Source organism: Sphingobacterium sp. Ag1 (genome assembly GCF_000988325.1).
Lineage (GTDB): Bacteria > Bacteroidota > Bacteroidia > Sphingobacteriales > Sphingobacteriaceae > Sphingobacterium.
The window spans coordinates 57,672-115,342 of the sequence record NZ_LBGU01000037.1; the positions used below are offsets into that span (position 1 = coordinate 57,672).

At 39.4% G+C, this 57,671-nt stretch carries 47 protein-coding genes (2 of these 47 cut by a window edge); 38 read left to right on the forward strand and 9 right to left on the reverse strand.

Annotated features, from left to right (window positions below; genetic code table 11):
• The 12 genes in view from AAW12_RS11610 to AAW12_RS11665 are tightly spaced (at most 39 nt apart) and all read left to right on the forward strand, a layout consistent with a single transcriptional unit that may run on beyond the window.
• Window positions 1-495, forward strand: the final stretch of a protein-coding gene (locus AAW12_RS11610) for a glycosyltransferase (protein ID WP_046673801.1). 711 nt of this gene lie to the left of the window's left edge; 495 of the gene's 1,206 nt are visible here — the last part of the coding sequence; the start codon falls outside the window, past its left edge; it ends in the stop codon at window positions 493-495.
• Window positions 496-534: 39 nt separating this feature from the next.
• Complete coding sequence (locus tag AAW12_RS11615) at window positions 535-1,569, forward strand: polysaccharide biosynthesis protein (protein ID WP_046673802.1); 1,035 nt, start codon at window positions 535-537, stop codon at window positions 1,567-1,569.
• Window positions 1,570-1,584: 15 nt separating this feature from the next.
• On the forward strand, window positions 1,585-2,010 hold the full coding sequence (locus AAW12_RS11620; RefSeq protein ID WP_046673803.1) for a WxcM-like domain-containing protein: 426 nt from the start codon (window positions 1,585-1,587) through the stop codon (window positions 2,008-2,010).
• Window positions 2,011-2,015: 5 nt separating this feature from the next.
• Window positions 2,016-3,131: an NAD-dependent epimerase/dehydratase family protein gene (locus AAW12_RS11625; protein ID WP_046673804.1), complete on the forward strand. Its 1,116-nt coding sequence runs from the start codon at window positions 2,016-2,018 to the stop codon at window positions 3,129-3,131.
• A 26-nt stretch (window positions 3,132-3,157) separates the two neighbouring features.
• Window positions 3,158-4,543: a hypothetical protein gene (locus AAW12_RS11630; RefSeq protein ID WP_046673805.1), complete on the forward strand. Its 1,386-nt coding sequence runs from the start codon at window positions 3,158-3,160 to the stop codon at window positions 4,541-4,543.
• Window positions 4,540-5,679, forward strand: coding sequence for a non-hydrolyzing UDP-N-acetylglucosamine 2-epimerase (wecB, locus tag AAW12_RS11635; RefSeq protein ID WP_046673806.1), 1,140 nt, complete (start codon window positions 4,540-4,542; stop codon window positions 5,677-5,679). The genes AAW12_RS11630 and wecB overlap by 4 nt, the downstream gene beginning before the upstream one ends.
• Before the next feature lie 2 nt (window positions 5,680-5,681).
• Window positions 5,682-6,812: a glycosyltransferase gene (locus tag AAW12_RS11640; protein ID WP_046673807.1), complete on the forward strand. Its 1,131-nt coding sequence runs from the start codon at window positions 5,682-5,684 to the stop codon at window positions 6,810-6,812.
• A 10-nt stretch (window positions 6,813-6,822) separates the two neighbouring features.
• Window positions 6,823-8,127 (forward strand): right-handed parallel beta-helix repeat-containing protein, encoded by a 1,305-nt coding sequence (locus tag AAW12_RS25455; RefSeq protein ID WP_197084019.1) that lies wholly within the window; start codon window positions 6,823-6,825, stop codon window positions 8,125-8,127.
• A gap of 18 nt (window positions 8,128-8,145) precedes the next feature.
• Window positions 8,146-9,312 (forward strand): glycosyltransferase family 4 protein, encoded by a 1,167-nt coding sequence (locus AAW12_RS11650; RefSeq protein ID WP_197084020.1) that lies wholly within the window; start codon window positions 8,146-8,148, stop codon window positions 9,310-9,312.
• On the forward strand, window positions 9,305-9,910 hold the full coding sequence (locus AAW12_RS11655) for a sugar transferase (RefSeq protein ID WP_046673808.1): 606 nt from the start codon (window positions 9,305-9,307) through the stop codon (window positions 9,908-9,910). Before AAW12_RS11650 ends, AAW12_RS11655 begins: the two co-directional genes overlap by 8 nt.
• Before the next feature lie 6 nt (window positions 9,911-9,916).
• Window positions 9,917-10,507 carry an acetyltransferase gene (locus AAW12_RS11660; protein ID WP_231585255.1) on the forward strand — a complete coding sequence of 197 codons (591 nt, stop codon included), beginning with the start codon at window positions 9,917-9,919 and terminating at the stop codon, window positions 10,505-10,507.
• A gap of 17 nt (window positions 10,508-10,524) precedes the next feature.
• Complete coding sequence (locus tag AAW12_RS11665) at window positions 10,525-11,661, forward strand: DegT/DnrJ/EryC1/StrS family aminotransferase (protein WP_046673810.1); 1,137 nt, start codon at window positions 10,525-10,527, stop codon at window positions 11,659-11,661.
• A 41-nt stretch (window positions 11,662-11,702) separates the two neighbouring features.
• Here AAW12_RS11665 and AAW12_RS11670 read toward each other — a convergent pair whose 3' ends face one another.
• Window positions 11,703-12,806 carry a nucleotidyltransferase family protein gene (locus AAW12_RS11670; protein WP_046673811.1) on the reverse strand — a complete coding sequence of 368 codons (1,104 nt, stop codon included), beginning with the start codon at window positions 12,804-12,806 and terminating at the stop codon, window positions 11,703-11,705.
• Between the two features lie 332 nt (window positions 12,807-13,138).
• On the opposite strand from AAW12_RS11670, the gene AAW12_RS11675 reads away from it, so the two are divergent.
• From AAW12_RS11675 to AAW12_RS25460, 8 genes are all read left to right on the forward strand, one after another.
• On the forward strand, window positions 13,139-13,834 hold the full coding sequence (locus AAW12_RS11675) for a polysaccharide biosynthesis/export family protein (protein WP_231585256.1): 696 nt from the start codon (window positions 13,139-13,141) through the stop codon (window positions 13,832-13,834).
• A gap of 8 nt (window positions 13,835-13,842) precedes the next feature.
• Window positions 13,843-16,227 (forward strand): GumC family protein, encoded by a 2,385-nt coding sequence (locus AAW12_RS11680; RefSeq protein ID WP_046673812.1) that lies wholly within the window; start codon window positions 13,843-13,845, stop codon window positions 16,225-16,227.
• A 209-nt stretch (window positions 16,228-16,436) separates the two neighbouring features.
• Window positions 16,437-17,129, forward strand: a complete 693-nt coding sequence (locus tag AAW12_RS11685; RefSeq protein ID WP_197084021.1) for an outer membrane beta-barrel protein — start codon at window positions 16,437-16,439, stop codon at window positions 17,127-17,129.
• A gap of 26 nt (window positions 17,130-17,155) precedes the next feature.
• Window positions 17,156-18,454: an SUMF1/EgtB/PvdO family nonheme iron enzyme gene (locus tag AAW12_RS11690; protein ID WP_084823151.1), complete on the forward strand. Its 1,299-nt coding sequence runs from the start codon at window positions 17,156-17,158 to the stop codon at window positions 18,452-18,454.
• A 30-nt stretch (window positions 18,455-18,484) separates the two neighbouring features.
• The gene (gene gldN, locus AAW12_RS11695; RefSeq protein ID WP_046673814.1) at window positions 18,485-19,501 is read left to right on the forward strand and encodes a gliding motility protein GldN; all 1,017 of its coding nucleotides are present in this window, start codon (window positions 18,485-18,487) and stop codon (window positions 19,499-19,501) included.
• A gap of 157 nt (window positions 19,502-19,658) precedes the next feature.
• Window positions 19,659-20,621, forward strand: coding sequence for an NDP-sugar synthase (locus AAW12_RS11700; RefSeq protein WP_197084022.1), 963 nt, complete (start codon window positions 19,659-19,661; stop codon window positions 20,619-20,621).
• 130 nt (window positions 20,622-20,751) lie between these two features.
• Window positions 20,752-22,665 (forward strand): polysaccharide biosynthesis protein, encoded by a 1,914-nt coding sequence (locus tag AAW12_RS11705; protein WP_046673815.1) that lies wholly within the window; start codon window positions 20,752-20,754, stop codon window positions 22,663-22,665.
• Window positions 22,666-22,753: 88 nt separating this feature from the next.
• Complete coding sequence (locus AAW12_RS25460) at window positions 22,754-23,728, forward strand: collagen-like protein (RefSeq protein WP_053003639.1); 975 nt, start codon at window positions 22,754-22,756, stop codon at window positions 23,726-23,728.
• A gap of 198 nt (window positions 23,729-23,926) precedes the next feature.
• Here AAW12_RS25460 and AAW12_RS11715 read toward each other — a convergent pair whose 3' ends face one another.
• Window positions 23,927-25,609, reverse strand: a complete 1,683-nt coding sequence (locus AAW12_RS11715; protein WP_046673816.1) for a RagB/SusD family nutrient uptake outer membrane protein — start codon at window positions 25,607-25,609, stop codon at window positions 23,927-23,929.
• An 11-nt stretch (window positions 25,610-25,620) separates the two neighbouring features.
• Window positions 25,621-28,599 carry a SusC/RagA family TonB-linked outer membrane protein gene (locus AAW12_RS11720; protein ID WP_053003640.1) on the reverse strand — a complete coding sequence of 993 codons (2,979 nt, stop codon included), beginning with the start codon at window positions 28,597-28,599 and terminating at the stop codon, window positions 25,621-25,623.
• A gap of 357 nt (window positions 28,600-28,956) precedes the next feature.
• Here AAW12_RS11720 and AAW12_RS11725 point away from each other — a divergent pair, with 357 nt between their 5' ends.
• The gene (locus tag AAW12_RS11725) at window positions 28,957-29,865 is read left to right on the forward strand and encodes a DUF4625 domain-containing protein (RefSeq protein ID WP_084823152.1); all 909 of its coding nucleotides are present in this window, start codon (window positions 28,957-28,959) and stop codon (window positions 29,863-29,865) included.
• A 138-nt stretch (window positions 29,866-30,003) separates the two neighbouring features.
• Here AAW12_RS11725 and AAW12_RS11730 read toward each other — a convergent pair whose 3' ends face one another.
• The 3 genes from AAW12_RS11730 to gldL all read right to left on the reverse strand — a co-directional run bounded on the left by AAW12_RS11730 (window position 30,004) and on the right by gldL (window position 33,760).
• Window positions 30,004-30,747 (reverse strand): hypothetical protein, encoded by a 744-nt coding sequence (locus tag AAW12_RS11730; RefSeq protein ID WP_156167625.1) that lies wholly within the window; start codon window positions 30,745-30,747, stop codon window positions 30,004-30,006.
• A 634-nt stretch (window positions 30,748-31,381) separates the two neighbouring features.
• Window positions 31,382-32,917: a gliding motility protein GldM gene (gldM, locus tag AAW12_RS11735; RefSeq protein WP_046673818.1), complete on the reverse strand. Its 1,536-nt coding sequence runs from the start codon at window positions 32,915-32,917 to the stop codon at window positions 31,382-31,384.
• 30 nt (window positions 32,918-32,947) lie between these two features.
• Window positions 32,948-33,760: a gliding motility protein GldL gene (gene gldL / locus AAW12_RS11740; RefSeq protein ID WP_046673819.1), complete on the reverse strand. Its 813-nt coding sequence runs from the start codon at window positions 33,758-33,760 to the stop codon at window positions 32,948-32,950.
• Window positions 33,761-34,084: 324 nt separating this feature from the next.
• On the opposite strand from gldL, the gene AAW12_RS11745 reads away from it, so the two are divergent.
• The 5 genes from AAW12_RS11745 (at window position 34,085) to AAW12_RS11765 (ending at window position 39,657) form a co-directional block, all read left to right on the forward strand.
• A complete protein-coding gene (locus AAW12_RS11745; protein ID WP_231585257.1) occupies window positions 34,085-35,170 on the forward strand; it encodes a mechanosensitive ion channel family protein in 1,086 nt (361 codons plus the stop codon).
• Between the two features lie 86 nt (window positions 35,171-35,256).
• Window positions 35,257-36,327: an endonuclease/exonuclease/phosphatase family protein gene (locus AAW12_RS11750; RefSeq protein ID WP_046673820.1), complete on the forward strand. Its 1,071-nt coding sequence runs from the start codon at window positions 35,257-35,259 to the stop codon at window positions 36,325-36,327.
• Window positions 36,328-36,514: 187 nt separating this feature from the next.
• Window positions 36,515-37,642, forward strand: coding sequence for an acyltransferase family protein (locus tag AAW12_RS11755; protein WP_197084023.1), 1,128 nt, complete (start codon window positions 36,515-36,517; stop codon window positions 37,640-37,642).
• Window positions 37,643-37,650: 8 nt separating this feature from the next.
• Window positions 37,651-38,829 carry an aminopeptidase C gene (locus AAW12_RS11760; protein WP_053003656.1) on the forward strand — a complete coding sequence of 393 codons (1,179 nt, stop codon included), beginning with the start codon at window positions 37,651-37,653 and terminating at the stop codon, window positions 38,827-38,829.
• A 39-nt stretch (window positions 38,830-38,868) separates the two neighbouring features.
• Window positions 38,869-39,657, forward strand: a complete 789-nt coding sequence (locus AAW12_RS11765) for an HAEPLYID family protein (RefSeq protein WP_053003641.1) — start codon at window positions 38,869-38,871, stop codon at window positions 39,655-39,657.
• 283 nt (window positions 39,658-39,940) lie between these two features.
• Here AAW12_RS11765 and AAW12_RS11770 read toward each other — a convergent pair whose 3' ends face one another.
• Window positions 39,941-41,743: a hypothetical protein gene (locus AAW12_RS11770; RefSeq protein ID WP_046673821.1), complete on the reverse strand. Its 1,803-nt coding sequence runs from the start codon at window positions 41,741-41,743 to the stop codon at window positions 39,941-39,943.
• Between the two features lie 50 nt (window positions 41,744-41,793).
• A complete protein-coding gene (locus AAW12_RS11775) occupies window positions 41,794-42,030 on the reverse strand; it encodes a hypothetical protein (protein WP_046673822.1) in 237 nt (78 codons plus the stop codon).
• Between the two features lie 1,263 nt (window positions 42,031-43,293).
• Between AAW12_RS11775 and AAW12_RS26260 the strand changes: the two genes are divergently transcribed.
• From AAW12_RS26260 to AAW12_RS11810, 8 genes are all read left to right on the forward strand, one after another.
• Window positions 43,294-43,470, forward strand: coding sequence for a hypothetical protein (locus tag AAW12_RS26260; protein WP_156167626.1), 177 nt, complete (start codon window positions 43,294-43,296; stop codon window positions 43,468-43,470).
• A 44-nt stretch (window positions 43,471-43,514) separates the two neighbouring features.
• Complete coding sequence (locus tag AAW12_RS11780; protein ID WP_084823153.1) at window positions 43,515-45,095, forward strand: FimB/Mfa2 family fimbrial subunit; 1,581 nt, start codon at window positions 43,515-43,517, stop codon at window positions 45,093-45,095.
• A gap of 180 nt (window positions 45,096-45,275) precedes the next feature.
• On the forward strand, window positions 45,276-46,106 hold the full coding sequence (locus tag AAW12_RS11785; protein ID WP_046673824.1) for a helix-turn-helix domain-containing protein: 831 nt from the start codon (window positions 45,276-45,278) through the stop codon (window positions 46,104-46,106).
• Window positions 46,107-46,344: 238 nt separating this feature from the next.
• Window positions 46,345-46,872, forward strand: coding sequence for a hypothetical protein (locus AAW12_RS11790; RefSeq protein WP_046673825.1), 528 nt, complete (start codon window positions 46,345-46,347; stop codon window positions 46,870-46,872).
• 218 nt (window positions 46,873-47,090) lie between these two features.
• The gene (locus AAW12_RS25465; protein WP_053003642.1) at window positions 47,091-47,672 is read left to right on the forward strand and encodes a hypothetical protein; all 582 of its coding nucleotides are present in this window, start codon (window positions 47,091-47,093) and stop codon (window positions 47,670-47,672) included.
• A gap of 91 nt (window positions 47,673-47,763) precedes the next feature.
• Complete coding sequence (locus AAW12_RS11800) at window positions 47,764-48,579, forward strand: molecular chaperone (RefSeq protein ID WP_046673826.1); 816 nt, start codon at window positions 47,764-47,766, stop codon at window positions 48,577-48,579.
• Complete coding sequence (locus AAW12_RS11805; protein ID WP_156167627.1) at window positions 48,563-49,639, forward strand: hypothetical protein; 1,077 nt, start codon at window positions 48,563-48,565, stop codon at window positions 49,637-49,639. The genes AAW12_RS11800 and AAW12_RS11805 overlap by 17 nt, the downstream gene beginning before the upstream one ends.
• Before the next feature lie 15 nt (window positions 49,640-49,654).
• Window positions 49,655-52,477: a collagen binding domain-containing protein gene (locus AAW12_RS11810; RefSeq protein WP_046673828.1), complete on the forward strand. Its 2,823-nt coding sequence runs from the start codon at window positions 49,655-49,657 to the stop codon at window positions 52,475-52,477.
• A gap of 4 nt (window positions 52,478-52,481) precedes the next feature.
• Here AAW12_RS11810 and AAW12_RS11815 read toward each other — a convergent pair whose 3' ends face one another.
• Window positions 52,482-53,279, reverse strand: a complete 798-nt coding sequence (locus tag AAW12_RS11815) for a tyrosine-protein phosphatase (RefSeq protein WP_046673829.1) — start codon at window positions 53,277-53,279, stop codon at window positions 52,482-52,484.
• 452 nt (window positions 53,280-53,731) lie between these two features.
• Here AAW12_RS11815 and AAW12_RS11820 point away from each other — a divergent pair, with 452 nt between their 5' ends.
• The 4 genes from AAW12_RS11820 to rfbD form a co-directional block, all read left to right on the forward strand.
• Window positions 53,732-55,732, forward strand: coding sequence for a polysaccharide biosynthesis protein (locus AAW12_RS11820; protein ID WP_046673830.1), 2,001 nt, complete (start codon window positions 53,732-53,734; stop codon window positions 55,730-55,732).
• A 199-nt stretch (window positions 55,733-55,931) separates the two neighbouring features.
• Window positions 55,932-56,987, forward strand: a complete 1,056-nt coding sequence (rfbB, locus tag AAW12_RS11825) for a dTDP-glucose 4,6-dehydratase (RefSeq protein ID WP_046673831.1) — start codon at window positions 55,932-55,934, stop codon at window positions 56,985-56,987.
• 1 nt (window position 56,988) lies between these two features.
• Window positions 56,989-57,546 carry a dTDP-4-dehydrorhamnose 3,5-epimerase gene (rfbC, locus tag AAW12_RS11830; RefSeq protein WP_046673832.1) on the forward strand — a complete coding sequence of 186 codons (558 nt, stop codon included), beginning with the start codon at window positions 56,989-56,991 and terminating at the stop codon, window positions 57,544-57,546.
• A gap of 3 nt (window positions 57,547-57,549) precedes the next feature.
• Window positions 57,550-57,671 carry the start of a dTDP-4-dehydrorhamnose reductase gene (gene rfbD / locus AAW12_RS11835; protein ID WP_046673833.1) on the forward strand. 736 nt of this gene lie beyond the right edge of the window, so only the first 122 of its 858 coding nucleotides appear in the window; its start codon is at window positions 57,550-57,552; its stop codon lies beyond the right edge, outside the window.

The following is a 57,671-nucleotide window of genomic DNA, read 5'->3' on the forward strand; positions in this document are numbered from 1 at the left end:
TATGGTTTACAAAATTTACTTGATGCCTTTCATCAGATAGCCTCCCCTGATGTCAGATTAGTGATTTGTGGTGATGGGGAAGCTAAGGAACTGGTTACTTCTTATTGTAGGCTTGATGAACGGATAATTTTTAAGGGAAAGGTACCTCATGAAGAAGTATTAGCATTACAAAAAGAAGCGAGTCTATTAATTAATCCACGTCAACCTGAAGGTGAATATACCAAATATTCCTTTCCCTCAAAAACGATGGAATATTTTGCTAGTGGCACTCCTGTTTTAATGTATCGGTTGCCGGGTATACCTGAAGTTTATTTTAACTATTGCTATGTTTTAGACGATTACAGTGTAGAGGGTTTAAGACAAAGGATAGAGGAAATCTTGAAGAAAAATGTACGGGAAAGAATGGAACTAGGTAGTTCCGCTTCAAAATTTATTTTGAATTATAAATCGGCGAAGGTTCAAGTTCAAAAAATATTAGAGTTATTATTAGATTAATTTTTATCAAAATAAAATATTCAAAATAAAATATTCAAAATGGAAATAGAAAATAAAATATTATTAATTACTGGGGGAACCGGTTCCTTTGGAACAGCTGTTTTAAATAGATTTTTGGAAACTGATCATTTTCGTGAAATTCGGATTTTTTCTAGAGATGAGAAGAAACAGGATGATATGCGCAATTTATATAAAAATGATAAGATCAAATACTATATAGGCGATGTAAGAGATTTTAATTCCGTAGAACCTGCAACTAGAGGAGTAGATTATATTTTTCATGCGGCAGCACTTAAACAGGTACCTTCTTGTGAGTTCTTTCCAATGCAAGCTGTGAAAACGAATGTTGAGGGAACACAAAATGTGATTCGCGCTGCAGCTTCTAATGGAGTAAAGAAAGTAATCTGCTTAAGTACAGATAAAGCGGCATATCCTATTAACGCTATGGGGATTTCTAAAGCTATGATGGAAAAGGTTGCAGTAGCTGAGGCTCGAAATCTTACTGATACTGTGGTTTGTTTAACACGTTATGGTAATGTCATGGCTTCCCGAGGTTCTGTAATCCCATTATTCTTAAATCAGATTAAAAAGGGGGAACCAATTACCGTGACGGATCCGAATATGTCCCGTTTTTTTATGTCGTTAGAAGATGCGGTTGATTTAGTTCTTTTCGCTTTTGAACATGCTAATCCCGGAGATTTATTTGTCAATAAGGCGCCTGCAGGATCTATTGGTGATCTGGCAAAAGCATTAATCAGTCTGACGGGTAAAGAAGTGCCAATTAAAGTGATTGGAACTAGACATGGGGAAAAGCTCTATGAAACGCTTTGTACGCGAGAAGAAATGTTGAAGGCAGAAGATATGGGAGACTTCTATCGGGTACCAGCAGACAATCGAGATTTAAATTATGCGAAGTATTTTTCCGAAGGAGAAGAAGATGTGTCTAAAATAGAGGATTATCATTCACATAATACAGAGCAACAAGGAGTCGAAGGCCTTAAGAAACTTGTTTCTAAATTACCATTGATTCGGAAGGAAGTATTTGGGGAAGATGTTATGCAGTATCCATATTAATTTAATGTTTCGACTATGATTAATTTTATTCAAGGCGGCATAGCGAAGGATATGAGGGGGCAGATTCGTTTTGCGAATGATTTCGATATGTCTTCTGTGAAACGCTTTTATATTATCAAGAATACAGACCTTGATTTGGTTCGGGGGTGGCGGGCACATCGTATAGAACAAAGGTGGTTTTATGCGCTTTCTGGTAAATTCTCTGTTGATGTAGTAAAAATAGATGACTGGACCCATACCTCTACTGAGCTCAGTGTGGAAAATATAATCCTAGATTCCTCTAAAAACCAGGTTTTACATCTGTCCTCTGGTTATGGTACAGCTTTTCAAGCTTTGGAGCCGGAATCTGAGTTATTGGTTTTTGCCGATTATGGTATTGAAAATGCTGAAATAGATGATTACACGTATCCACTGGATTATTTTGTGAATAGAAAAAAATAGAGTAAATGAGAATAGGTATAACAGGACAAAATGGTTTCGTTGGGAAGCATTTATATAATTCATTGGGACTTCTACCGGATGAATTTGAGAGGATAATATTTCAGAAAGAATTCTTTGAAAAAGACGAAGAGCTTGACGATTTTGTATCACAATGTGATGTAATAGTGCATCTCGCTGCAATGAATAGACATGAAAGTGAGCAATTCATTTATGAAACGAATGTAGGCTTGGTAAACAAACTTGTGGCGTCATTAGAAAGAACTGGTTCTAAAGCTCACGTTATGATATCTTCTTCCACACAAGAAGAAAGGGATAATTTATATGGAAAATCAAAAAGAGAAGGTCGTGAGACATTAATAAGATGGGCTACAGAGAATAATGGTAAAGTTACCGGGTTGATTATTCCAAATGTTTTTGGTGCATTTGGTAAACCTTTCTATAATTCATTCATCTCGACTTTCTGTTATCAGTTGACGCATGGTGATACACCTGTCATAGCAACAGATGGCGAAGTTAAACTAATCTATGTTCAAGAATTAGTTAATACCATTATTGAAAAAATTAGACAAAGTAAAACGGAAACGGAGTATTTTATAGAACCTACAGCTGTTAGAAAGGTTTCCGAAGTATTAGAGTTATTAATAGATTATAAAGTAAAGTACCTTGACAATGGGGAAATTCCCATTATTAATGGATCATTTGAACACAATCTATTTAATACATATCGTTCATATATCGAATATAAAACGCATTTCCCTGTAAAATTCACCCAACATATCGATCCTCGAGGTGCTTTTGTAGAAGTTATTCGTTTGGGAATTGGTGGTCAATGTTCTTTTTCCACTACTGTTCCAGGAATCACAAGAGGTAATCATTATCATACACGCAAGATAGAACGGTTCGCTGTTATAAAAGGAAAGGCATTAATCCAAATTCGTAAAATAGGGGATGATGAAATAATTGATTTTTATTTAAATGGAGAAGAGCCTGCGTATGTTGATATGCCTATATGGTATACACATAATATAAAAAATATAGGGGAAGAGGAATTGTATACTATTTTTTGGATTAATGAACCATTTAATCCTGAGGATCCAGATACTTATTTCGAAACAGTTTAACAAATTTAAAAGCCATTATTAATAAAATGAAAAGAATTGTTTTTTTTGTAGTCCTAATCTTTACATGGGGATGTTCTAAAGATAAGGCGGTTATTGGGGATAACAAAAAGTCTGAAATAGTTGATGAAGATGGAACTCCATTAAGTTCAGAAATAGATAACAAGGATGATTTATGCTTTTACTATAAGGATTCTATTGATTTGATTAAGATTTTAGGTTGGCCTACTGGGGAGATTCAGGGAGAAAATTTAAAAAATTTCTCTTTCAAAGATGGTAAACTAATATTGTTAAATCAGTCTAATATGGATAAGGCAAAGTTTACTTTGTCTTTTTCCAATAAAGTTACAAAAGAAAAGAAGACTTTGACATTCAAACTTAAAGGATGGATTGATAATCAATACTATTTAGAACGTTATGAAGTCTTTCCAAAACAGAATTTTTTTGTATACACATTTAACAATAACAGTTATTTTTTTTCTAACAACAAGTTATACATTAAAAGAGGTAAAACTGGTGATTTAGAATTTTTATGTGATTTTCCTTTAGTAGATTTAATGTATAACCAAATGGTAACAGATGGAAAGCACTATGCTGTTAGAACAGGCAACAATTTATATGTGAGTGAAAACCTTAAGAATTGGAAATTAATTTATTCAGAAAGCAGGGGCATAAAAGAATCGATGGTTATAGTCAATAATGAAAATGGAAAAGAGCTACTTTTCTCAGAGTATAATCCCGGGACTAATTACAAAAGACAAGCTGTTAGGGCTTATAATTTCTCTACAGGTAAAACAAGTATTCGAAAACTATTTTATTCAAGGTTAGAATATGAGTCATCTAATGCGCTTCCGACAACGAGGCATATACATTTCTTATTAAAGGATCCTTATTCAAATCTACTATTTTTGGGAAATGGTGATCTGAATTATGAAAGTGCAATTTATTATTCTTCTGATAATGGTTTAACGTTTAATGTTTTGGGAGGGGGTGATCAAACATGGCGATCGCTTTCTATGTTTTTTACCAAACAAAACATATTCTGGACTACGGATGCTGCCTCTGCTCAGTATATGCTTAAACTTAGTAGAAATGAAATAAAGCAGAATGTTGAGCAAAATAAAGTAACGAAGTATCCTTTGGTTAATAGTGCATTATGGTGCTCAGAGCAAATCAGCGAAAACGAATATTTGCAGAGTACAAATAATGAAGGTGGACTTTATGATAATAAGTATAGAAATCTATATATTAAAATAGAGAATGAAGAACCTCAGTTTTATTCAACATTTGCAAAGACAGCTGGAAGTATCTATGCACAAAAATATCCTGTCGGAAAAGACGTTAATGGAAATATCTATTTGTTAGATCTAGATAGCTACGAATTAGAACGTGTTAAAGTAAAAAAGATAAAATGAAAAAATTAAGAGTGATGACGGTTGTGGGTACACGACCAGAGATTATAAGATTATCAAGAGTCTTAGCTGCATTAGATAGCTCTGACGCAATTGATCATATTATTGTACACACCGGGCAAAATTATGATTACGAGTTAAATCAAATATTTTTTGAGGATTTGGGGCTTCGTAAACCAGATTACTTCCTGAACGCCGCAGGTAAAACTGCGACGGAAACCGTTGGCAATATTCTAATTACAATAGATCCTTTGTTGGAAGATCTAAAACCAGATGCATTTTTAGTTTTGGGTGACACAAATTCATGTTTGTGTGCTATTCCTGCTAAAAAACGTCAAATACCTATTTTTCATATGGAAGCGGGCAATCGTTGTTTTGATCAACGCGTGCCCGAGGAGACCAATCGTAAAATTGTTGATCATACCGCTGACGTAAATTTGACTTATTCGGATATTGCAAGGGAATATTTGCTGCGAGAGGGTTTGCCTGCAGATCGCATTATCAAAACGGGTTCTCCAATGTTCGAAGTTTTAAATCACTATTTACCTGAAATTGAAGGCTCCGATGTATTGAGCAAACTAGGCTTGGAGGAAGGTAAGTTTTTTGTTGTTTCTTCACATCGCGAAGAGAATATTAACAACGAGAGAAATTTTAGAGGCTTAATGGAATCTTTAAATGCAATTGCCGAACAATACGGTTATCCTGTCATTGTGTCCACTCATCCTCGTACTCGAAATATGATCGATAAAATGAAAATAGAAATGCGATCAGAAATTCAATTTTTGAAGCCTTTGGGCTTCCACGATTATAACGCGTTACAAATGCGTTCTTACGCTGTACTTTCCGATTCGGGGACAATTTCCGAGGAATCGTCGATATTAAACTTTAGAGCATTAAATATACGTCAAGCCCATGAACGACCAGAAGCTATGGAAGAAGCTTCTGTAATGATGGTTGGACTTTCTCCAGTGCGTGTATTGCAAGGTTTAACCCAAGTTCTGAGACAACAAGTCGGTAAAAAACGTAATTTTCGTCAAGTTGCAGATTACTCTATGCCGAATGTTTCGGAAAAAGTAGTTCGCATTATACTTTCTTATACGGATTACATTAGAAGGACTGTTTGGTCAAAAGAGATTTAAATATGAAGAGAATCCTATATATAGGAGGTTTTGAATTACCCGACAAGAATGCGGCAGCCCAACGAGTACTTTCTAACGGAAAAGCTTTAAGAGATTTGGGACATGAGATTATTTTTGTCGGGTTGACTAAATCCGTTCCAAGGAGGTTTAATTTTGAGGGTTTTGATTGCCATGAGATTATATATCCACAGAGTAAGAGAGCATGGGTATCATTTTTGTTTTCAATTAGGAAAGAATCCGAATTAATAAATCAATTTAATCCGGATGTTCTAATTTTTTATAATTATCCTTCATTTAAATTAGGTCGTTTAAAAAGCAGATTTAAAGGGAAAATAGTTTTTGGAGATATAACTGAGTGGTATGAAGCTCCAGGTGTATCATTAGTTTCTATAATAAAACGAATTGACGTATGGTTCAGGATGAAGATAATTCTTCCGCAAATTGATGGTCTGATCGTCATAAGTGACTACTTAGAAAACTTTTATAAGGGAAAGGTTAAGAAGCTGATTAATATTCCCCCATTAGTGGATGTTTACGAAGATAAGTGGAAAAAGAATAGTAACCCTTTAAATGATCGTTATAATTTAGTGTATGCTGGGTCTCCAGGAGCTGGAAATAAAGATCGATTGGATTTGGTTATTTCTTCAATTAATAAAGCTAGACTTGATTTGAAGAAAGATATTCATATAAATATTATAGGCTTGAGTAAACAACAATTTTTAGAAAATTTTGGAACAACTCTTAACGACAATATTGATGATACTTATATTCATTTCAATGGTCGTGTTTCTCATAGCAAAGCTCTAGAATTTATAAAAGAAGCGGATTTTTCTATTTTTTTTAGAGACAGTAATTTAACCAATACCGCAGGATTTCCTACAAAATTTGTTGAATCTATTAGTTGTGGTACACCTGTTATAACGAATGCTTCTAGTAATTTACATACTTATTTTGAAAAATATCCTATGATTGGATATGTCTTTAAAAGTTTGACTGACGAAGAGCTAATTCTCGGTATAAAACTTGCTCTTTCATCCTCTAAGGAAGATATTTTGTTGAAAAAGGAATTCTGTCTGAACTCAAGATTATTTGATTACCGAAAATACACTGATAAGTTTTATGAACTGTTTTAAATCAAATCGAATGAAATTGTTAAATATCTTTTTTATTAGCGCTCTTTTTCTTTTAGCTCAAGATTTAAAGGGACAAGATTTTTCTTTAGCAAATGTTAGCAAAACAAAAGCTGAAATAGAGAAGTTACAAAATAATGCGTTTGATTTGACGACGTTGCTACCCAAAGGTTATGTGGTTAATGGCACCGTTGATTATACTGATATTATTCAAAAGGGACTTAATAAATATAAGTCCGTCAAAATGCCCAATTTTCCAGTATTGATAAATTTTAAGGGTTTAACAATAAACTCAAATAGTGATGTTTTTTTTCAAAAGCAATCTTCATTAATAATGCTCCCGAATGATCGGTCGACTTATGCAATATTGGATATTCAACGAAAAGAGAATGTGAAAATTTATAATGCGAATTTGATTGGAGATAGATTTCAGCATAAAGGAAAAATAGGGGAGTGGGGAATGGGAATTCGTATTGTTGAGTCACGAAATGTTGTCTTTTATAATCCTAATGTTCGAAATACTTGGGGAGATGGAATTTATCTGGGTGATGATAACGTAAATTCTGTCCATAATGAAAATATTTTTATATTAAATTGCTCTATTATTAGCAGTCGAAGGAATGGAATTTCGATTATTTCCGGGGAAAATGTTTTTATTCAGGATGGGAAAATTTCTAAATCTGATGGAACAATGCCCAAAGCGGGACTGGATATTGAGCCAAATAATGGTTCTGATGTCATAAATAATATTTTTGTAAATAATCTTGAGACAAGTAATGAGGGCGCTGGCGTTATGATCTTGTTAAATAAATTGGTAGGACGGGCTGGTAAGGTAAATATTTCTCTTAATGGACATTCCGATAATGGCGGATCCATGGGACTATATATATCTAATCTGGAAACAAGTGCTAGAAGACTTGTTGGGACTATTTCAATAAAAAATTCTAATTATATTAATAATAAAACAAATGGGATTTTTATTGAAAATTATGCATCTATTAATACTCCAAAACTGACAATTTCAGATTCAAAAATCAAGAATTCCAATAGTTCTAATAATAAGTCGCCAAGATGGGGGGCAGGGATATCCTTTGGAAGAGATTCCAGAAAAGCTATCTTTAATAAAATGGGAAATGTCCAAATAAAAAATATAGCTATTGTTGATAATAGACAGTACCCATTAATGCGTGCAGGGCTATCATTTGATGATGATAATGGTTCTAATTTTGAAAATGTTAATGTTGAAGGAATAGAAGTACAAGGAATAAAAACGTCCGATCAGTTTTACTTAAAAGCGGGAGTGAACTTAAAAAGATAATAATTTAGAAAAATAATTATGAGTGTCTTAATTCGCATTACTACTGTTCCAATTTCACTTAAAATTCTATTGAAAGGTCAATTAAAATTTATGCACGAACATGGCCTTTCCGTTAAAGGAATAGCCTCTCAGGGGATTGAGCTAAAAGAGGTGAGTAAAAGTGAGGGTATCGAAGTTCATGCTATAGAAATGACAAGAACAATTTCACCACTTAAAGATTTAAAGTCCTTATGGGATTTTTATAAGATTTGCAAGAAAGAAAAACCTTCTATTGTTCATTCTCACACCCCCAAGGCTGGTATCATTGGTATGCTAGGGGCTAAGCTTGCTGGAGTTCCAATCCGATTACATACAGTTGCGGGTATGCCTTTAATGGAAACAATGGGAGTAAAACGGAAGATTCTTGACTTTGTTGAACGGCTTACTTATGGTGCGGCTACAAAGGTATATCCTAATTCAAAAGGACTATTTGATTTTATTGTATCCAATCGATACACGTCTTTGAATAAATTAAAAGTAATTGGTAATGGTTCCTCAAATGGCATCAATACGGCCCTATTTTCAAAAGAAACTATATCGGCAGAACAACAGAATTTATTAAAGAATGAATTGGGTATTGGTAATGATGATTTTGTTTTTGTATTCGTTGGTCGACTTGTTGGAGATAAAGGTATCAATGAACTGGTAAAAGCTTTTTGTAAGTTAAACCATTCTGCAGTGAAGCTACTGTTAGTTGGGCCACTGGAGAGTGATCTTGACCCTTTGGATAATGATACGCTAAAATGGATCAATGAGAGCAATAATATTCTTTCTGTAGGTTTTCAAAAAGACGTTCGCCCCTACTTAGCTATTTCTAGTGCATTGGTATTTCCAAGTTATCGTGAGGGGTTTCCAAATGTGGTTATGCAAGCTGGAGCTATGGAACTACCAGCTATCGTATCAGATATAAATGGCTGTAACGAAATCATCATCGAAGGAAAAAATGGAACAATTATTCCTGTTAAGAATGTGGACGCGGTTAAAGATGCAATGGAAATGATGATAACAGATAAGGAGTTTTATTTACAGATGAAAGGAAATGCAAGACGAATGATTACCGAGCGTTACGAACAGCAGGTTGTTTGGGATGCCCTTTTGACTGAGTACAAAAGTTTATTAAAAGATAGAGGATTAGACAATGTATAGGCATTTTTTTAAGAGATTCTTCGATTTTTTTATAGCACTTATAGGTTTGACTATCCTTAGTCCTGTTTTTATTGTTGTGACAATAGGGCTTTATTTTGCCAATGATGGCAAGCCATTTTTCTTTCAAGAGCGACCAGGATTGAATGAACGGATCTTTAAAATCATCAAGTTCAAGACAATGAATGATAAAAAGGATGCCAATGACAATCTTCTTTCTGATGCAGAACGCTTAACACCTATTGGGTCTTTTGTGAGAAAGACATCGCTTGATGAGATTCCTCAGCTAATTAATGTGCTCAAAGGTGATATGGCAATTATAGGGCCTAGACCGCTATTAATTCAATATCTACCTTTATACGATGACAGGCAACGGCGCCGTCATGAAGTAAGACCGGGTATTACCGGTTGGGCGCAGGTCAATGGCAGAAATGCGATCTCTTGGGAAAAAAAATTTGAGTTGGATGTCTGGTATGTAGACCATGTCTCCTTTCTTACCGATTTAAAGGTCTTTTTTATAACATTTAAAAAAGTATTTAAGCGAGAGGGGATTTCGGCGGATGGACATATTACAATAGAACCGTTTAATGGAAACAACTAAATTTGAATGATGTATTTGTTTGGAGCAAGTGGCCATGGAAAAGTAATAGCAGAAATTGCTGAACATAATAACCTAAAAATAGAAGGCTTTATCGATACCGATTTAAATAAATCGTCGTTATTGGAATATACTGTTTTTCATAGAAATCCGGAGAGACCGATTGAAGCAATTATTGCTATTGGAAATAATGAAATAAGGAAAAGAATAGTAAATGAGATACGTTCATTTACTTATCCGAGTTTAATACATCCAAGGGCTAATATTTCTAGCCGTAGTATTTTAGGAAATGGTACAGTAGTAATGGCTGGTGCAACGATTAATGTGGACGTGAATGTAGGTCAACATTGTATTATCAATACAAATGCTTCCATAGATCATGATTGTATTATCGAAGATTTTGTACATTTATCGCCAAATGTAGCGCTGGCAGGAAATGTGCATATTGGAGAGGGAACACATGTCGGTATAGGAGCTTGTGTAATCCAAGGGATAACGATTGGAAAATGGGTGAAAATAGGGGCTGGAGCTGTGATTATTAGAGATATACCAGATGGATGTACCGTGGTGGGTAATCCTGGAAGAATAATAAAAAAGTAACGTTAATTTTTACCACTATGTCAGATAAAATATGGTTATCTTCTCCTCATATGGGAGGGAATGAATTAAAATACATCCATGAAGCGTTTGATTATAATTGGGTAGCTCCCTTAGGCCCCAATGTCAATGGCTTTGAAGAAGATTTGGAAAGATTTCTAAATTCGGATGTTCAGGTAGCTGCCCTTTCCGCCGGAACTGCAGCCTTGCATTTAGCCTTGATAGAATGCGGCGTAAATTATGGTGACGAAGTAATTTGTCAGTCAATGACTTTCTCCGCATCAGCTAATCCGATCGCCTATCAGGGAGCGATACCAGTATTTGTAGATTCCGAAGCTGACACCTGGAATATGTGTCCATTAGCGCTGAAAGATGCAATTCGTGATCGCTTTGCCAACGGTAAGAAGCCAAAGGCAATTATTGTGGTTCACCTTTATGGTATGCCAGCCAAAATGGATGAAATATTAGCAGTTGCCGAAGAATTCGATATTCCTGTCATCGAAGATGCTGCAGAGGCTCTAGGTTCGACTTATAAAGGGAAAGCATGTGGTACTTTTGGACGTTTCGGTGTATTAAGCTTTAATGGTAATAAAATTATCACAACTTCCGGTGGTGGAGCTCTGGTATGCCATACAAAAGAAGATAAAGACAAAGCCGTATTCCTTTCGACACAAGCGCGTGACGATGCCCCTCATTATCAGCATTCTCATATTGGTTATAACTATAGAATGTCTAATATTTGTGCCGGTATAGGAAGAGGCCAAATGGAGGTATTAACACATCGTGTTACAGCTCGTCGCGGCATGACAAAGTTCTATTCTGATATATTTGCTAGTATTGATGGAATCCGTGTGTTGACAGAGCCTAGCGATGATTTTTATTCTAACCATTGGTTGGCTGCTATTACCATTGATGAGGCTATAACAGGTGTCTCGCGTGAAGATCTGCGCCTGGCGCTGTTGGAAGATAATATTGAATCGCGTCCACTATGGAAGCCAATGCATTTACAACCTGTGTTTGAGAACACTCCATATTATGGAAGCAATATAGCTGAAAAATTGTTTGACACAGGACTTTGTTTACCCTCAGGATCAAACTTGACAGACGTCGAGAGAGGGCGTATTCGTGCCAAAATCGAACAAGTTTTTAGTAAATAAAGTAAAACGAGCTTTTAATGAAAATTGAAAGCTCGTTTCAATTAGTCTCTGTCTATTCCGATGAACTTGGAATAGAAATGCATAATAGGGAAGAATATAGCTTCTTGTGGCGCATAAGGTAAATAACGCTTAAAATTTTGCCAAAGTCTTTTAGCGCCATCTGGGTGTACAGATACTGCATTATTTACTTTCCCCTCAGCATAACGTTTGTCGTGATAGCCAAAATTACCGCCAAACCAGATTTCTTCCAGCATCCAAGCTGAATCAATATTTTCAGGATATGGAAAAGGTAGATTTGACTTAGGCAGTCCGATATAGTTAACTAGAATTTGGTGGAGCAAATGCGTCCATTTTAAAATTCCAGTCTTTTGATAAATCTTTTTTAAAGCTTCCGCATCAATTTGATTACTGTATTGGGCATACAATCTTGCCGAATCGCAAAATTGTCTTAACCCTATGCCAAATGTAATTAAGTGTTTTAGTATATGCGAGTTTACTTGAAAAAGCTGTAGCTCCGGTGCCAATATTCGGACTGCGACATCTTCAATTTTCAAGATACCCTGTTTTTCACGATAGTATTTAGAAATGGAACGCAGATAGGGTTGTATAAGAGGGTTTCGGAGATCAAAAAGCTGTTTGTGATGTTCAATAAACTGGTTATCGTAGTTGTAATGTAAGCTAAAGCTTTTGGTATCCTCTACAATTATACCCTTCTCTTTTATATATTTACGTGCTATGGCATAACCATTATCCTCGAAATGCCAATCAATGTCACCGCATATTCTATGTAAGGGATTAAGGTATAACTGTGCAACACCTTGCCCTTTTTGCAAGATAGGCTGTATACCAAGTTCTTTAAAGGCTGAATATTGAGACGCAATAACCTTATTCATCTCAATATTATGGCGCTCAATTTGGTCAACTTTGACAGCCCATTTTAATCGTAATGACTGAGGAGGAAGTTGATCTTCATTTAAAAAAGCAAAGCTGTCAAAAATTATTCCCTCTACTGTATGTGAAACCGACCAATTATATAGGTCTGCCCATTCGCTTTCGCTCAAGGGGATAGTAATATCTAAATTTCCTCGCCCCCAAAGGCCTATTTGCAATAATTTAAAAAGAGGATCTCTGAGTTGAGTATTCATTGTATATAATATCTAAATAGATCAAATTTAGTAATTTTTATTCTTTTTGCAGATCGCTCTATTTATTTTTTTGGCAGAAATATTGTGCTTAAAATTGGTGAACGAAATTTTAGGCATAAATCTTGCTAACAAGTTGCGGTTGCAAATTTAAACCGTTATTAAGTGGTATTTTTTAGAATAGTGAGAAAAAAAGTATATTTTTGTTGTCAAGTCAAGAAATCAATTTTATAAATTATTAATAGAACATGCGATTAATTTTTAAGTATGGTTTAACGTTAGCGTTTTGTCTTATTACGTTGATGTTTTTTAATTCCTGTGGTTCTCGGAGGAGCATGGCTTATTTTCAGCCGGACTCAAGTCAAATCAATACCTTATATGAGCAATATGTTCCAAAGATTCAACCAAGTGATATATTGACTATCGTAGTTACTGCCGCTGATCCGAAAGTAACAGCCCCATTTAATCCAATGAGTACTATGATCAGTGGGAGTATAACGCAGCAAACTGATATGGCACTTCGTCCGACGTACACGGTAGATGAAAAAGGAAATATTGTTTTGCCGATGTTAGGAGAAGTCCACGTCGCTGGAATGACACGGACTCAAGCGATCCAAAAGTTACGATTGGATTTAAGTAAATACATTAAAGACCCTGGAGTCAACATAAATTTTAATAACTTTAGAATTTCTGTTTTAGGAGAGGTTGCTCGTCCAGGATCATTTATTATGCCTACAGAGCGAGTAACTGTATTAGAAGCATTAGGAATGGCAGGAGATTTGACAATACGAGGGGTTCGGCAAAATGTTATGTTAATTCGAGAAATTGATGGCCAAAAAACAATGCACCGCTTAGATCTTACACAGCAAAATACATTAAACTCCCCATATTATTATTTGGTCCAAAATGATGTAATTTATGTGGAGCCCAATAAATCTCAAATTAATAATTCAAAATTAGGGGCAAATACAAATGTTATCATATCCATCGCTGGATTAATAATTACTGTAATTTCAGTATTGACTCGATAATAAATTTCATGGAACAAAGATCTACACAAATTCGCGATAAACAAGAAGAGGAAATCAATTTAAGACAACTATTTGAACAGTACTTATATTATTGGAAATGGTTTGTTCTCTCGTTGATTCTTGCGTTAGCAGGCGCCATAGTATATTTAAGGTATGCTCAAAAATCTTACAGTACCACGGCGAAGATTCTTTTAAAAGATGAGAAAAGTGCCGCTGCCGGTGAGCTGGCGGGAATTGCTGAGTTAACGAGTAGTATGGGATTTGGTGGAACGCGAACAGCTTTTGTCACAGATCAGATAGAAGTTCTGTCTTCGCGCAGGCTAATGCGAAAGGTTGTCGATAAACATCATCTTAATGTAATCTATTCTTCTAAAGGGAGTATTCGTACCTCAGAAGTTTTGGAGGATGACATGCCATTTGTCGTGCAACCGCAAGGTAACCAAGATAGCATAAGGATCAATATGCGAATTGTGCTAAAGAAGGGTACCAATCTAGATATTACAGATCTTTATAGTGGAGATAGAATAGAAACTACTTTTGATAAAGTTGTTAGATTAGGGAAAAGTAGTGTAGTTTTTCGACGTGGGAATAACAAAAACAGTTCTGCAACTGAGTATATTATTAATGTTATCCCGAAAGATTGGGCTGTCGATCTTAATCTAGCGGCCATAAATATTAAACCAAATAAGGAATTGCAATCTTATATTGTTAATTTCTCAATGATGTCAACTTTAGAAAGGAAAGCAGCATTGGTTCTTAATAGTTTAATAGAAGTCTATAATGCTGATCTAACGAACGATAAATTACGGATGACACGGGCTACCTCCGATTTTATCAATAAGAGATTGATGATTATATCTAAAGATCTTTCTGGAGCTGATGAGGAAGCCGCCGAATTTAAGTCGGCGAATTCAATGGTTGATATGGCTACAGAAGCAGGAGTATTCTTAAGTACAGCTTCGGATAATGATAAAAAGGTCTTAGAATATCGAACACAGTTACAATTGGTTGATCATATGAACGATTATTTGAAGAATCAAGAAGTTGGAAAGCTCTTACCTTCAAATATTGGCCTACAGGATGCCTCAATAGGTAGTTCTATTGAAGCTTATAATAAATTAGTGTTGGAACGTGATGATCTACTAAAATCGGCTTCTGAACAAAATCCTACCGTCATTGCTATGAATGAAAATATAGCTGAAAGTGATAAAAATATAAGGCAATCGTTAATTAATTATCAACGTGTAACTAAACTGGCTTTAAATAGCATTGAACGGAAATCTAACGAGATAAAAGGAAGAATTAGTTCAATTCCTAGCCAAGAACAGGGATTTAAAAAAATATCGAGGCAACAAAAGATAGTTGAGTCTCTTTACTTATTATTATTGCAGAAAAGAGAGGAGAGTGAGGTAAAAGCAGCCGCTACACCTGATAATTTAAAAATTATAGATGCGGCCTATGGAAATGGTACTCCCGTGTCCCCGAAAAGGCCGATTGTTATTCTAGGTGCGATCCTACTTGGATTTTTAATTCCATTTATTGCTCTCTATCTTAAATTTTTGTTAGATAATAAAATTCATTCACGGAAAGATATCGAAGAAATTGTTAAAATCCCTGTGCTGGGAGAGATCCCTACAGCCGAGGACACTATCGTACATCTTAATGACCGATCTTCTTTAGCTGAAGCTTTCCGTATTCTTCGTACCAATATGAATTTTATGTTTGGGGCGGATAAAAAAGAAGCATCTAAAGTGATATTTGTTACTTCGACTATTTCTGGGGAAGGTAAGTCTTTCGTCACCACAAATTTAGCTCAGATTTTATCTATGTCGGGTAAGAAAGTATTATTGATAGGCGCGGATATTCGTAGTCCTAAAGTATTGGATTATCTGGGTTTATCGCATTTACAACATACAAATGTCGGTATTACACAATTTTTGATCAATCCCGATATGGATGTGGATAATATCATTATCAAAAAGCCGGGCAATTATGATTTTGATGTGGTTTATTCAGGCTATATCGCACCGAATCCAGCGGAACTGTTGATGAATGGTCATTTCGATGATGTAATTAAATATGCGCGTGAACACTACGATTATATTTTGGTTGATACTGCTCCAGTGAGCTTGGTAACAGATACTTTATTAATCGCTCATAATGCTGATTTAACATTATATGTGTCTCGTGTTAATTATTTGGATAAGCGCTTGTTACAAGTTCCGCGCGAGTTATATTTCGATGGCAAATTGAATAATCTCGCTGCTGTGGTGAATGATGTTGATTTTGCTCGCGGTTATGGTTATGGCTATGGTTATGGCGATAAAGGAAAGAAGAAAACAGGCTTAGCGAAGGTATGGCAGGATATTAAAGATCGACTAAATATAAAATAAAGCTACAATAATGCAGATTTTGGCCTTATTGTTGTATAATCCCAAATCGATACTTCGGTTTGGGATTTTTCAATTTATACTAATTGACAAAATCAACCGTTTTTGAATTACATACTACTAATCAGTACAAAATCATGCACAACAACGATTATTTGCGGCACGAAAGGAATCGTGATATTTCAAACACAAGCCCTTTAAATATTTTATCTATGAAAAAACAATTTATATACACACTTTTAGTGGCCCTTCTGCTTACAATTGGTTCCGTGTCGGCTCAGTTTTCGCGTCCTATTAGTATTGGGGCTGGAGTGGGTGCCACAATCAATCTAACTGACTTGGGAAATGTAGAACCGAAATTCGCTTTTTATGGCGAGGCCGATTATCTGATCACACCATATATTTCCGTAGGACTACATGGGGAGAAAGGAACCCTTGCTGGGAATGGTTATGAAAGTGATTTTAAAAACCTTTATTTTGCGGGAAATGTCAATGGAAAAATTCGTTTAGGTCAGTTTTTGGGAAATGCCCACAATTATAGCTATTATACTTTAGAGGCAAATACCTTTTCTCGGATTCTTTCCAACGTTTATGTTGGAGCTGGTGCCGGATTGGTGAAAAACCGAATTGCAAAAAGTATCTCAGCTCTATATGCCAATTATCTGGAATCTGTCGGTGGCGAAATATCAAAAGATAACGGCGAGATTCACTTTGTTCTCCCTTTAAATGTAGGCTTAGATATTCCCTTCGGTAGAACTTTATATGGACCTCAATGGGCAATCAATGTAAACTATCAACATACCTTGACATTCAATGATAATCTGGATGGTATCATCAATAAAAATAATGACCAATATGGTCTTATTTCAGTGGGTGTGAAATATGGATTATTTAACCGTAAATAAGCAAATCAAAATTTTAATAAAACGAAATGATGAATATACTAAAAAGGTTCTATAGCAGTCGTTTACTTGGGCTTCTTTCGCTGGCTATTTTAATTGGTTTTGCTGCATGTAAATCTAATTCTGCAATGTATAAAGCCCCAAAGGTAAATGCCTTTCGAGGCGGAAAGTTACCAGCGCCCCCGGGGATGGTTTATATTCCCTCCGGCACTATTCTTTTTAAAGGATCCCTAGATAGTGGCAACGTAGGGAAAAATGTGAGTGTAAGCGCCTTCTTTATTGATGAAGCCGAAGTCACTAATAAACAATATCGCGAATTTGTAAACTGGGTAGCTGATTCGGTTGCTGTAACAGATTATCTCAATGATGATCAATACTTCCTGGAGATTGCCGGCGAACAGGTTGGTCAAAAACGTATCAATTGGGCCAAGGTTAAAAAGATATCGCCAATATGGAAAAGCAATGATCCAAGTATTCAGGAGCGCTTAGCGCCTATGCTTGAAATGCATGGCAACAGGCGTGCACTAAATCCCGAAGTGATTAAATACCGCTTCTCTTACCTACAGTCTAAGGGTAACGTGCAGAAGAAATATGTGACAGATACAGTTGCTGTAATGCCTGTCGAAGATATTTGGACAAAAGACTTTCCGAATGCGCAACTAGCATCTTTGGATGCCAATTACTTTACGCATCCTTCTTTTGATTATTATCCAGTAATAGGCGTTACCTGGAGACAAGCTAGGGCATTTACAGACTGGAGAGCAAATGAGATGGCGGCAACAATATTAAAAAACTCTTATCTGAATGGATACCAACTGAGCTTGAGCTTGCCCACCGAAGCGCAGTGGCAATATGCTGCTTCAGGCAAATTGGATCCGCAAGATACCATCGCAGGATCACGCATGACAATTGATGGTACGGAAGGCAAAAAGAAACTGGCTGTCAACTTCAAACAAGGTGAAGGAACCTATTCCCGTGATGGTGCTACATTCACACTACCCGTGAAATCTTATATGCCGAACGCTTTTGGGGTATACAATATGGCTGGAAATGTGTCTGAGTGGACGCTCGATGCTTACAGCCCTTCAGCCGTGGTATTTGTCAACGATTTAAATCCTGCGTTGCTGTATGATGCGGATGCCAAAGATGGTGACGCCCTGAAACGTAAAGTGGTACGTGGTGGATCATGGAAAGACAATGGTGAACAATTGAATAGCGAGACGCGTAATTATTCGGTAGACTATGAACCGCATTCTTATATCGGTTTCCGCTGTGTCATGTCGGCTTTTGAAATGCCTACTGTACAGAGCAAAACACGTAAGTACTAACCCGCTGTTTTAACCCCAAAATCGATAACAATGAAAACAAAAATAGTATTGATAGCTGCGATGACTTTTGGAGTTGGGTCATTGTTTGCCCAGCAAGAGACAACGATAGATACAGTCCCTAAAAATCAAAACATTTTAAATAATGTTAATTCAGCTACTCCTATAACATCAGGAGAAGTCATTCAGGATACAATCCCGTTAACTGATGGATTTTATCAGGCCAATAGCATGGAGGATGCTGTCCCCTTTGCATATCCAGAGGTAAACAAGAAGAATATCCGTTTTTACAAACGTGTATGGCGTGATATTGATCTGAAAGATGAAAAGAATAACATACTTGCAATCCCGGGTAATTCCCTGATCGAGGTGGTCATGAAAGCCATTGAAAAAGGCAAACTTTCGCTCTATAGTCCAAATGACGATTCTTTTAAAGGCCGACTGAGTGCCCAAGAGGGGATGGCCAGATTTGCGGATAGCGTACTTGTGCCAATTTTTGATGGTGAAGGTAATCAGATTGATTCGAAAATGGCACTGAATGAATTTGACCCTGCGCGCGTGACCAAATTTAGAATTAAAGAAGATATCTTCTTCGATAAGCAGCGGAGCCGATTGGAAACACGGATTATCGGTGTAGCTCCGCTAATGAATATTACGACTTCTGCGGAACTTGCGGAATCGGTGGGTGCAACTCCTGCATTCTGGCTCTATTTCCCACAGTTGCGATATAGTCTTATCCAAGTTGATATTTCTGATCCGGATAAGGGGCTTTATGACATGACCATGGATGATTTTTTTGTGCAAAACAAATTTGCGAGTACCATTGTGCGTGAATCTTCTCCGGGCATGTTGCAGAATCTAAAAGAAACTGAAAACGGTGGGCAGCAGTTGGACGGAAAAAAAGTGGAAGAGAAACTGGATGCTTATAAGAAAAAATTATGGAGCAATCCAAAAGGGGTAAGAGCCGAGGAATTGGAAGGGAATCAGTCCAGTGACAGTAAAACTTCACAAAGCCAAAACCAGCAAAAGGAAACGGAACAGAAATTGTAAAACGATATAATCCGTTTTGTACGAAGCGAGCTTTTCTATAAATCGAAAAGCTCGCTTTTGTTTAATAATTCATTATTTAATAATGTGGAAATTATGAAACTGGTACCAATATTGCTATTGATTGCGAGCGCAATATAAAAATCACATTTAGATAGAAATGAAGAACAGCATTGAAAATATACAAAAGCCCATTCTAGTTATTTTGGCCGCAGGTATGGCGAGCCGTTATGGATCGGCTAAGCAAGTGGAAAGCTTTGGGCCATTTGGTGAAAAAATAATTGATTACTCGATTTATGACGCCATTCGTGCTGGATTCGGAAAGATTGTTTTTGTCATCCGGGAAGAATTTCTCGAAATCATGAAATCAAATGTTGGTTCTAAACTTCCTGAATCGGTCGAAGTTGCCTATGCTTATCAGGATTTAGATCTGAAAAAATTTGGAATCGATAGAATAATTGAACGCCAAAAACCTTGGGGTACCGGTCATGCAGTAATGAGTGCTGAGCATGAAGTGGATAGACCATTTTGTGTGATCAATGCGGACGATTTCTATGGCTATGATGCTTTTCAAAAGATGGCCGATTTTCTGACCCAAAGAGCGGATGATCAAGAGATGGCGCTGGTCGGTTTTGAAGTCGGTAATACCCTTTCCGACTTTGGCTATGTCTCGCGCGGAGTATGTGAAGTAAATGGGACAGATCATTTACAAAGTGTGACCGAAAGAACCAACATCTATCGTAAAGACCAAGATATTGTCTACGCGCAGGATGAAAAAGAAACCGTTTTGCCTGGAGATACTCGGGTGTCCATGAATTTTTGGGGATTTACACCTAAAATATTTGAGATTGCTCGAAGCTTGTTTCCTGATTTTGTGGAGAAAAACCATGAGAATCCCAAATCCGAATTCTTTATTCCTGATTTACCGGATTATATGGTCAAGCAAGGTGTTGCCAATTTTTCAGTGCTACCAACCAATGCGAAATGGTTCGGTGTAACATATAAGGAGGACAAGGAGCAGGTTCAACAAAGTATTCATCGGTTAATTGAGGACGGACACTATCCTGAACGATTATGGCCAGAGAAAAAGGTAGTCGATGAAAGTATTTATCTCGATTTTTAGAAAGCAATTTCATTTAATATACGCAGTAAAAGTTCTCCGATATCACTGGGGAACTTTTACTGTATTTATACCATTTTATTTGGTAGTTTTGCACAAACTTAAACCTTGAAAGGGATTTAATATTTTTTTAATGAGTAATGTATGGAAAGAGGGCTTGTCTATTAACAAGCCACGTTGGATCATTCTGTTGTTGGATATGATCATAGTCACAATCGCCTTCTTTGCCAGCTATGTGCTGATCTTTAAGCATAGAGGTGGTATTGAGATCGAGCCAATGCAACAGCAGGGGGTGTTAGTGTCTACCATATACCTAATTTGTTTCTGTCTACTGGGAACTTTTAAAGGTGTAGTCCATAAAACAGGTATCCGCGAATTGCAGCGAATCGTTATGGCTATTGTACTGGCTTACTTTTCTACGGTAATAGTCTCTAAAATATTGGAATGGTCACAACCCGAATTTTTAACGACGATCTTTCCTTTTTCAGATACACAATTGCTTTTTCACGCCTTGATTGCGGGTTTCGGAATGACATTTAGCCGCGTACTCTACCGAGCGCTGTACCACGAGTTGATGTGGGGCAATAAAGACAACCGTATTCCGGTTATTTTATTTGGCGCAGGTAATATGGGTAATACTACCTTTCATTTTATCCATACTACATCGCGCAACAAATATCGGATTGTAGCCATTATGGATGATAATCCGCATCGCATCGGAAATCGAATCCAGGGTTTTAAAATTCATGATATCAGCGAGCTAAATAAAGCATTTGTTCAACGGCACGGCAATGCAGCTGAGCTTATCGTTGCAATAGATAATAGGGCTCCCGAACGACTAAGCAGAATTTTTAAGTTGGCCGAGCCGATTCCTTTAATCGTTAAAATTATTCCAGATACGGCTCGTTTAATGGCAGGGGAAGTGGCAACCCGGCAAATACGTAGTTTACGCATAGAGGACCTGCTGGGACGTAAAGCAATCGATCTAGACAATCCTGCTATTGCTGCAGAGATGAAGGGACAGATCGTATTGGTGACAGGGGGAGCAGGTTCTATTGGCGGTGAACTGGTGCGCCAGCTCGCGCATACAGATTTGAAACAGCTTATTGTGGTAGACCAAGCGGAATCTTCTTTGTATGATATTCAACAGGAGCTGAGCTCCTCCGCAAATTTTGCGCGTTGCGTATTTATGGTGGGCAATGTCCGGGATGCCGTATTTATGGATACACTGTTTCAGTTCTACATACCGACATACGTCTTTCATGCGGCTGCCTATAAACATGTACCTTTGATGGAAGCCAATCCATACGAATCTATTCTAACAAATGTATGGGGTTCGTATAACGTTGCTTTGCTGGCCGATAAATATAATGTAGCTAAATTTGTTATGATCTCCACGGATAAGGCGGTGAATCCGACCAATGTCATGGGGGCTACCAAACGTGTAGCGGAGATTGCTATATCGACGGTGAATATAAACTCCAAAACCAACTTTATCGTCACGCGTTTTGGTAATGTGTTAGGCTCCAATGGTTCAGTCATTCCATTGTTTGAAAAGCAAATGCTCAAAGGTGGGCCGCTGACAATTACCGATCCGAATATCACCCGTTATTTTATGACCATACCCGAAGCCTGCCAATTGGTACAGGAAGCTGCAGTGATGGGTAAAGGCGGTGAAATATTTGTCTTTGACATGGGCGAACCCGTTAAGATTATGGATCTCGCTAAACAGATGATCCGCTTAAAAGGCTACAATTACCCCGAAGATATTGACATTAAGGTCGTAGGTCTCAGACCGGGTGAAAAGATATTTGAAGAGCTTCTGGCAAATGGGGAGAATACCGAAAAGACCTATCATGAGAAGATTATGATTGCAAAGGTCAACACCCCGGACCTCGCATTGCAAAAAGCGCGAATTGAACAACTTTGTGCACTCGCGAAGACTGCGGATCCGAATGATGATAAAATGAAACTAGTGCAATTAGTTAAAGATATTGTACCAGAATTCCGTTCTCAGAATTCGATATTCACTTCTTTAGATTGCTAATTTTTTTGATCTTAGTATTATGCTTATTTCTGAAAATTTATAATATTCTATTATAGAAAATTTTCTTAGAAAGGTATTTATAAATGTTATGAAATTAAAAATATTTATTTTGTATTTTTATTTGAAATTTAAAACTAATATGAGGAGTTTATTGTCGATTTTTATGCTGGTTTTTGTTCTAGGATGTTCAAAAGACGGCGAAACAGGTCCACAAGGACCTCCAGGTGAGAAAGGTTCTCAAGGGGAAAAAGGTGTTAACGGCCAAAATGGGAGTACCATTTTAAGTGGAAAAATTGCACCCAGTACAACAGTAGGTGTTAATGGTGATTTTTATCTTAACCTTTCAAATGGAGATTTATATGGACCAAAAACCAGTGGAGGTTGGGGCTCCGCATTTAATTTAAAAGGTCCTACAGGTGCAACAGGAATACCTGGCGCAACAATTCTTTCCGGGCAAGGGGTGCCATCCATTTCTATCGGTAGAGCTGGAGATTTTTATATTAATTTGAAAGAAATGTCTATCTACGGCCCAAAATCAGAAAGTAGTTGGGGAAATCCAACCAGTTTGAAATCCGATACTGAAAATGGCGTATCGGTTTATATTATAAAACCGGATTGGGGTAAAAATTACATTAGTGCTCCAAATGGAAATATTTGGATCTATTCTTCTCTCACTGACGAATATACGATTTCTGGAGATGCATCGAATACGTATTTTGTTACTTATGCTGCCGCTTCTCCGGGATATGAAGGGCTAAGCAACAACATAAGTTTAAATCAATGGAAAGAATTGGTCGGTGAATATACTAAGAAATATTACAAATTTTCAAGTGTAAGTATCGGTTTGAATGGATTATTTGACGTAAGAGTTGAAAGTAATATTACATCCACAGGTTCTAACGCTACTAAGTTTAAATTTAGTGTAGCAGGTTCAGACGGCTGGCAACAATCACCTTTTAGATCTAATACAATATGGATCTTAGTGAAGGCTTATAAATATGAGGAATTAAAAGCGAAAGGAATTGCTAGGGAAAATGTTGAGCGATATCTTCGGCTCAAATAGTAAAGTGGTTATTTTCACTTTACTAAAGGAACGATCTAAAAGCCTTTTTATAAAAGAACCTCACCATTTATGGTGAGGTTCTTTTTTTTGTCTTCCAGTTTTATTTCAATGTATATCAGGAACTCCGAAAATATTTACTTTATAAAACGATCTGATCTGGAATGACTTCTCATTTTAAAAGGTCAATCCTTATCACTTTTAATATCCCGGATTCTGTGCCAGGCTGCTGTTACCAGCAATGGCCTGATTAGGTACTGGAAAACGATTCAGATGCGTGGAAGTACTCGGATTATGATCCCACCACTTTTCTGTCGTGAAAGCTTTCCACCGGATCAGATCCGTGCGTCGTCGACCTTCCCCTAGAAATTCAATACTCCATTCATCCAGAATACGGTACTTGTCCATATTGGCAGCAGTTACGGGATTAGGATCGGCAGCATTGACAAAGTTGCGCTTTCGGACGATATTGAACAGTTCCGCAGCCTTTTCCTTATTTCCTAATCTGTAATCACATTCGGCAAGCATATAGTAGACTTCTGCCAATCGGATAATCGGCATATCAGCTCCCCAGCGTAACGTATTGTTGGCGAGATTCGGGATGGGTACTTTCACAAGACGTACGCCTGTGTTTTCCTCACCTTCGGACATTTTGGAGGACAGCTGATCGATGGAACTGTATTTTTTTCCTGGCCCAACTTCTGAAAAGCGACCGACCTGGTCGACAAAGTTCAAGGGCTTGTCCTTATATTCCTCACCGCCGAGAATAGCCTCGCCGCTCGGTGTTTTATGGGGACCAACGATAAACATCCCCTCATATTGGTCCGAGCCATGGTAAACGTAGGGTGCTTTGCGTAGATCGCCTTGGTCGAAGGTTTCAAAAGGTGAACCTAGCTTAAAGTCTGCTGTGTAAAGTGAGCCGTTGGGCTTCTTCGACGGCGTCAGATGGGCTCCATTGTTGCCGCCCATGTCCTGTGCAAAGAACTGTTTCGTGTTGTAATGATAGAAGTCGGCATAAAACCAATTGTACTCCAGCATCTTGAATTCGGATGGCATAGACCAAATAATTTCGGGCGATTCATTGTTTTTAAACCCGTGCACGCCGTTCCATTTGGTATCTAGAGCATAATCTCCATAAACCTTATTGACAATATCCTGTGCCAATTTTTGGCTTTCAGCATACATCGCTTTACCGATATAGGCCTCTGCATTGAAGTAGAGCTGTGCCAGCATGGCTGCTGCCGCAGCTTTTCGGATCGCCCCTTCTTCCTTGTCGCCGGCCTTCTTTGCCGGAAGATTTTCAATAGCAGCTTTGAGCAGCTTTTCGATATGGGCAAACAGTTCCTGTTCGCTATTGCGCGGTAGGGACTCTTGGTCTAGGGATTCGAAAATAGGCATACCGCCAAAATAATCTAATCCACGTAGATAAAAGTAGGCGATCAAGGCATCCAATTGTGCGAGATCTGCTGCTTTCCGCTCGTCGCTCAGGGCAAATTTGCCGTAGTCCAATTTGCTTAGATCGCTTTTTGTATCCAGTGCGAGGGCAACCCCCATCAGGGTTCCGCGCCAGCTTCCCCAAATCCAATTGTCATCTGCCGTCCAACGGTGGTAATGATAGCGCTCATTCTCGCCACCATTATACCAGTGGCGTCCCTTGGTGGTAATGGCAAAATTGTCTGCCGTATATTCCTGTAGGCGCCAACGGTCTTCGCCCATATACCATTTGGCATGGGTAAATGGTCTAAACAAGGCCGCCTTGATGTCTTTCTCACTTTTGAAAAAGGTGTCCGGCGTGACCGAACTATAAAATTCCTGATCCAATTTGGTGCATCCTGATAGCAATAATGCTACGGATAATGCTGCTATGGAAATGTATTTTTTCATATTTGTTTAGTTTAAAAATTTACTTGTAACCCCATCATAAAAGTCCTGGTCTTTGGATAGACATTGCGTTCTTCAAAGCCAGGTTCGAGGCCATTGATATTGACTTCGGGATCCAGTCCACTGTAGTTTGTAAACACAAAAAGGTCGCGTGCAGTAGCATAGACACGCATTGATTTCAGTGGTTTGATCCAATTTTGGTTAAAACGATAACCGATGTTCAGCGCGTCAACCTTTAGAAAAGTGCCTTTTTCCAACCAGTAATCGCTCAACTCTTTTTCTCCCTTGATATTTTTATGCTTGTCGTAGGCCTCTTCCAATACATTCTGTCCTTTTACATTGGGCAGGCTATAGTACATATTGATCATATTGAACACATCGTGTCCGATCCAGCTACGCATATAGATACTTGCATCCCAGTTTTTATAGGTAAATTGGTTGTTCCAGGAAAGCTGTAAGGTCGGGATCGCATTGCCGACAAAAGACTTGTCGCCAACGGTCTTGTTGTGGTCCCGCACATCAAAGGCATTTCCGTCCTTGTCATAGAGTTTCCAATAGCCGTCATCTGTAAATCCGGCAAATTTCCATAGGAAAAACTGGCCAATATCCTGCGCTGGGTACAGCCTTACCGCGGAGCCTGGCGAACCGGGTGCCGGGAAGTCTTTCCGGTCGGTAAAGGTCTGACTGCCCCACAATGTATTGAGCCTACTTTTGTTATGTGAAGCGACAATGCTGGTGGTATAACTGAAATGATCATTGTCTACGGCTTTGAAATTCAGTTCAAATTCATATCCGGCATTTTGCATGCTACCCACATTCATGGTGGTTTTATCGTGGATCGCCGGCGGTTGGGAAACGCTGATGTCATAAATCAGGTCGTCGATCTTGCGTTTGTAAATATCAAAACGACCGCTTAAACGGTTGTTCAATACGGTGAAATCTAAACCGAGGTTGTATTCTTTTTTGACCTCCCATTTGATGTTTGGATTTTGGTTGTGCATCACGCCATAAGTCCTAAACCATTTGCCATCCTGCAAAAACCAGGTGTCGGCGCTATACATCCGGGTGGCAACTTTTGCATCAAAGCCTTCATTGCCCGTTTCTCCATAGCCTGCGCGTAATTTTAAGTCATTGATAAATTTGACATCCCGTAGGAAGGGTTCCTGGGAAACACGCCAGCCTGCGGACAGTCCCGGGAAGAATCCCCATCTGTTTTTAGGTGCAAATTTGCTGGAACCTTCGTAACGTGCCGTTGCGGTCAGGATATAGCGGTCCAGATACGAGTAGTTGACACGCCCGAAAAAAGCAGCAAGCTTGACCCAAGGGTTTTTCCAGGAGCCAATGCCTGCACGTCCGTCAGGTAAATAGGTTCCTGTTCCCATATCGTTTTCGCCAATACCATCAACAGGGAAATTGGAGTTTTCGGCCGAAAATCCTTGTCCATTAAAATCCTGGTAACTATAACCTGCCACAGCATTTAGGGAATGAGAGTCCCAACGGTTTGTATAGTTGGCGGTCCATTCAAAGACGCGGTCATTGAACCGGCTATAATATTGCTTGGCAAATCCGTCTACATTGTTCTCCCGCGAAATGCGATGTTGTGCCGATCGGTAATAGTTGCCATGTTCGCTGTTGTTCTTTATCCCGATGGTTGCGCTTGTGGTCAGATGTTCTGTGAGGTTTAACTTTAAGGTTGCATTGGCCAAAAGGTATTTGAATTGCTTTTCATCGCTGCGCAGGCGGGCTTCAGCCACAGGATTCCAGGTGTCATATCCGCCTTCCAGTACATTATATCCACTGACATCATTGGCATCATAAGGTGTTTCGGTAGGATTCATCACCAGGGCCATGTTAAAAATGTCATTGTTGTTAAAGATGTCACCATTGGAGCCAAACGCTTTTACCTGGTTGTAGCTGATATTGGTATTCAACTCCGCAAAGCCATCGAAAAATTTGAAGGCACTATTGATCCGTCCACCGATTTCATCCCGCTTGGAGGTGATCGCCATTCCTTCGGCGTCGCGTTTGGTAAAGGTGGTATAGACATTGGCATTTTCGGAACCGCCGCTGATGTTTGCGACTTGCCGATGGCTGAATGGATTATTGTTGGTAACCTCATCATACCAGTCGGTGCGATGTCCAAGGTCTTCACCGAGGCCATATTCCACAAATTTCTCTGCCGATAGGACCTTGGGACGTTTGCGGATGGATTCGACAAAGTATTCGGAGGTAAAATTCACCTGTGCTTTTCCGACCTGTGGTCGTTTTGTGGTGATCAGGATCACACCGCCAGAGGCACGCGTTCCGTAGATAGCGGCAGCAGAGGCGTCGCGCAGCACGTTAATGGATTCAATATCTTCCTTCGCTACGGAGTTGATATCGCCGCCTGGAACACCATCAATAACCACGAGGGGTCCCTGTGAGGCGTTTACTGAATTGACACCGCGCAATTGCAAGGAGATACCGGCATTAGGGTCAGTTCCATTGGTGGATATGACACTGAGACCAGGTACTTTACCTTGGATCGCCAAAAGTGGAGAGACAGCACCCGCGACCATGTCTTTCTGTTTGATGCTTGAAACGGCGCTGGTCAATTCTTTCTTGTCAAGGGAGCCATAACCGACGACGACAGCCTCCTCGAGCTGCTGCGTGTCAGATACCAGTTGTACGTTTACACTGGAACCACCCGTATAAGTGATTTCCCTGGCGCTAAAGCCGATCATTCGAACGACGAGGACAGCATTTCGCTCCACGTTAGTCAGGGTGAAAGTTCCGTTGGCGTCGGTGGAGGTGCTACTATTGCTTCCCTTTACAGACACCGTGGCTCCAGCTAGGGGATTGCCCTGTTGGTCCTTAACACTGCCCTTGACTGTAGTTTGGGCCTGCTGCACATAGGGTGCATGGGGTAGGGCATAAGCGGCTCCAGCAAAAAAACTGCTGCTGGATAGCAATAATTTAGTAGCCACTTTAAAACTGTTGATTTTAAAATTCATGTGCTAATGTTTATTAAAGGATATTGGTTGTTTACGAAAAATGAGTTTGACAGGATTTTTGGAGAATGGTCAATGTCAGCTGTCGGCTCCAAAAAAAATGGATATATTCAAATTCAAGATACTGCATATAATTCGTGTGATATGAACACTAAATTTACAGCATTAGCAGTATAGGCACTGCTGATTGAGACAATATGAGGGTATTTTGAGACAATTTGACTGTTGATATCAATCAATGATAAGCTGTTTCAACTATACAGTAAAAGGAAGATATTGATTTATTTATTGCAACTGTATTGCTTTTGTGTTGATTTTATTATATTTGCAACTATATTGCATTAACAAAAGCTATACTATATGATCAAACCAATAAAAATTATCCTAGCATTTATGCTCGTATCTGAGCTTTTTGTATCCTGTAAAAAAGAAGGGGAAATAGTGGAGGTCGTTTCTCCAAAAGCAGAAAATATAGAAATTGGCTATGCCAATAATAAGCAAGCAATCCGAGGGCGGGATTTTCATTTTAATGCAGATATTCTGGCCGGCGATAAAATCGAGTCTGTTCAAGTCAAGATTTTGCCTAAGACTGAGCTGATAAATTCATCGCCATGGAAAATGGAAATTGCTTGGGAAGAGTTTATGGGATTAAAAAATGCCAATGTGCACAAACATTTTACCATTCCAGTGGAAGCGCCTGAGGGTAAATTTGATTTTTTATTTATCGTAAACGATGTTAATGGATCAAAGCTTGAGTTAAAGGAAGATTTTCAGATCTTCGATGCGGCTAATATGCCTGTTGACCCAATTGTGGACCGTGATATCTTCTCCCGAAACGATGATATGGTATACTATATGAATACCTATGTAGAGAATCCATTGGTTTTCAAAAAAGGGGATAAGTTTACGGCACGTGCGCAGATTAAGCAAATACAGGGGGATGGTATTTTATATACAGCATTGATCAGGCGAAGCCTGAATCATTTTCCTGAAACGGTTGATAAACTTGACCTAACGAAGGCTATCATTATTTCTAAAGTTGAGCATAAAGATCTGGGACCGGCGTCAAAAGTCAATACTTACAAGTTGGTTAATGGCGTGATAAGTGGCGATGACATTATAATCGGTGCCGAGACAGATGGTTTAGGCAGTCAGATTACCGGTGAGAGACAATGGCAATCTAGTCAATACAATCTCGTTATATTATATAAAAATACCACGTTTAATATGAGTACTTTTAAGTCTATTCCCATTACTATTGAGTATTAGAAGATATTGGCCTAGTTAACTCTATCAAAGCTTTCCCAGTTAAGGGAAGGCTTTTACTTTTTTAATAGATGCTCTATAAGAATGGTGAATTACCGGTTTTACTTGAAGAAATTGCGACTGATGTTATAGCTAATTATATCATTGTCCGCTGATCGGGAGTTTACTGATATATATGATCGCTGTATCTGTGGACGTTGGATAAGTACGTTCATTGCCTTTAACAGTCCACTCAAAACGAGTTCCTTCAGCGCCAATGTAAAGTCGATTTTTCTTATCGTGGTAGACATAGTTCAGTTGTCGGCGGAAAGGAAAATCGAGCAGCTGTTCCCCTTTATCAGTAACCCTCATTATTTTGTCTGGCTGCATTAACGGACGTCCATATTCTTTGTCGATGATTTCTTTGGGCTGAGGGACGATTTTGTAAGATTCGTTTTCACTGATTTTTGTTTCTTTTCGATTGACCCGTACTTTATCATAGACTTCGTAGCCGTATTTGCCTTTTGTGCTCCAACTTTTGCCATGATCCAATGAGAATAAAAATGGACTTGTCGAATGGTCTTGGAAGTTGCTTAAAGCCATCAGTTCTCCCTGATACATACTGAAGCTTGGTATGCCAAGTCCTGCATCACTGACCATTTGCCATGAAGCTCCTTTATCTGTAGTCATATAAATCTTGTACATGGTGGCCACAACCAGGGTGTCGTCGATATTGCCGTAAATAGCCGATGTGCCTCTGAGCTGTCCCGGGATACTCAATTTCGTCCAAGTAGCATCTTTCGTTTCAATATCGATATGATCTTTCGGCTCAGTAGAGTCGTCCTTTTGGCAAGAACTAAAAAACAGGCCGATGGCGCAGACAAAAAGCAGGGTTCGTAGAGTCATTTTAAATTGCATGTTTTTTGCGATTTGAGTAAACAAGCTGTGTGATTTTTAAGCTTAATATAATTTTAAAGATAGTTATAATAACTTAAAGTTATTATATGTGTGGATATATATTTTTGTTTTCAATACTTTTCAAAAAGAAATGTAAGGTCGAAGGGAAAGTCTCCTTTAATATAAACCCTTTAAAGGGGAAAAATAAGATGCGATTGCAGTGAAAGTTTGAGTAATTTTTAGCTGCAGAGAACCATGGCAAATAGTAGCCAAATTAAGCCTTTTGACATTGCTCGTTCATTGCTCGTTCAGTGTTTGTTCAGTAATTACTCAGTGTGTAATGGATAAACATTGACTGATTACTATGTAAGAATTGATTGAAAACTGTTATTAGGCATAACTTTGCATTACTGTGTTTCGGTTTTATTGTTTATCTAATACCTAGGGAGGCAATTAGGGCAACCATCAAAATTGGCGGTAATCAGACTGTAGCTGGGAAAGCAGATTCTGTTATGTTTTTGTAAAGCTAAACTAAGCTGTTATGTGCGATCCTGCTATTCAGAGTTGCGTAGAATTGCATAAAAAAGAGGCTATCCAGTTGAATAGCCTCTTTCATTCGTTATTTATAAACAGGTCGCTTACATTAATTGGCCGTCAAAGCAACTGCATTGAGCTGTCTAGAGGTTCCATCAGGACCTACAGCAACGATATTGTCGAAGATAACGCGTGTGCCTGGTACAATGCCATTAAGGGCTGATGACATGCTTGAACTCAGCTGGCCACCAGAAGTGGACAGTACGATTGCATCCGCACGCGGCTTAGCAATGATCATCGTAAATTTGGTGACCCTAAAAGTTGCATCAAAGTCAAAGTTATCCAGTTTGGCAAAAAGTGCATTTTGTGCTTTCAATGCTACGGTAGCCATTGATCCGCCTGTTTTGCCCGCAAACTTGGCAATCGGATCCGGAATACGTTTCACACGGAATTCTGTCGAACTCAAAGTTTGTGTTTTTCCCGGTGCCACCTCAGCCGAGACCGAGATATGTGCTGTACCCGGAGAACTTACTTTCACATTATACTTACCACCACCGGAACTGGAAATACTACCCCCACTCATGCTGACACGGATTTTATCGGTAGATGTACCGGGAGCTGATACCGATATCGGGTTGTTTACACCAATATACAGTACATTCATTTTGTCTGGTGATACCACTGCCGAAGGACGAGCTACTTGATAGGTCTGTACAGGTGTACGATATTCTTTATAAGATCCGTCTGTCTGTTTGACTTTAATTACCCCAGTCCAGGTATAGATGCCTTCACGGCTGGTGTTGACCGAATAAACACCTTTTCCATCCACCACCTGAAGCGATGATCCATTGACCGAAATGGTCGGTTCAGATTTGGAATCGGATGCCGTCAGAAATACTTCGGCTTTGTACGGTTGGCCTTGTACCAAGTAAGAAGTCGGAGCCACAGCAACCGCTGCAAATTTGTCCAGGTTCACGACGGCCTGATCCATTTTACCTAAAATAAGCTTAACCACATCAGACTCGGCGTTTTGTGCGTCGGTCTGTATTTTGGTCAAAATCGTCATGGCTGCGGTCAAAGGGGTACCACTGCCAAAATTAATTTCCTCCCAGGATTTCTTGCCGTTTACAGCCTTCTCCGGATCTTTTGCCTCCAAAGAGAATGAAACCATTTTTTGTTCTTCAGGTGTCAGTAGGGCCAATAGTTTGGTACGCGTTGTATTGATTTTGTCTTTTAATTGGGTACCCTTTTTCTCGTTGATCATCAAATTTGGGGAGATGTCTTCGTTTTCACGTTGGGCAAGATCGCCCTTTTCTTCATCATAGCCACCGCCTTGTTTAACGAACTCTTCTTTTAAGGAAGCGATATATTGATTGAGTTCCCCAATAATAGCCTGTGCTTTTTTAGCCTTCTCATAAATTGGCTTGGCACGTGCGGGTTCTTCCTTTAATTTGGTGTTTTCGAATGCGGTGAACAGCTGCTGAACGGCCGTGCTGACATTCGACTTGGATGTTTCGAGACTGTTGTTGATATTTTTGAATGCATCCAAGATGGAATCCGGTACATTGAGCGCCAATAAGGCGAGCAAGACCAGATAGAGGATGCCAATCATCCTTTGTCTTGGAGTTTCTCTTCCTAATGCCATTGTTTTTGATTTAAGTGATACAAGAATTAATTACACACGCGGTTGATTCATCGCGCTCAACATGTTGCCATAGATGGCATTCAAGGCATTGAGGTTTTTCGCTAGCTTGCCCACTTCATCTTTAAACGCTTTGGAATCATCCAGCGATTCGTTGAAGTTCTGCATGGTAAAGCTTAGGTTTTCATAAAACTTGTTCATCGATTGTAAATGTGATGCCGAATCGCGTAACTCACGTTCATACATCGCATTTAATTGACTTAGATTGGTCGTCAGACTTTTTACCTGCTCGTGGTAGTTGGATGTATCACCAGAGGTGTTTGACATGGCGACTAGGTTTTGCGAAGCTTTTTCGAAAGCGAGACTCAGGTTGTCAAATTTGGAAGTTGCTGTTCTGAGCTTATTCGTAAATTCCTCTGTTGCTAATGAAACATCAGACAGTTTATTGATAGCTGATACCTTTTCACTGAAATCACGTAGGCCACGACCTAGATTTTCAATGCTTGCCGGTTCAATGTTGGCATCGGCGAACATTTTATCTAAAGCTGCAGTTGCCGATGGCCCTGCCGGTTGAGCAACCACAGTTTTTCCTCTTTGTGGAAGCTCGCCGTTAAAATTGTCGTCCAATTCGGGATAAACGCGGGTCCAGTCCGGTTCTGGTGCTGGCGGGTTGAAACCCATTAAAAAGAAAAGGAAGGCCTCTACACCTAAACCGATTCCGATCATATAGTTGGCTGTGGTGCCACCAATATGTAGAATCTTAAATAGTACCCCGATGATGACGATACTCGCTCCCCAGGATATGGCCACATTCAGCCATCTAGAATTGTCTTTTTTCTTGCTCATTGTTAATCTATTATGTTTTGGTTTAATTTTCTTGGAAAGCTTATGCGCTCATCTATATCCGTTTTAATAAACGGTCAATGTTGTTTCTATAGTATACATCCGATAAATCACATATTTAGTTAGTTGTCTGCAATTGGCTCTGTAGACTCAAAAAACATACCAAAAGAGGTTTGCATTCCCTGCAAATTTTAAAAAAACGGGAGTCCACAGCAGTCAAAATTCGTTCTCTCCAATCGATCTTTCTCAAAATAAAACAAACGTTAGGCCTTCTTAGCAGTTATACTTTAAATAAGATGTAAGTCGTAAACACAAAGAAAGAACAGCATGATGAACGAAACATTAATTCAACTTTCACAGACCTGGCCCGCTTGGCTCTGGAATATTGCATTAATCCTCTTTTCATTTTTAATAGGTTTTTTGATCAAACTGATTTTTATACCACTTTTGCGCAGACAGGCCATCCAGCAGGAGTCTTATAGTTTATTTCGTTCCTTTGTAAGACGTTTTAACCGCGTGCTAAGTATTTTTATACCATTAATTGTTTTTAATAGTTTGCTGCCCTTTGCCCAATTTAATGAACGAACACTCCGCGTGGTCAGCAAAACCAACGAGCTTTTGCTCGTTAGCTTCTTTGCGGTGGTGCTGATCCAGGGAATCAAGGTTTTTGAAGATTACCTCTACCATCGTTTTGATGTCAATAAGGAAAATAACCTGCGGGAACGGAAGATCAGGACACAAATTGTCTTTATTCGAAAAGTGGTGGTTACTCTGATCATTGTGATTTCCTTGGCAATCATCCTACTCAGTTTTGATAGCATGCAAAAGATCGGCGCTGGCCTACTTACAGGTGTGGGAGTTGGCGGTATCATTATCGGTTTTGCAGCACAGAAGTCCCTTGGAAATTTGCTTGCTGGTTTTCAGATCGCTTTTACGCAGCCCATTCGCATGGACGATGTCCTGGTTGTTGAAGGGGAATGGGGCCGTGTGGAGGAAATCAATCTGACCTACGTGGTCGTTAATATCTGGGACAAACGCCGCTTGGTACTGCCCATTACCTATTTTATTGAAAAACCATTTCAAAATTGGACGCGCACGACTTCGGAGATACTAGGAACCGTATTTATCTATACGGATTTTACCGTACCTGTAGTGCTACTGCGTGAGAAACTGACAGCCTTACTCACCGGGCATCCGCTTTGGGACGGTAAAGTAAACGTGCTTCAGGTGACAGATCTTAAAGAACGTACCATGGAGATCCGATGCCTGATGAGCTGCCGCAATTCAGGCCAGGCTTTTGACCTACGCTGTTATATACGTGAACAGATGATTGCCTATATCCACACGAATTTCCCGGATGCATTAGCCAGAACACGGGTAGATTATCAGGAGAGTACGCAAAAGGGGCTGTAATAGCTAGGTAGCGATCGAGAAATGATAATCTGTTGAAAAATAAGTGTAATTTATTTAAGTTTGTTTAAAATGTTAGCGTTAGCGATATGTTGATTTTCTACGTTGTATTCTCGGGAATATTAATTCTACTGAGTGTATTACCTTTCATCCAGAGCCAACATTGGATCTTTCGGGTAGCCGAATTTGTCAAGCTGCAGCTGCTGGTATTTCAGGTGCCCGCATTGGCGATGGGTTTTTATCTTGTGGGGGAAGACCCATGGATATGGTGGTTGCAGGTAGTACAGTTGGCGCTGATCGTATACCATGCCTATATATTGATACGCTACACCAAATTTTGGCGTCGTGAAAAATATGAAAAGGGCAAAGATGCATCGGATAGTATTAAAGTGATCTCCTGTAATGTGCTGCAATTCAATACGGCGTATAACCGCTTCATTGACCTGATTCAGAAAGAAAAGCCGCAAATTTTTTTGACCATGGAAAGCGATGCGGCATGGGAAAAAGCCTTACGTGTGCTGGAAAGTGATTATCCTAATTTTGAGAAGGTAACCCTGGACAATACCTATGGTATGCATTTTTATTCCAATCTGAAGATCAACAAATGTCAGGTGCATTATTTTGTAGCGGATGATATTCCGAGTATTGAAGCCGAACTGGAAACCGCCGATGGACATCGTTTTGTCTTTTTTGCTGTACATCCACCGCCGCCGAGTCCGACCGAAGAGGAAACTTCCAAAGAAAGAGATGGCGATCTGCTCAGTGTGGCCAAGCGGGTGCGCGATTATAAAATGCCCGTGGTTGTTACAGGGGATTTTAATAATGTCGCTTGGGCCAAATCTTCGCTCTTGTTCAAAAAAACCAGCAAATTGATCGATGCACGTATTGGCCGGGGTATTCTTTCCACCTTTCATGCCAATTATTGGTTTTTTAGGGTACCCTTGGATCTGTTGTTTCATAGTCCAACGGTATTTATCGATAAACTTTTTATTTATCCTTCTGTTGGATCGGATCATTTTCCAATGGGCTGTACCTTTTTTATCGACCGCTACTCCGAAGAGCAGGCGGAAGATATTGAGCACCTGGAGGAAGGTGATATGACCGAAGTCAATGAAATGATTGCTGATGGAAAAGAGGAAGAAAGTGACAATCGGAATTAATAGGCAGGAGTCAGCTTTTGACTATTAAAGATAAGGTACCTTTTATGTAAAAACTGTTCAATAGAGATTTGGTGCAAGTAGTTGTTATTCAGTTGTTTTAATTTGTCTATATTTAAATAACTGTGTGCTAATATCGACAGAAATATGTAAATTAACAGGCACTGATCATTTTCTTTAAATCTAACGAATGGATAAAGATTATCATAGTAAACTGGACGACGAACAGCTGTTGTCCAAGACCATCGATTTTCTGCGTTTCCCACTAATTGTTGGCGTGGTATTTATTCATACCGACTTCTCTGATGTGGTTATTAAAGGCGTTAAAAGCATCAATTTGGTTAACTATCCCATTTTCACACACGCTTTTTTTCTATTTTCCAAAGTCATTTTCGAGGTGTGCGTACCGCTCTTTTTTTTAATTTCTGGCTTTTTGTTCTTTTACAAAACGGAAAATTTTTCATTTAAAGTTTACCTGAAAAAATTAAAAGGACGTTTCCGTTCGTTGTTCATTCCTTATATCTTTTGGAATGTTGTTGTGCTCCTTTTCTTCTTTCTAGCACAGACTTTTCTCTCGGGAAGTCTGATGTCGGGAAGAAATAAATTAGTAACAGATTATAGTTTGATGGAATGGATTTGGTCTTTTTGGGATACATCGCATATTAACCCGCATGTCGAAAAGACTCTTCCCGTCAATTCTCCATTTTGGTTTATACGTGATCTGATGGTGGTGGTGCTCACATCCCCATTGCTTTATTTCCTCATTAAAAGGCTAAAAGTTTATGCCGTTATACTCTTAGGTATAATCTGGGTCATCAACCCTTATTTTTATCAGCCGGGACTAAGCACTGTATCATACTTTTTCTTTGCCGCGGGGGCCTATTTCAGTATCAATAAAAAGAATTTTGTAGAAATAATGAAACCAGTACTGTATCAATCAGGAGTTCTGTATTTGTTATTGGTGATCGCCCAATTTTATTTCTTAGGTATCAACTGGTGGAGCTATCTGTATTGTGCTGGAATTATGACGGGGCTTGTGTTCGCTGTGGCATTGTCCGCGCATTTTATTGAAAAAGAAAAATGGCAAATGGGTCCCTTCTGGACGCATGGTAGTTTTTTCGTTTTTGCGTATCATCGTTTACCCTTGGTATTCGTGATCAAATTCTTATTTACATTAGTGCGGCCACATTCTGATGTGGCCTTGTTATTTTTATATTTTGCTTGTCCTACGCTTATAATAATACTGGGATTGCTGAGCTATAGCATCATGCGGTCCTTTTTGCCCAAATTTACAGCTATCATTTGTGGAGGACGATAATGGATTTTATGAAAAAATATAAATGGATTGTTGGTTTGTTGATAGTGGCCTGTCTGTCACTGTTTGTAAGATATGGACTGAAATTATACAACAAAAGCCAACAGAAGAGAATTAAATCTGAGTTTGTATTTACAGACCTGATCAATTTGGGTTGCACCTCGGTCAAAAATCAGGGAGCCTCAAATACCTGCTGGTCCTATACGGGCAATTCTTTCCTGGAATCTGAAATGATTAGAATGGGCAAAAAACCAATTGATATTTCGCAGATATATACGGCACGTCAGGCCTATCTGGAGAAAGCCCGTACCTTTGTGCGGCTGCATGGCGGGCTGTCAATGAAAGAAGGTGGGCAGTTACACGATGTATTGAATACCTACCGTAAATATGGTGCAATGCCCAGGTCGGCGTATTCGGGACTCCGAGGCGAGGCGACTTACAATGATTTTAGTGAGCTGACGCCGGCTTTGAATACCATGCTTAAGGTATTGGTCAAAAACAAACGACTGACATCAAATTGGGAGCGAGCATATATCGCGACAATGGATGCCTACTTAGGGGAGTTACCAGCACAATTCAATTATGAAGGTAAGGTGTATACCCCCCGCACATTTGCGGATCAGTTCATTGGGATAAATCCGGATGATTATGTGGGTTTAGCCTCGGTAACGGACCAATCCTATTACAAGCCATTTGTGTTATTGGTACCCGACAACTGGTCCTTCGACCGGTTTTATAACGTACAGATGGATGATCTGACCACTGTTATTGATCATGCATTAGAAAAGGGGTTTACAGTGGCCTGGACAACCGATATCTCAGATCCTGGATTTTCCTGGAACTATGGTGTTGCCTATGTTCCCGAAAAATCGATTAATCAGATGACGGCTGAGGAAAAGGATGCCATGTTCGTTAAACCTCAACGAGAAAAAAAGGTGTCGGCAGCGGAAAGGCAAGCGGCCTTTGACAATTGGGAAACAACCGATGACCATGCGATGCACATTGTTGGGCTTGCAAAAGATCAGCAGGGAAAGGAATATTATCGCGTTAAAAATTCTTGGGGGAAATCCAATGAATATCATGGATATCTGTATGTATCCAAAGAATTTGTCCGTTTTAAAACCCTGACAATAATTTTGCATAAAGCAGGGCTGAGCCCCGATTTTAGATTGAAGCTTGGCCTTTCCTGATTCCCAGTTCTTTCCATATTTCAGACGGATGTTTGTGCTATGGAAAACAATAAATTTACTTCTCGATGCTTGCGCGCATGTTTATTTATATTTGCAACAACCTGTTCGGTTGGCGCTCTCGCCCAAGAAAATAAATCCTTACCCGATAAAGTGCATCATGCCGAACCTTTATATAATGATCTTGTCCGGGATCTCGGTGCGCGGAAAGGGGAGAAGGAATTTAATGTCGGCGCTGATATTAAAAGAATGCATTCGGCTGATGAATTTGGCTACCTTATGGAGTATGAATTTGCGCCTATAGATCGATTGGGATTGGAAGCTGAAACAGATTTTGCATATTCAAAAAGCCGCATGGCCAATGTGTCATCCAGCAATCAATTGGAAAGGTTGCGTCTATCGTCGCAGTATTCCTTTTATGTTTCTAAAAAGCAGGCAACAACCTTGGCTGTTGGGTATACACAGATCTTTGATTTTGTGGATGGTGGTACCGTGTTTAATCCATTTTTTATAGCCGCCAAAAACTGGTATAGCAATTGGCATGCATTGATTTACACGGGGCCAGAATTCGCCTATCGTTATGGTTCATCGGGTATGGATACGGCATGGCAGATGAATACCTCATTTCATTATACCATACCGCAGACAGATCACTTTATTGGTATTGAGGTCAATCAGGAAATTTCTTCGGATGGGATACAAACGACATTGCATCCCCAAATTAAGCTAGGGCTGAGCAACAAAATAGCCATTGGTATGGCTGTGGGATTGCCGGTTAGTGGCAAAGAAAAAGTGCTTAGTGCCTTTTGGAGGCTGATCTATCAATTGTAATTTGCTGAAAATTATGTATGAAATGTGCTTTTGATGACGGGATAAAAAGTAAATGGGGCGAACGCCTTCGCCCCATTATATCCATTAATATTATCAAGTCGAACGCAAAAAAAATGACTTGACGAGCCAAAAGTAAAAAATAATATGAAACTTACGATGTAAAAAATTTTAGTAATCTTATAAAATCGTAAAAAGTAGATAGGAAACTACAGTATTTTTATAAAAAAAGCGGCTTGATATGCATCAAGCCGCTTCGTAAAGGATTTTGCCGTATTAGCGCATTTTAGTTGGCGCGTACACAACGTACGTTTTTGAATGTTGAACTAACGACATTTAGTCCCAAGAGATCAACATTTGCTAGGAGTTCAGCTGTGCCTAAAGCTCCTACGAATTGCGAACCAAGAGCTGTACTCTTGTTTGCACCATGGAAGCCCCAGCCACCAAGACCAGCTAAGCCCAATAAGTTAACTGCAGATACATTTGTCCAGTAAGCCGTCTCATTGCCATAGCTATTGCCAAGGTTTAAGGTGACCAAACCATCAGAACCAAAATCTGTCAACACATTGACGTTAGTAATCTCACCATTGTGATAGAATCTTAAGACATTGGAATTGGCGCCAAAAGCAGGATTTCCACTTCCGTTATTGCTTGCTGCAAGCGTATACTGCATGTAATTGGTGCCGAGACCGCTAGCGCCTGGAGCAGGTGCAGGTATAACTAAAGCTAAAAGGTTTCCTAGTACATCTGCGAGTAAGCCATTTCCAGTCGTGTACGGAGCGAAGTCAGTATTGCTAGGTTGTTTCCAAAGTCCTTGTGGATAAATTAAAGCACAAGGGTCTTGTTTGGCAACAGTACTGGAAACAAATTTACGTGGAATGGCACTTCCGAAAGAGAAATAGCCTCTTCCATCTGTGGTTGCAGTTTGCGTATTATTCGCATAGAATCTATAAGGATTATGGCCATTGTCAACACTAGGATCATAATACAAGTTAGATCTTGCCCATTTTACCGTATTGCGGCTTGAAGTTAAAGTAGATTCCACAATATTCGCCAACAATCGGTGGCTCTTGCCTAACTCAGGAGTTACACTAAATGTCATATTGATAGGAGTGGCCGATCCATATGTACGTGCAGTATTATTATCCCTATGTGTAATTGCCAGATTGGATACCGACACGCCGATGTTGTTTATCGCTGTTGTTCCTGCGGTATAAGCATAAACAATTTTAGCATCTGAATAAGCAGGATCAATGTTGGTAAAGCTACTCCAATTAACCGTTGGTGTAAATGTAGTTGCTTCAGGTGTAATTGCTCCTGTCGCCAGGTTGATTGTTCCGGTTCGCAATGTTAAGCCGGTCACAGAAACTGTACCTGAGTTCATTGGCCCAAATACGCCCATTGAGTTTAGTTCAATTGCTAAACGAGAAAATGCGTGATTGAACGTAATCGGTAATGATACGTTAGATCCTGGAGTACTTGGTACAGTGATATTACCACTTGCATAAAGAATATCTTTATTTTGTGGCATCAATAAAGAAGTGTTTCCAGTTGTAATCGTTGGGATGGCATCTTGGTTGTTGTACGAAAGCGCTACCCATTTGTAGGTTGTGCCTGGGGTTACAGCAATTGTTCCGCTGCCACCAACAGTAAACTGTTGAGAGGAAATAACCTGTGTGCCATCTGATGAAAGAAGGTATAGGCGGTAAGTAACGCCACTAGCAAGAGCGGCGCGCAGATTTGAACCAGCAGCAGCTACCTGACTTGATCCATTATACCCTTTTACTGCGATACCCGAAGCAGAAACAAATGGTACATTATTGTCAACAGTCGTTGCGACATCGACATCAGAAAAGGACTGCACATTATACTTTGCAGCTTTACCGTTTGTTGATCCTTGTTTAACAACAGTGTCATTGTTTTCATTGATACCGCTGACGGATAAAACGAGGTTAGTGCCTTCATGTTCGCTTCCTTGTTCGACAGGAGCGTTTTTATCTTTGGAACAGCTTGTTGCAAGCATTCCCGAAGTGGCTAATAGAACGGTCGCGACAATCCAATTAGCCTTTTTAATAGTTGAAAAGTTCATAAATTTCTTTAAATAATTTAATAAATTCTTTTGCTGTTTTAAGCTAATTGTTATCCTTCTCCGAGTTGATCACTTCCCGTGCCTGTTCCAAAGCCACCGTCAGTCGGTGCTGGTGTTCCGGTAGAACCAGCAGCAATACCTTGCTCCAGTTCAACTACGTGCTCCTTGATGGACGGAGCTACGTACATTTTTTTTGCGTTCTTATTCATGATAATATTATTTGGATAATCCACGCCGTTGTCAGCGTGGGGTTTAAATTTAATGGACAATTCTAAACCTTTGTTCATGTTAAAAATACAATCGTTACCAAACAGCTTTGTCTTTGCGTATAGACAAGTGATGCTGTTCTCACGAACGTATTTTAAATTTATTTGTCTGTTTGTATGTTTCTAATTTAATTGTTAATACTATACTAATGTCGGTTAGCAATACTTTTCCGAATTGAATTGTAATATTACGACTTAATATCAACTTGTGCAAAAAAAAATTGTAAACTTTTTTTAAATCTAAATTGGTTTACCGATAAAAGTAATTTCTCATTTGTAAAATAATAGCCCTATTTTTTCTAAATCAATACGATTTATATCAAAAAATGGCTCTTTTCGTAATTTTTTTGGTTTCTATATATGTTGTTTAACATAGCTTTAACAAGTGTGTTTATATTTTGTTTTAGCTGTTTTAAAATATTTTGAGGCTATTTGTTATTTTATAATTAATATGTTTAAACAAATATGATTTTTTAGCTAGGTTTCCTTATTTGAATAGCAATATCTGTTAGTGTATTTTAAAGTATTTGTTGAGAACATGTAGATAATGATTATTCTGTTAATCATTTTGTTGCCTAAATATAACACTAATTTAAATCTATTTTATTGTTTTTCGGTAATTTAATGATTTTTTTATTGTTTTATGATTTAAAATTATTGAAAAAATAAAAACAACAGGCGACCTCTTAATTTTTCATTTATTTCATATTAAGTAAATTGTATTGACAACTATTTTAACCGAATACGATGCCCTAGTGATTTCGGTTAGCGGATAAAATGGCTTGATTTCTCCATTTTTAAGGTGGTATGGGCATTTTGGTTCGGGGATCAATAAAAAAGTGAATTAGTCGATTTGGTTAACAATTTAACTTTACTTGACGGTTTTATCTGTTCTTGTCAGATAATGGCATTTATGGTGTTGTTTGTAACTAACTATATTGCTTTGTTAACTAAAGTAAATGGTGTTCAAATACCAAGTTGTGATTGCCTTATTTTAGGCGATAAGTTTTACCTTTTCTACACTAATTATTAGGGTATATTAATAGGAAGTGTCATGGAATTGTCTCCATAATTGCTTGCTTGTAGCGGCTTCGCTACAATAAAATAAACATCGGTTAAAATCTTATTTCAAAATCCAAATATTATCTACTTTCGTGCAACTTCTGAAAAAGGAGAGCCATATTTTCTATGATAACACATTCTTTGTCAACTGATTTTGTTTCGACGGAGAAGACTGGAAAATTAACATGCAAAACGCTTTAGAACATTTTAAAAGATATAAAAATGAAAACGAACAAAGAAAACTTGATTAATTCAAATGCTCAATTGGTGTATGTTGCTCCTCGCATCACAAAACAACATGTTGAATTGGAATATAGTGTAGCGGCAGGTTCAGTACACAACAATTCGATTACGGAATCTTGGCAAACAGAAACACAGAGTCAAGATGTCGAATGGTAATATTGGTCATATTTAATTAATTAGTAATATAAACAATCTTTTTCATGAATAGGTTTACAATGAAATTTGGAATAACATCAATCTTGGCACTTGCTTTATTTGTTTCAGCTTGTAATAAAGATAATAATGTCGCTATCAGTGAAGGGACAACTGTCCGTCTAAATATAGGTCAAGCTTATGCGAAAGCGGATCCTGTCAAAACCGCTGCGGTAGGACGTAGCTATGCGTCTGCAGTGCAAACTGTTGAAATTCCATTTGATAATCAATATACATTAGTGGCTACATTGACTGCGGAAACTACAGTTTCTTCAAGTCTTAAAGCATCTAATCGTGCTGCTACGGTATCAACTGGAAGCGAACAGGATCCTTTAAAACAAGGAACAATATATTACGTTGCAATTTTTGATGCCGCAGGTAATTATAAAGAAACAAAATCCTTTACGCAGGGAAATACAGCGCCAGAATTCAAAATCGATCAAGGGAAATACACTTTTGTCGTTTACGCTTCAGGCACTAATAAAACTTTACCATCGATTGCTGTGGGAGCAACATTGGCTTCAGTTAATTTCGAAGGATTGACCGCAGATAAAGACTTTATGCTTGATCAGGTTCCTTTTGAAGTAAAAGCTGGTCAAAATGTGTTGAATGCTGATTTGGAGCATTTGTTTTCACAGGTAACGATGAAATTTGATGCTTCTGCATTAGGTACGGTAACAAGCATCAGTGGTGCTACAATTGCGCCTTCGAATGCATCAGTGGATGTAGCCTTGGCGAGCGGAGCCTTGACTTTTAACGGAGTGGCTAATCCGGTTGCTTTTAATTTGAAAAATACGAGTGGAGCGATCATCAATTCAGACTCAACTTTTATTACAACTGCCGCGACAGCCAACGGGACAATCGTACTTTCTGGTGTTTCGATTAGCGGAAGTGCTGCGAAGAATTTATCCAAAGGGGGATGGAATATTAAGCCAGGTGTGAAATATCAATTAGATATCACACTTAAAAAGCCGATTGAAGTGAATATTGGAGATGAGGTCTGGGCTTTGGGTAACTTAACCTATGCGCTTGATGGCGATGGAAACCCTGTTTATGGTTTTGCTAAAACAAATGATACTTATGGAAACTATTGGTTTTCGGATTATGCTAAACCTAAGGTTTTCGATGTTAATAATCAACGCCCAACACGTGATATCAATGGGGCGGCTCAAGATCCGTGTTCGTTGGTTTTACCTGTAAATACTTGGAGATTACCGACGGCTGATGAGATCAACCAATTGATCAATAATACGAATAGCGGTGGAAAAGATAATCCTCACGATGTCAATGCATGGGCACCTGCTCGATATGTGGATACGTATGATGGTACATTAAACACCAACTTGGGGATGTTCTTTGGAAAGCAGGGTAACCCTGGTGCTGATCGCTATAAATTCTTGTACTTACCTTACGGTGGATCGTATAACGATAACAATAGTGGTGATGGAATGGGGTCTCAAGGTTTGTATTTACTAGCAGGTAACCAAAGACTACAGATGACGGGTTCGAAAGGTGATGCTGGATGGTCAATCAATGTTGGTCCGGCTGAAGCAAATTACGCTTATCAAATTCGGTGCGTAAGAAAATAATAGGTCGATCAATGATGAGGTAATTTATTTGGATAATAAATTTAATGAAAAAGCATTTCCCGATCTGGGGAATGCTTTTTTGCATGACCAATTGACTGCTTCCAAAAATTATTTGCTAAATTGCTCCCTGTCTAAGCATTATAAAATGTTATTTGGGTATTATTGCGGTAAATAATTATTATGGAATTTGGAGTTCATCGGGTCATTGGTGTAACGCAGGAGTATTCGGAAATTAAGGATGCGACAGCTAAAGAGAATTATGTCGTTCTTTTTGTGTCAAGTGGCGGCTGTAGCATGCAGATTAATAAACAGATCACTGAGATTGAGGAATATAGTCTGGTTTTGATTCCGCGCGGGATACAAATCGAAGCCAACCCAAATGAGCAGCGTGCCTTTTTAATTATCTATTTTTCGGAAAGTTTTTTTGCGCGTACGGAGGTCGATACGGCCTTCCTTCGAAACTTCAAGTCCTTTAATAAAAATGAATACACCTATCGGACATTGAGCGTGCCTATGGAGTATGCGACCTATTATGAATTTGTCGGTATGCAGCTGAAACTTTCTAAGCAAAACTATAATCAAGCAATTTACCGCGATCTGGCACATAATATCGTGAAGCAGATCGTGCTCTTGGCTGCTATCTATGCAGAAGATAAGCAATCGGGTGAGCTACTGGGGCAACGAACAGATGTGGCCTTGGTAAGGCGTTTCCAGGATCTGGTTGAAAAACATGTAAAAAAAGAAAAACAGGTCGCTTTCTACGCGGATCAATTAAATATAGGAAGTAAAAAACTAACCAATCTCACCAAAGAGACCTTGGGTACCACACCCAAAGAACTTATCACCAAAGAATTGCTTCGTGTCAGTAAGAAGCTTCTTGTGGAATCTTCACTCAGTATCAAACAAGTAGCTTGGGAATTGGGGTATACAGACGTGAATAACTTTAGTACCTTTTTTCTGAAAGAAACGGCCCTCACACCAACAGAATACCGTAAGCGCTGGCAGCAATAATCATTCTGTATTAAAAATAATACATGTTTTCCTATTAAAAAGAATTGTTCTTATTCTTTCGTTTTTTTTATAAAAGGTATATTTATAGTAGAACAACGAAAGCGTATGAAATATTCACACGGTGAAAATTCACGTTCTTTTGGCGTCAAAATTGCTAAAGATTCAAAAGAGATAAGGACTGTTGGACGGCATATCTTAGATGGTCTATACAATTATTAAAAGGACAAGATAGTAGGCTATGAAAAAGGGAATATTGTTTTTGGGATTGGTTCTTTTAGGAGGCACAGCCTTCGCACAGACAGGCGTTCGATTGAACATTGAGCTCTACGATGTGCAGCATCTTGTTATTAATCCAGATCAATCGACCGTTACCTTGGACTACCGTACCTTAGCAGATTATCAAAATGGCGTTGAGTCTGTCCAAAAAGCACATCTTTCAGTATTTAGTACGTCGGGCTATGAAGTGAAGGTCAAATTGGCCAATCAAGATTTTATAAAGCTCGGTCAGGCACAGACAGAAAAAATTCCCGCACCATTGATTCGTGTTAAAGCTACTGCCACTCATGTAGGACAAGCAGTAAATACTACTACCGGCGTCCTTTCTAACAATAAGGAAACGATCATTTCTTCAGATTCCCCGACACTCAATGGACTGTTCGATGTTACCTACACTGGTCCTGGAGCTGACGGCTTAATGCAATACGTAGAGAAAAACAATACAGTAACTTTTACAAACGATGTGCTCTATAGCATCGAAACAAGATAATATTCCCTAAATTCAATCCTTTGTTGTAGTACCTTGCGCTGTAGTGATCACGCTACAGACTTTTGTAGCTGTATAGCTACAACATTTTACACACTCCCTTTTTCATACTTTTTGGGCACAAATTCATACTTTTTGCCTCATTTCCTGCTGTACTTTTGTTTTGTCCAAAGAGGATAAATAATAACGAATAAGTCATATTAAATTATAAAAACTTCAAAATGAAAAAAATTATTTTCTTCGCAGCAGCGATCATCGGTTCAGTAACTGCAGTAAACGCACAATCACAAGCAAAAGTAAAAGTGAATGTTGAATTGAATCCTTTTCAATCGATCGAAATTGGTAGCGGTGCTGGGCAAGATGGCCAGGTTACATCTGGTTATGATGACGAAGTAACCTTGAAATACGAAAAGGCAGCTGACTATACAAATGGGGTTAATAAATTGATCGCAAAACAATTGAAAGTATCTTCGGTAGGTTCTGGTTACAAAGTGAAAGCGACTTTGTCTTCTAACGGCCAATTCAATAAAGTAGCTGGAAATGGTGCGAACACATACGATGCTAAAAAATTAATTGAAATTCAAGTGGATGGTAAAACTGCTTCTACAGATGTAAACATGGAGTTTGGTCCTTTTGGAAGCACAAGTACAGCGGAATCTTCTGTATTGAACAAAGAATTGGACGTAAAATACATTGGTAAGCCACTTAATGAAGCAACTGTAAAAGAATTGTTGGGTAATGGTGGTAAAGATACAAAAGCAAAATATACCATCGATGTGGTATACACAATCGCAGCAAACTAGTAGATCCTATTCTACGCTATGAAAATCATATAGATGCAGGTATCGGAAGATACCTGCTTTTTTATGTATTTTTATGCCAAATTGTATTATTATGAAAAACCTAATTGCCTCATTTTTCTTGCTTTTTACGGCTACAATAGCTTTTGCTCAAACGGGATTGACAGTTGGTCCGCCCAGATTGTATTTTGTGGGCGATGCCGGGCAGGCGCAAACGCAATATGTGGATGTGACAAATCCGAGCAAAGATTATACACTTGAATTGGGGGTGTCTTTTGAAGATTGGTCTTATTCAGCCGTTGGTGATAATGAACTGAGTCCAAAAGGGACGCTGCCAACGAGCTGCGCAAACTGGCTGTCGGTATCGGAATCGTATTTCTCGCTGAAACCTGGTGAATCAAAACGATTGCAACTGAATATGCAGGTGCCAAAGGAAGCAAAATTCACGGCCGAAGTACCCGTTCATACGGCAATGCTTTTTGTAACGCAGTTGAACCCTAGGGCAAGAGAAAAACAGGAAGGAGCTAATATCCGTTTAGCTGTTCGTTCGGGAGTAAAGGTTTATCATCGTTTCAATGGAAGGGAAACGCCCGATCTTGAAATTACAAACCTGGTTTACAAAGATGTGGATTCTGTTGGGCAGTTTCTCGAGGTCAGTTACGATGTGACCGGCAATATCTGGTTGGAAGGAAGATTGCGTGCCGAGTTTTTAAATCAGGAAACAGGAGAAAAAGAAGTGGTGGACAATCTTAATTTTTACTGCTTGCCCGGTGATAAGCGTAAACAATATATTGCAATTCCCAAATCGTTGAAATCTGGGAATTACCTCGTTTCAGTATTGGCGTTTTATGGCGATCAGGATGTGGTGAAGATCGCGGAATTGGAATTTAAACATGTGGCAAAGAACTAAAATAGTAGTACTCTTAATTTGTGGCTTGTTTTCAGCCTTACCTCTTGTTGCGCAATTGCGTTTTTCAGTCTGGTCGGATAATTATTTCGAAGTGACTTCCTACTTGGGTAAAACAACGCCGGATCGATTCAATGTGTTTCAATTTGACCTGAATGGTCTCAATGTGAACGAGAAAAATTGGTCGCTCGCCGTGCGCCTATTAGCTCCAATACGGACCATTGCTGGTGGGAAGAATCGCAGTGGCAACACATTTCCCGTCGACAAGATCAGTCTGCGCTGGACCGGAGACAACAATGAAGCGAATTTTCGTCTTGATGGTATCGGCGCAAGCCGCACGCCGATTATTTTGCAAAATAGTAACGATGTGCTGCTGATTAACCGGGCGAAACAACCCATTAGTTCCAATGGAAATTATTATCTGCAATATCAGCTTTATGGCGCCTTGACCATTGCTCAAGGCAAGTATCTGGATGATTATCTGAGTCCTGATCAATATACGTACCTAAAGTACCGCATTCCCTTATTGTTTACGCTGTATAGTGAAAGCGGAAAAGTGTTGGGGACACAGGAAATTAATTATGAAATGCAGTTGCCGCCGCGTCTGACTGACGGTGGGATGGTCGATATGGAGCCTGATTACAGCTTGGTGATTGCCGCAGATGCGACGAATGCCACCTTGCAGTTTTCGACACAAAAAGATTATATGCAGGGAGTGAGTTCGTTGGTTGCAAATGCAATCCGCGTGAACTCTATAACGGACTACGAGCTCCGTGTTAAGTCGGTCGATAGTGAGCTTGTTCGCAATGGTGGAGGAACACTTCCGCTGTCGACACTGTCACTTCAATTAACTGCAGGAACGGGAATAAACAGGATAAGATCCAACCCCAAAGTGTTTTTAACGACACAGGAACAAGTTGCAGTATCGGCGGCTTCGGTGGATAAAAAGCAAGCGCAAACCTTTAATGTGGAGTATAAAGCGAATCTGACGGCTGATCAGGTGTCGGCTTCTAAATCTGGAAGCTATAGCGTGTCTCTCCTTTATTTATTGATTCCACAATAGTTTGATCTCCGCTGCGTGTTTAAAAGCTCTTCTCATAAGATTAGATTTACAGTCTTCGCGCTGTTATTGCTGCTGGCCAAGTTCGTTTGGGCACAGCAGGAAAAGTCGGTGCAACTCGTTTTGCCCGAGCAGCTTCGTTTGGAAGCTGGTCTCAATAGTATCGATCTGCAGCTGATCAACAACAGCAAGCAGGATTTTATGGGCGAGCTCAAGTTGCTGTTGCCGCAGGGTTTGCGTGCCCTAGGGTCGGATCGTTTAACATTTACGGTGGCTGCGGGTAAAAAACGATTTATTACCCAACGTCTACAAGTCCAGGCGCCCGCTCAGCTTAGGGGACAAACTGTTGGTGTTCAGCTTCGGGATTCACAGGGTCATATGGTCGACAACAAGACAATGGCTATCGATGTGCCACCCAAAAAAGCAGTGATCCTGCAGGATGTTTCGGAACAGCAGTATCTGAAGCATGTGGGTGACTCCATCTTTATCCGGACACGGGTGATAAATAATGGTACAACGGACGAACAAATCAAAATCCTGTTTTCCTCCCCGGATCGAATCGGCAATACCAAATTTAAGGAACAGAACCTTTTCCTTCCAGCCGGGCGTGATACGCTTTTCATACTCCGTTTTGCTGTGGAGAAATACATGTTAAACAGGGCGCAGTATACGCTCAATGTCACAGGTTTATACGATAACGGCGATGTGTTTGGAAATCTATCGGTGCTCTTGTCCAATATTGCGGCCGATCGAAATTACCAGCAATTATTTGACAACCGGGGTAATTTGGCCGCATATTCGCGTAATTTTTTTGATTTGCAGTTCGATAACCTGCTCGGCGAACAAAAGTCCATTTATTTACGGGCGGAGGGAGAATATCGCTTAGCCGATGGGCAGCTAAGATACAGTGCTTATCTGACCAAAACGGGTGGGATGGACCGGCCTGCTTTAAGCAATACTTTTGCTGCCTTTCAGAAAGGAAATAATACCTACACGGTCGGAAATTTGCAGGAAAGTATGGAGGCTTCGGCCTTCGGAAGAGGCGTCAAATTTGATCATATCGATACGGCAAGGGCCGCCAATTTTACAGTAGGCTTGTTGCAGCGCGCTGTGGATCTGCTGGATTACAGCTCTTCCAGCGATCCCGGTTATACAGCTTTTGGAAAGGTGGTGCTGGGGGAAAATAAGCCTGAGCACCGACGTTACGAAGGTCAGCTTTTTTACGATCGCAATGGTTTAGATAGTACAACAAGCCTGCTATGGGCAAATTCTTTTGATTTTCTGAAACAAAAATATGCAGGCAACACCGTGCTGCGCGGATTTGTCGCTGCTGGACTTCAAAGCCAAAACGGCCAACAAGTAGGGCGGGATTCATCCATGCCTTCATGGGCATTGGGTATGCGAATGGACCAGCGTTTTGCCAAATGGAGTTTTAGCTCCGATAATTTTTATAGTTCTCCTTATTATACAGGTAATCGTCGTGGTTCTTTGCAGTTTGTCGAACGTTTAAATCGAAATTGGGGTAAGTTATCAGCGGCGCTAAGTTATACCTTTTACCGCTATAACCCAAGTTACCTGAATACACGTTTTCTCAATTATGCGAGCCAATCTTCCCGCTGGGATTTAAGCATGTATACCCCCTTGAGTTCATTTGTAACACTATCCGTATTGCCAAACTATAATCGGGAGGTTGGAACCTATATGTTTGCCGCAGGTACTCGTGAACTGAAGTCAACCTCATGGCGCCTATTGTCAACGGTGAATGTGCGGTCGCGTAACCTGCAGCACAACTTGAATGTAACTACTGAGACAGGGCTTGTGTCAATGAGCGATCAAGCTGCGGGGCTTTTCGCGGTACGTACAGATTTAAATTACAACTACAAAAGTTTGGGACTTTCAGCTTCTTACCAACAGGGCGCTTTTCAAATTTCAGATCTGGTAAGTGCACTATTAATAGGACGTTCGTTTGGAAACCGTTTTTCTTTAGGGCCCCGTGTAAGTGGTACCCTGTTGCAGGAGAGATTACAGTGGGCGGCCAATGCCCGGGCGAATCTGAGTAGCAGTTATGGGAATAGTTTTGGGGGGAACGCGAGCATAAATTACCGTGTGCTGAAAAATACCTTGCTCACCGGTCTTTTTCAATACAATTACAGTGTCATGAAAACCGGATATGACTATGATTTCAATAATTTACGCATTGGTGTTCGGCAAAACTTAAAAGGATCAAATCTTGATCGTCCAGCAATCAAGACAGGGAATGCGCGTTTTTTCTGTTTTCAGGATAAAAATTTTAATGGCATATTTGATAAAGGGGATATTCCGATGGTTGACCATAGCTTTACGGTAAAAGGGATCCTTTTTGTAACAGATAAAGCGGGATACGCTTCCTTTAAAAAATTACCGTATGGCTCTTACTTGTTTTTTTCGCCAAAGCAGGGACAGTATATGGCGGTTTCGAAGGAAATCGTGATACAGCAGTCAAATTTAGAAGTCCAGATTCCGCTTCAGCGTGGGGGGATGGTACAGGGAGCTGTTCACGTCGAGTATACCCAAGGGCTCAGCTTGGAGACTGATCTGAATTTGGATATTTACAAAGTGTTGGCAAAAGACAATAACGGAAGGGTCGTCGAAATGCGTACCGATAAGGATGGACATGTTGAGTTTGGCCTGCCGGAGGGCACCTATAGTTTCTATTTAGATAATGCGAGCTTCCCGACAAACGTATTTACCGATCAAGAGGCACAATCGGGAACGGTGAAACTTAATGCCGACTTGGTCCTTGAGCCTTTTGTATTAAAAGTGAAGTCAAAAAAGGTCAATGTCAAACGGTTTGGACAATAAAATGCTATCCGGCGATATGCTGAGATTTGACATCACTGATATGATCTAATAGGGACTGGTTCAAAATGGGAGATGTTTTTAACATTTCTCGTACAGGATATTTTTCAGCAATATCTGTAAGTGCTTTGAGATGTTTTTCATGGTGCAGGTCAGTGCCTACAAAATCATACATACCTGATTTCAATAAAGTCATCGCGATTGCTTTGACGTCGACTCCATAATATCGGCTGATGGATAGCAGGTTCAGCTGTAGCAGGCAACCGGCATCTTTAATTTGCTTATACATGTTAAAATTACCATGATAATAATTATATCTTTCGGGATGTGCAAGAATGGGTTTATAACCTAATTTTTGGATAGCAAGAATCGTATGGAACAACGCTTTCGACTCGGATAAATAGGACATTTCGATGAGTACATAGCCTCCAGGCATAACACAAAGCTCATTATCCCGAACAAGATCGGAAAGGCCATCGTCAATCATATGTTCGGCAGCGGCATAGATCTCAACCTTACTACCGATATTCTTAAGACCACTTTCAAGATTAAACTGTGCTTCTTCTATATTTGATTTGGTATTGGGATGAACGCCAGCCATAATATGCGGTGTGCAGATAAATTTCTTCAATCCCAGGCGTTGCAATCCTTCAATATAAGCGAGCGAATTTTGTACCGAACTGCTGCCATCATCGATTCCCGGCAGCAGATGATTGTGCATGTCAACTTCCAGAAATTCCAGCTGCGCCAAGGGTCTAATGGATGATTTTTTATTGGTACCAAACAAATTGCTAAAAAAGCCCATAATGATAGTTTTAAAAATGCTAAGTTAAATTGGGATACATACTATTTTGATGGTTATACAATATATGATCGTGGTGGCAATTAGTTTCTTTGTCGTATCCAGCGAAGAACTTTACAAACAATATGCCAGTTTTTTTGTTTATCAGGCTGGAAGCTACAACTGAGAAAACGCATTTTGAAATGGAACAAGCATCCAATTGCTTTTGTTTATGTTTTTTACAATTTAATTCGTGTTTGTAACAGTTTCGGTATAATACTTGCTTGTCCCCCCATGGTGGACAAATAACAAAGAATAGGTTTTTGTTATTGATATTTTAGGAGATTGTTTAATTGCTTGTTAATTTTTGAGTATCTTGGCATTCTCTTTAAAATATTGCAAAAGCCATATATGCTGGGTTTAAGACAAAAGCCTAAGACAGTATAATAAAAAAATAGAAATAAAAAGGGAAATTTATGATGGGTTCTCTAGGAGATTTAAAAAGACGTCTTCGTAAGGACAATCCACGATGGGTTATTTTATTAATCGATATGTGGTTTGTGTTTGGAAGTTATGTGTTTTCAAACTACGTGGTCAACAACTTTAAAGGGGTATTTGATGTGGCTTTAATGTTGAAGAAACTTGTTGTGGTATTACCGGTGTTTTTTATCACGTTTCTCTGCTATAACACCTATAAAGGTATTGTTAGACAAACGGGAATTCGTGATACAATCAAAATATTTAAAACAGTAGCGTCAGCCTATCTTGCGCTCATGGTATTGACCCTTTTGATCAAAGCTGTTTTTGATAAAGGGACCCTAGCCGGAGATTACCTTCGTCTATCATATGGCGTCCTGACCATGCAAGCCTGTATTCTACTGGTGATTATGGTCGGCGCGCGCGTCGTTTATCGTACAATTTATGAGTATCTTTTTTTACCGGCGAGAAAAGGCGAGAACGTTCTGATTTTTGGCGCTTCAAGACCCGGTTTGGTTTCGTATTCCTTATTAAAAGAAGATCAACGGATCAAATATCAGGTTGTCGCTTTTGTGGAAGATAAGATTTCGCGCATCGGTAAGCGCCTTGCGGGATTGAAAATCCGTGATATTACAGAGATTTCAAAAGAATTTGTTGAAAAAAATCAGATTTCTCAGGTTATTATTGCTGTTGAAAACAACGATCCCGAGCGTTTGGAATATGTGTCAGACTGGTTCCAAAATATTGGACTCGAATTGAAGATCATGCCTCCAGCACGAATTTTACTTAATTCTGGAGCCAAGCGTGAGATCAGGCCGTTAAAAATTGAAGATTTATTGGGACGTAAACCGATCAAATTGGATCATCCGGAAATTGAAGAAGAGATGCAAGGGAAGGTGATCTTGGTGACCGGTGCTGCTGGATCCATCGGTTCGGAATTGGCTCGTCAGATCGCCAGACGTCACTATAAAACCTTGATTCTATTGGATCAAGCCGAGTCTGCGCTATATGATATACAGCAATCGATCAGGGCTACACAGCCTGAGCAGATGCACTGCGTGGTAGGTGATGTGCGTAATTATGCCTTTATGCAAAAGATATTTGCGCAATACAAACCCGATTTGGTCTTTCATGCTGCGGCTTATAAACATGTGCCATTAATGGAGGCGAATCCCTACGAGTCTATTCAGACCAATGTATTGGGAAGCAAAAATGTGGCTGATCTTTGTATGCAATATGGCACTAAAAAGATGGTCATGGTATCGACGGATAAAGCTGTCAATCCAACGAATGTCATGGGAGCGACAAAACGCATGGCTGAGATCTATGTAAGTAGCTGCAGTGGTAAATCAACTACCAGTTTTATCATTACACGTTTTGGAAATGTATTGGGTTCAAATGGTTCGGTTATTCCGCTCTTTGAGAAACAGATGGCGGATGGTGGTCCGCTGACCCTGACCCATCCTGAAATCACCCGATTCTTTATGACGATACCCGAAGCATGTCAATTGGTGCAAGAGGCTGGTGTGATGGGTAAGGGAGGAGAGATCTTTGTGTTTGATATGGGCAAGTCTGTTAAAATCATTGATCTGGCAAAACGAATGATCAAATTGAAGGGCTATCGTTACCCGGAAGATATTGATATTAAAATTGTTGGGCTGCGTCCTGGCGAGAAAATTTATGAGGAATTGTTGGCAAATAATGAGAATACGGTAAAGACACACCATCCAAAAATCATGATCGCGAAAGTAAACCACGATGAATTGTCGCTTAAAGCAGAGCGTATTAATGCGATCTGCCGACAGATTTTGGATGCAGATACACAGTTGCCAGATTTTATGGAACTTGTCGCAGGTATGAAGCAGATCGTCCCCGAGTTTAAATCCCAAAATTCGGAATACGAGGTGCTGGATGCATTGACGGAGGAAAAAGAAATTGAATTGATTCATGAATCCGCAGCGGAGGTACCGGTATATTCGTTGGTAAAGAATGTATTGTAAAGCTGTTGTAAGACAGGTAAGTTTTAGATAACAACACGATAAAGAAGTGAAAAGCCCTCTGAATAGAAGGCTTTTTTGTTTATTCCATTTACTCATGGATTAAAACTTGTCAATTAACAAAAATCATCCTAATTTTAGCGAACTATTTGGTGAACTCATCATTCGCGGACCAATGGTCTAAACATTCGAGAATCATTATATGAATAAAACAATTTTAATTACTGGAGGAGCAGGCTTTATAGGTTCACACGTTGTCCGTGAGTTTGTGTTGAAATACCCTGAATATCAAATTATAAATTTGGATGCTTTAACCTATGCTGGGAATCTGGAGAATTTAAAAGATATAGAGCATTTGCCCAATTACACTTTTGTTAAGGCGGATATTACGGATCAGCAAGCTGTCTCGGTTATTTTTCAGGAATATCAGCCCGATGGTATTATCCATTTGGCGGCGGAGTCCCATGTCGATCGTTCTATTGTCGATCCAATGGCTTTCGTTATGACAAACGTCATTGGAACGGTCAATTTACTGAACGCTGCCCGGATAATCTGGAAGGATAATCTGGAAGGAAAACGTTTTCATCATGTGTCAACGGATGAGGTGTTTGGCGCGCTCGGTGACACGGGTTTTTTTACGGAAGAAACAAAGTATGATCCGCATTCGCCCTATTCAGCTTCCAAAGCCAGCTCCGATCATTTTGTGCGGGCTTATCATGATACCTATGGCTTGCCTATTGTTCTGACAAACTGCTCCAACAACTATGGGCCGAATCATTTCCCGGAGAAATTGATCCCATTATGCATTCATAATATTTTGAATCATAAACCGCTGCCTGTTTATGGTGATGGAAAATATACCCGCGATTGGTTATATGTTATTGATCATGCCAAAGCCATCGATTTAGTTTTTCATGAAGGGAAAAATGGAGATTCTTATAATGTAGGTGGATTTAATGAGTGGCAAAATATAGACCTGATCAAGGAGCTGTGCAAACAAATGGATGAGAAACTGGGCCGTGCTGCAGGTACCTCAGCACAGTTGATTACCTTTGTGAAAGACAGACCAGGTCATGATTTGCGTTATGCCATTGATGCCACGAAGACCAATCAGGAATTGGGATGGAAACCTTCGGTAACTTTTGAAGAAGGTTTATCTCGGACGATAGACTGGTTCTTGGCTAATCAGGAGTGGTTGGATCACGTGACTTCTGGTGATTATCAAAAATATTACGACAACCAATACAAAGACGCATAGCATGACGTATACAGAAACTAAATTAAAAGGCTGCTTTATACTTGAACCGACTGTTTTTGAGGATGAAAGAGGTTATTTTTTTGAATCATTTAATGAAACAAAACTAACCGCCATACTTGGTTACACACCGCATTTTGTACAGGATAACCAATCCAAATCACAGTTTGGTGTCGTTCGAGGTCTACATTTGCAGGCCGGTGATCATGCGCAGGCAAAATTGGTTCGTGTTGTGGAAGGTAAAGTATTGGATGTCGCTGTCGATGTGCGTCCAGGATCACCTACTTTTGGGCAGCATGTTTCGGTTGAACTTTCGGCTGAAAATAAAAAACAATTATTTGTCCCTAGGGGCTTTTTGCACGGATTTTCTGTATTGTCCGAACATGCGGTCTTTTTCTATAAATGTGACAACAACTATCATAAAGAGTCGGAAGATGGTGTAAATCCATTGGATATGGAACTTTCGATAGACTGGCAAATTCCTAGTGAACGAATGATTCTCTCTCAAAAAGATCAGGAGGCACAATCCTTTGAAGGGTTAGGTTTGAAATTAATATCATAGGGTATGCGGATTGTTATCACCGGAGCTTCAGGACAACTTGGCTCTGAACTAAAAGACCTTTTGTTCGACAAGCCCGAAAAGGAATGTTATTTTTTGGATCGGAAACAATTACCATTGGATCAAAT

Coding starts and splice junctions, on each gene's coding strand:
- AAW12_RS11615 (WP_046673802.1), top strand. CDS start 535: ATGGAAATAGAAAATAAAATATTATTAATTACTGGGGGAACCGGTTCC.
- AAW12_RS11620 (WP_046673803.1), top strand. CDS start 1,585: ATGATTAATTTTATTCAAGGCGGCATAGCGAAGGATATGAGGGGGCAG.
- AAW12_RS11625 (WP_046673804.1), top strand. CDS start 2,016: ATGAGAATAGGTATAACAGGACAAAATGGTTTCGTTGGGAAGCATTTA.
- AAW12_RS11630 (WP_046673805.1), top strand. CDS start 3,158: ATGAAAAGAATTGTTTTTTTTGTAGTCCTAATCTTTACATGGGGATGT.
- wecB (WP_046673806.1), top strand. CDS start 4,540: ATGAAAAAATTAAGAGTGATGACGGTTGTGGGTACACGACCAGAGATT.
- AAW12_RS11640 (WP_046673807.1), top strand. CDS start 5,682: ATGAAGAGAATCCTATATATAGGAGGTTTTGAATTACCCGACAAGAAT.
- AAW12_RS25455 (WP_197084019.1), top strand. CDS start 6,823: ATGAAATTGTTAAATATCTTTTTTATTAGCGCTCTTTTTCTTTTAGCT.
- AAW12_RS11650 (WP_197084020.1), top strand. CDS start 8,146: ATGAGTGTCTTAATTCGCATTACTACTGTTCCAATTTCACTTAAAATT.
- AAW12_RS11655 (WP_046673808.1), top strand. CDS start 9,305: ATGTATAGGCATTTTTTTAAGAGATTCTTCGATTTTTTTATAGCACTT.
- AAW12_RS11660 (WP_231585255.1), top strand. CDS start 9,917: ATGATGTATTTGTTTGGAGCAAGTGGCCATGGAAAAGTAATAGCAGAA.
- AAW12_RS11665 (WP_046673810.1), top strand. CDS start 10,525: ATGTCAGATAAAATATGGTTATCTTCTCCTCATATGGGAGGGAATGAA.
- AAW12_RS11670 (WP_046673811.1), bottom strand. CDS start 12,806: ATGAATACTCAACTCAGAGATCCTCTTTTTAAATTATTGCAAATAGGC.
- AAW12_RS11675 (WP_231585256.1), top strand. CDS start 13,139: ATGGCTTATTTTCAGCCGGACTCAAGTCAAATCAATACCTTATATGAG.
- AAW12_RS11680 (WP_046673812.1), top strand. CDS start 13,843: ATGGAACAAAGATCTACACAAATTCGCGATAAACAAGAAGAGGAAATC.
- AAW12_RS11685 (WP_197084021.1), top strand. CDS start 16,437: ATGAAAAAACAATTTATATACACACTTTTAGTGGCCCTTCTGCTTACA.
- AAW12_RS11690 (WP_084823151.1), top strand. CDS start 17,156: ATGATGAATATACTAAAAAGGTTCTATAGCAGTCGTTTACTTGGGCTT.
- gldN (WP_046673814.1), top strand. CDS start 18,485: ATGAAAACAAAAATAGTATTGATAGCTGCGATGACTTTTGGAGTTGGG.
- AAW12_RS11700 (WP_197084022.1), top strand. CDS start 19,659: ATGAAGAACAGCATTGAAAATATACAAAAGCCCATTCTAGTTATTTTG.
- AAW12_RS11705 (WP_046673815.1), top strand. CDS start 20,752: ATGAGTAATGTATGGAAAGAGGGCTTGTCTATTAACAAGCCACGTTGG.
- AAW12_RS25460 (WP_053003639.1), top strand. CDS start 22,754: ATGAAATTAAAAATATTTATTTTGTATTTTTATTTGAAATTTAAAACT.
- AAW12_RS11715 (WP_046673816.1), bottom strand. CDS start 25,609: ATGAAAAAATACATTTCCATAGCAGCATTATCCGTAGCATTATTGCTA.
- AAW12_RS11720 (WP_053003640.1), bottom strand. CDS start 28,599: ATGAATTTTAAAATCAACAGTTTTAAAGTGGCTACTAAATTATTGCTA.
- AAW12_RS11725 (WP_084823152.1), top strand. CDS start 28,957: ATGATCAAACCAATAAAAATTATCCTAGCATTTATGCTCGTATCTGAG.
- AAW12_RS11730 (WP_156167625.1), bottom strand. CDS start 30,747: ATGACTCTACGAACCCTGCTTTTTGTCTGCGCCATCGGCCTGTTTTTT.
- gldM (WP_046673818.1), bottom strand. CDS start 32,917: ATGGCATTAGGAAGAGAAACTCCAAGACAAAGGATGATTGGCATCCTC.
- gldL (WP_046673819.1), bottom strand. CDS start 33,760: ATGAGCAAGAAAAAAGACAATTCTAGATGGCTGAATGTGGCCATATCC.
- AAW12_RS11745 (WP_231585257.1), top strand. CDS start 34,085: ATGATGAACGAAACATTAATTCAACTTTCACAGACCTGGCCCGCTTGG.
- AAW12_RS11750 (WP_046673820.1), top strand. CDS start 35,257: ATGTTGATTTTCTACGTTGTATTCTCGGGAATATTAATTCTACTGAGT.
- AAW12_RS11755 (WP_197084023.1), top strand. CDS start 36,515: ATGGATAAAGATTATCATAGTAAACTGGACGACGAACAGCTGTTGTCC.
- AAW12_RS11760 (WP_053003656.1), top strand. CDS start 37,651: ATGAAAAAATATAAATGGATTGTTGGTTTGTTGATAGTGGCCTGTCTG.
- AAW12_RS11765 (WP_053003641.1), top strand. CDS start 38,869: ATGGAAAACAATAAATTTACTTCTCGATGCTTGCGCGCATGTTTATTT.
- AAW12_RS11770 (WP_046673821.1), bottom strand. CDS start 41,743: ATGAACTTTTCAACTATTAAAAAGGCTAATTGGATTGTCGCGACCGTT.
- AAW12_RS11775 (WP_046673822.1), bottom strand. CDS start 42,030: ATGAACAAAGGTTTAGAATTGTCCATTAAATTTAAACCCCACGCTGAC.
- AAW12_RS26260 (WP_156167626.1), top strand. CDS start 43,294: ATGAAAACGAACAAAGAAAACTTGATTAATTCAAATGCTCAATTGGTG.
- AAW12_RS11780 (WP_084823153.1), top strand. CDS start 43,515: ATGAATAGGTTTACAATGAAATTTGGAATAACATCAATCTTGGCACTT.
- AAW12_RS11785 (WP_046673824.1), top strand. CDS start 45,276: ATGGAATTTGGAGTTCATCGGGTCATTGGTGTAACGCAGGAGTATTCG.
- AAW12_RS11790 (WP_046673825.1), top strand. CDS start 46,345: ATGAAAAAGGGAATATTGTTTTTGGGATTGGTTCTTTTAGGAGGCACA.
- AAW12_RS25465 (WP_053003642.1), top strand. CDS start 47,091: ATGAAAAAAATTATTTTCTTCGCAGCAGCGATCATCGGTTCAGTAACT.
- AAW12_RS11800 (WP_046673826.1), top strand. CDS start 47,764: ATGAAAAACCTAATTGCCTCATTTTTCTTGCTTTTTACGGCTACAATA.
- AAW12_RS11805 (WP_156167627.1), top strand. CDS start 48,563: ATGTGGCAAAGAACTAAAATAGTAGTACTCTTAATTTGTGGCTTGTTT.
- AAW12_RS11815 (WP_046673829.1), bottom strand. CDS start 53,279: ATGGGCTTTTTTAGCAATTTGTTTGGTACCAATAAAAAATCATCCATT.
- AAW12_RS11820 (WP_046673830.1), top strand. CDS start 53,732: ATGATGGGTTCTCTAGGAGATTTAAAAAGACGTCTTCGTAAGGACAAT.
- rfbB (WP_046673831.1), top strand. CDS start 55,932: ATGAATAAAACAATTTTAATTACTGGAGGAGCAGGCTTTATAGGTTCA.
- rfbC (WP_046673832.1), top strand. CDS start 56,989: ATGACGTATACAGAAACTAAATTAAAAGGCTGCTTTATACTTGAACCG.